Origin of the sequence: Bradyrhizobium sp. AUGA SZCCT0169 (genome assembly GCF_018130085.1) — a bacterium.
Classification (GTDB): Bacteria; Pseudomonadota; Alphaproteobacteria; order Rhizobiales; family Xanthobacteraceae; genus Bradyrhizobium.
The window spans coordinates 1-41,017 of sequence record NZ_JAFCMC010000053.1 but is presented as its reverse complement, the minus strand read 5'-3'; the positions used below and the strand labels follow the sequence as shown (position 1 = coordinate 41,017).

The window sequence follows — 41,017 nt, the reverse complement described above, 5'->3', positions numbered from 1 at the left end:
CCGAAGTGTCACAATATGAATCACACAAAATGCCGATTCGGGAATCCCCGACATCAGATGTGTGCATGCCCTAGGGCGAAGGCCGGGACGATACGCCGCGGCCTATCGATTTGCCGAAAGTGGATGCGACCGCCTCGCATAACCACAAAAGCTTGTGGTTATGGGTCCCGGCCTTCGCCGGGACGACGAGGGTGAGTTACGCCACGCTCTCCAGATACGCCTCTTCCGCGGCCTGCACCGCGTCGGGGGTTCCGACATGCATCCAGACGCCGTCGAGCCGCAGGCCGAACAGCCGCTCCTGCTCATTGGCCTGGTCGAACAATTTCGTCAGCGAGAACTCGCCCGCGGGCGCACCTGCAAACAGCGACGGCGACATGATCGCGGCGCCGGCGTAGACGAACGGCACCACCTGATGTTCACGCCGCTTGCGCAGCGCGCCGTCCGGCAGCATCGAGTAATCGCCGCGGCCGCTGTAACCGATGCTGCTTGTGGTCGGCGCCATCAACAGCAGTATATCCATGCGCGCGGGATCGAAGGTCTCGGCCAGCCGCGTCAGATTGGGCCGCACGCCGTCGATCCACATGGTGTCGGCGTTGAGATGGAAGAACGGCTCGTTGCCGAGCAAGGGCAGGGCCTTCACGACGGCGCCGCCGGTGCCGAGCACCTGATCGCGTTCATCGGAGATGGTAATGCGGGGGCGGGTCCGGGAGGCGGTGTGCTCAATGATCTGGTCGGGCAGGTAATGCACGTTGACCACGGCTTCGCTGACGCCGGCGGCAGCCAGCTTGTCCAGCACGTGATCGAGCAGCGGCTGGCCCATCACGCGCACCAGCGGCTTTGGCATGTGATCGGTCAACGGGCGCATCCGCAGGCCGAGACCGGCGGCGAGGACCATGGCTTTCTTTGGCGTGACGGACATTTATGGAATTTCTCGAAACGGATCAGCGCTTCGGATCATATCACGGTGATTCGGCTGATCCAGCGACTGTGAGGCCATAGTCATTGCAGATGACGACTGTAAGACGACGCTGGCGCGGCGGGACTCATGCTTCGGCGGTCTCCGCGCCGCGCTTGCCGGCCGCCTTTTTCTTCTTGTCGCCCTGCTTCAGGAAATTGACGCCGATCTGGTCGCCATTGACCCAGGCCAGTTCACAGCGGCGGTAGGCCAGTCCCGTGGACGACAGCAGCAGGAAGAATTCCTTCAGGTGCAAACCCTCGACGGAGCCTTCCACCGTCAGCTTGGCGCCGGTCTCGGAGACGTCTTCCATCACGCATTCGCGCCGCCAGGTGCCGTCGATGCCCATCATATGCGCCGGATAACCGCGCTCGAATGTGACGCGATCTCCCTTGCGCCGTTCTGATGTCGCCATCGCCGTATTCCCGGATTTGAAGCAGCCGCTCGCACGCACGGAGCATAGGCTTCGCCAGATTAGAGCCGGGTTGGCTAACAAGTGGTAAATCAGGCGACCGGCGGCGGCACGTTGGCGGCGTACCATTCGCGAAAACCCGCCAGGGCCGGGTGGGCCAATGAACGAGTAAGATAGGTCCAGATCCGCGGCTGATGGCGCAGATATTGCGGCTTGCCGTCGCGCCCGTTGAGCCGCGCGAACGTGCCGAGCAGGCGGGTATTCCGCTGCGCCGACATGATGGCGTAGAGCTCGGCGAAGCTGGCCGGATCGAAGTTGCTGTCGGCTACGCGCCGCGCCTTGATGTAGCGGGTCAGCAGCGTCAGCTCGAGCGCCTCGGGCACGTCGATCCGCGCGTCCTGCAACAGCGACACCAGGTCATAGGCGGCAGGTCCCAGTACGGCGTCCTGGAAATCGATGATGCCGACCCGCAGGATTCCGGAACGATCATCGAGCCAGATGATGTTGGGGGAATGGAAGTCCCGGATCACCCAGGTTCGTGGCGCGGCCGACGGTTTCTTCAAGAGGTCCCGCCACATCGCGACGAATTCGTCGCGCAGCTTCTGGCTTGGCTCGACGCCGCGATCGGGCATGTACCATTCGAGCATCAGCCCCATCTCGACCAGCCACGCTTCGGTGTCGAATACGGGAATGGCGTGGGTCGATTGCAAGGTCAGCAGCAGGATGTCCGGCAGCGGCTCGCGATGCAGCGCCGCCAGCATGTCGGTCGCGGCCTCGTAGCGCTCCACGATCGGCTGCGGCGGATCGCCTTCGACGATGCCGGCGTGGCCGAAATCCTCGGTGATCAGGAAACCGGCATCGAGGTCTTGGTGGCGGATAGCCGGCGCCGAGAAGCCGCGTTCGCGCAAGCCGTTGGCGATGGCGACGAACGGCTTGACGTCTTCGGCCAGATGCACGGCGGCGCTGTAGGACTTTCCGTCATAGATCGCCGGGCCGTCCGGCCGCTTCGGCGAATTCATCAGGATGGCGGTGCCGTCCAGATGCAGCCGCGCATAGGAGCGCGTCGAGGCATCGCCCGGCATGCGCTCGCGTTGCGCTCCCATAAAGCCTGAGGTATCGAGGAACTGGCGCAGCGCCTTGAGCCTTTCGACCTGCGCCGCCGCCTTGCCATAGCCGGTAAACTCGGCGGCGCGCGCGCTGGATCCGAGCGCGGGACGATGGCTGAAGGCGATGTCGATGCGGTCGTCCGGCAGCGCGTCGGCTGCGCGCTCCGGCCATTCGATCAGCGCCAGCGCGCCCTCAGGCAGCGGCGACAGGCCGATTTCCTCCAACTCGCTCGCATCGTTGATGCGATAGAGATCGGCATGAACGATCGGAAACGGCTGGTCATAGCTTTGCGCCAGCGTGAATGTCGGGCTCGGCACTTCCAGCGTCTCGTCGCTGGCGAGGTAGCGGATCATCGCCCGCGCCGCGGATGTCTTGCCGGCGCCGAGATCGCCCGACAGCGTGATCACATCGCCCGGGCCAACCAGCAACGCAAGATCGGCCATCAGTTGCGCGGTCGCGGTCTCGTTCGCGAGCGCCACCGAGAATGTCGCTGATACGGTCATTCGGCGGCGTTGCGGTGGGCGTTCTGGTCGATCGGAAAGTCGCACGTGACCGTCGTGCCCTTGCCGAGCTCCGAATCGACCCGCACCTTGCCGCCGTGCAGTTCGACAAAGGAGCGCACCAGCGACAGACCAAGCCCTGCGCCGCGGTGCCGCGAGCCGTTGGAATGGCTCTCGAACCAGTCGAACACCTTGTCCTTGACGTCGGGCGGGATACCCGGACCGGAATCTGTGACGGTGAAGATGACGCGATGCTCGTTGCGCCGCGCGCTGATGCTGACGGTTGCATCATGCGGCGAGAAGCCGACGGCATTGGCGAGCAGATTATAGAGCACCTGCACCACGCGGCGTTCGTCGCCGGTGAAGTCGCCGATGCTGGGATCGATGTCGACCCTGAGTTCGATGCGGTCGGTGGCGAGCCGGTCCTGAATGCCTTCTCTGGCCTGCTCGATGGCTTTGGCGATGTTGACCGGGCCGAGCTCGAGCTTCATGGCGCCGGCGTCGATGGTGGCGAGATCGAGGATGTTGTTGGTCAGCGCCAGCAGCGCGTTGGTGGATTTGGTGACGTAGTCGAGATACTCGGCCTGCTTTGGCGTCAGCGGACCGGTCGAGGGATCGCTCAGGAAGTGCGCGAAGCCGATGATGGTGGTGAGCGGGGCGCGCAGCTCGTAGGACACGTGGTGGACGAAATCGACCTTCATCTGGTCGGCGGTCTCGAGCGCCTCGTTGCGTTCGCGCAGCGCGCGCTCGACATTCTCGGTGTCGGTGATGTCCTGGAAGGTCAGCATGGTGGCGCCGTCCGGCAGCGGCATGGTCATGCAGGTCAGCACGCTGCCGTCCTTGCGCTCGAGCTTCAGCGCCACCTGCGCCCGGTTGCCGATCGCGGTAATCGCCTCGCGCAATGCGCGCCAGGTCAGGGCGTCGTCGAACAGCGGCTTGCACCAGGTTTCCACGGTCTCGATGTGGGGCTGCTCGCGCAGCTGCTCTTCCGACAGCTTCCAGATCTTGGCGAAGGCGGGATTGAACAGTTCCACCCGGCCATTGCTGCCGAACACCGCGACCGCTTCGGCGAGATTGCTGAGCGTCTCGTGCTGCACCCTCGTCAGCCCGTCGAACCGCCGCGCCAGATCGAGGCTTTCGGTGACATTGTCGAACAAATAGGTGACGCCGCCTTCGAGGTTCGGCGTGGTGACGACGCTGACCGCGCGGCCGTCGGGCAGGAACCAGGTGTAGGTCTCCGGCTCGACCGCGCGATAGGCCTCGTGCAGCTTGGCTTTCCAGGCCCGGAAGTCCGGCTGCTCCGGGAGTTTGCGCGTGGCGCGCAGCCGGTCGAGCACACTGGAATCGTCGGGCTGGCCGTCGAGGAAGGTCTGATCGAGGCCCCACAGCCGGCGGTAGGATTCGTTGTAGAAGGCGAGCCGGCGCTGGGCGTCGAATACCGCAACCCCCGACGACAATTGGTCGAGGGTACGGCGATGCGCCTCCACCATCCGCTGCAGCGCGGCGCGCAGCTGGGTCGCCTCGCTGGCGTCGATCGCGATGCCGGCGCTGCCGCCGCCAAGCTTCAAGGCCTGCACGTCATAGATCCGTCGTTCGCCGCTGACGACGATCGGCAGCCGCGCGCTGAAGCTGGAACTGTCGTTCAAGGTCCGGCTCATGTCGGTGCGCTGGTCGGTTTCCAAAAGTTCGAGGTTGCGACGGACGACATCGGCGACGCTGGTTCCTTCGGTCGCTCGCACATAGGCCGTATTGGCGTAGCGCAGATTGCCCTCGGGGCTCTTGGCCCAGATCGGCCAGGGCGCAGCCGCGGCGAAGTCACGCAGCAGCTCGGTCTCTTCCTGCAGCGTCTTGTAGCGCAGGTTGGATTCGGCGAGTTCGCGGCGCAACCCGCCAAGTTCGCGAATCCGAACAACGGCTTGGCCACCGATGGCGCGGCCCATCGCCTCGATCGCGCGGCCGTTCGAGGTCGAGAGGTTGAGCAGAAAGCCTTCCCCGGCCTCGCGCAACGCATCGACGGCATGGTCCATCTGCAGCGCCGGTTCCGGGGGCAACCAGGTTCCAAAGGCGAGGATCCGCTGCGGTGAATTTTGCAACGCTTCCTGCGAGATCAACAGCGCGGTGTCACCGCTGATCTGGGGCCGGCTGTCGCCTGCGGCCCAGGAGATCAGAACTTGCGGCTCGGCGAACAGCAGCGCCCGCAAGCGGTCGGCCTGAACCTGCAGATCGGCGATGTCTTGGCGCAGGCGGACCTCGGTGCGGGTCGCCTTGACGCGGGTGCGCATCAGCAGGATCGCCGCCACGACGGTAAAGCCGAGCAGCGACAATGCCGTGGTCAGTACCGCGAATTCCTGCTGATTGAGGTCGAGCCAGGCCGAAATCACCTCGGAGAGCGGCAAATCGCCGGCCAAGGCCGGTTCCGATACGATGGATAAAGCAGAGGCGAGCGCAATCATGCCGTGACGTGCCAGTGAGGTGCACGACAGCAGGTTTCGACGCATCGCCGCGACTACGCCCGACATGATTTGCCCCAGAACGCACGACTTCAGGCCCGGCGCTAACCCCCGCCGTGCACGAATCGAGTGAGAGTATCCCCAACGTGACTCCGTGGGTAAGAGTCCAGACCGTGAACGTGAATCCGGCTGTGCAAAAATGGGCGGATAACGCTCGCGCTCAACGCCCGGTCGAGCCGAAACCGCCGGCGCCGCGGTCGGTGGTCGATAGCATCTCGACCTTGACCAGTTGCGCCTGCGTGACCGGCGCGATCACCATCTGCGCAATGCGGTCGCCGCGCCGGATCGGGAACGGCGCCTCGCCATGGTTGATCAGGATCACGTTGATCTCGCCGCGATAATCCGCATCCACCGTGCCGGGCGTATTGAGGACGGTGACGCCGTGCTTTGCCGCCAGCCCCGAGCGCGGCCGCACCTGCGCCTCAAATCCCCTGGGCAATGCGATGGCAAGGCCGGTGGGCACCATCGCATATTTGCCCGGGGTGAGGATCAGCGGCGTTTCCGCCGGCACCGCCGCCAGCAGATCCAGCCCCGCGGCGTCCGCGCTCTGATAGGCCGGCAGCGCGAGGCCCTCGGCGTGCGGCAATTGCATGATGTCGACCTTGACCGATGCGCTCACGAATTCTTCTCCAGTGATTTTGCGATCCGCGCCACCAGTTCGGTCGCGACCTGTTCTTTCGTCATGACCGGCCAGGAGTCCACTTCAATATTGTCCACTGCAATGTTACCGGCGCCGATTTCTTTGCCGGCGCGCTGCAGCAGGTGCACGGTGTTGCGGTCGCCGCCCATCACGCCGGTTGCCGGCGACACGTCATTGGCGACGATCCAGTCGCAGCCTTTGCGCGCGATCTTGGCCTTTGCGTTTTCGATCAGATGCTCGGTCTCGGCGGCGAAGCCGATCACCAGCGGCGGCCGCTTGTCCTTCATTTTTGAAATCGTCGCCAGGATGTCGGGATTTTCGACCAGCTGCAGCGGCGGCATGCCGGCCGATGTCTTCTTCAATTTCTGCTCGCCCTCATTGGCGACGCGCCAGTCGGCCACGGCAGCGGCGAAGATCGCGATATCCGCCGGCAATGCGGCCTCGACCCGATGCAGCATGTCGCGCGCCGATTCTACCCGGATCACCGTCACGCCTGCCGGATCGCGCAAGTCTACCGGGCCGGACACCAGCGTCACGTCGGCGCCCGCGGCGTGCGCCGCGGCGGCGATCGCAAAACCCTGCTTGCCCGATGAGCGGTTGGCGATATAGCGCACCGGATCGATCGGCTCATGGGTCGGGCCCGCTGTTATCAGCACGCGTTTTCCCAACAGCGGACGCGGGCGCGGCGGGCGCAGGATGTCGACCGCGGCAGCGGCAATTTCCACAGCCTCAGACATCCGTCCGACGCCGGCCTCGTTGGTTTCGGCCATCTCGCCGGCATTGGGGCCGATCATGGTGACCCCGTCGCGCCGAAGCTGCAGCACGTTACGGCGGGTGGCGGCGTTGTTCCACATCAAGGGGTTCATTGCCGGTGCCAGTAGGATCGGCCTGTTGGCAGCCAGCAGGATAGCGCTGGCGAGGTCGTCGGCGTGGCCATGCGCCATCTTCGCCATCAGGTCGGCCGTCGCCGGTGCGACCACGATCAGATCGCATTCACGCGCTAGGCGGATGTGACCGGCGTCGAATTCGCTGCCGGGGTCGAACAGGTCGGTATAGACGCGCTCATGCGACAGCGCGCTCGCCGACAGCGGCGTGACGAATTGCTGCGCCGCCTTGGTCAGCACGCAGCGCACCTCGATGCGCCGCTCCTTCAGCCGCCGGATCAGTTCGAGCGATTTGAAGGCGGCGATGCCGCCACCGATGATCAGCGTGACGCTGGCCTGATTGGCCGCATCGGCGATCGCCGGCGCGCGCGCGGAGGCTTCCGCAGGCGACGCCATGGCGGCAGACGGCGAGCCGGGAAAATCGGGGCGGCCCTGGATGAGTTCGCCCAGGATGACCCGGACTTCCTCTTCCACGGAACGGCCGTTGCCGGCGGATCGCAGCCGCAAATAGGCCTTTACGGCGTCGTCGAGCTTTCGGATGGTGAGGCTGGCCATGGGTCGCTCCAGGCAGGCATGATGTCAATGCTAGCATATGATGCATGCATTGCAATCAAATTTGCCGGACGGCCACCAGAATCCCGATGAAGGTCACCGCGATGATCCAGAGCGCCACGGTGCGCCAGCGGCTCTTGCGCCCCTCGGCCCTGCCCAGCGCCGCAATCGTCTCCGGCGACAGTGTGACGCCCTCCCGGGTCATCTTCTCCAATTGCTCCAGTACCGCCACCGAGCGCGTGGCGATGGCCGGGAGGCCCGTCAGGACGCGGCCAAGATCGCCCGCACCGGACACCGCGCCCTGAATGCGGCCTATGGGTCCGAGATTGCGCTCGATCCATTCGCGCACCACGGGATCGGCGACCTTCCAGATATCGAGCTTGGGATCGAAGCCCCGCGCCACCCCTTCGACCACCACCATGGTCTTTTGCAGCAGGATCAGTTCGGGGCGGGTCTGCATGTCGAACAGCCCGGTGACCTCGAGCAGCAAGGTCAGGAGCTTCGCCATCGAGATGTCTTCGGCGATGCGGTTGTGGATCGGCTCGCCGATGGCGCGGATCGCCTGCGCGAAATTCTCCACCGAGTGATGGCCCGGCACATAGCCGGCCTCGAAATGCACCTCGGCGACGCGGCGATAGTCGCGTGTGATGAAGCCCAGAAGAATTTCGGCGAGGAAGCGCCGCTCCTTCGGGCCAAGCCGGCCCATGATGCCGAAATCGACGGCGACCAGCCGGCCGGTGTCATCCAGGAACAGATTACCGGGGTGCATGTCGGCATGGAAGAAGCCGTCGCGCAGCGCGTGGCGCAGGAAACTCTGGATCACCTTGCGCCCGAGATCGGGCAGGTCGACCTGCGCTTGTGCGAGGCGCGCGTGGTCGTTGAGCGCGATGCCGTCGATCCACTCCATCGTCAGCACGTTGTGGGTGGTGCGGTCCCAATCCACGGCCGGCACGCGGAAATCCGGATCGTCGCGCGTATTTTCCGCCATCTCGGACATCGCGGCCGCTTCCAGCCGCAAGTCCATCTCCATCGCGACCGAGCGCGACATCGTGTTGATGACCTCGATCAGCCGCAGCCGGCGCGCTTCAGCCGAATGCGCTTCGGCATTGTGCGCGACAAAGAAGAAATCAGCGAGGTCGCGGCGGAAACGCATGGCGACATTGGGGCGTAGCACCTTGACAGCGACCGATTTACGAACGCCATCGCGTGCGACTTCGCCGCGATGCACCTGCGCGATCGAAGCTGCGGCGACCGACGGCCCGAGGCTCGCAAACGCCTGCGCCACAGGGCGTTCCAGCGATGTCGCAATGACGGCCTCGGCCTCGATCTGTGAAAACGGCGGCAGCCGGTCTTGCAAGGCTTCCAGGTCGCGCGCCATCGCGACGCCGACCACGTCGGGCCGTGTTGCGAGAAATTGTCCGAGCTTGAGATAGGCGGGACCAAGCCGGGTCAGCGCCCGCGACAGCCGCGGGCCGGATTTGGCGCCGGGCCGCTCGATGATCCGCGCCAGTTTGAGCGCAAGTTGCCCGGGTGGCGGCACCAGGCTCGGATCGACCACGCCGAACACGCCCTCGCGTGCGAACACAAAGCCGGCGCGGACGAGCCGCGCGATGTGGGTCGCCGCAGAAATCACAAACGCCAGCCCGAATGCAGCGCCACGATACCGCCGGACAGGCTTTCCCATTTCACCCGCGAAAAGCCGGCGGCGCTGATCATCTCGGCAAAGGCGTTGGGTCTCGGAAATTTCCGGATCGATTCAACGAGGTATTGGTAGGACTCGGCGTCGCCGGTCACGGCGCGGCCGAGCGGCGGGATCACCTTGAACGAGAAAAAGTCATAGAGCCGGTCGAGCCCGGGCACATCGACGGTGGAGAATTCCAGGCACAGGAATCTGCTGCCGGGTCTGAGCACGCGATAGGCTTCCTTCAGCGCGGCATCGATCCGCGGCACGTTGCGGATGCCGAACGCGATCGTATAGGCGTCGAACGTGCGATCCGGAAATTCCAGCGCCTCGGCATTGCCCTCGACGAACGAAACCTGCTGGTCGAGATGCCGCGCCAATGCACGGTTGCGGCCGACGCCGAGCATCTCGGTATTGATGTCGCAGACCGTGGCGTGGAAGCCCGTGCCTGCCGCCTTGGCGGCGCGGAACGCGATGTCGCCGGTGCCGCCGGCAACATCCAGCAGTGCGAACGGCGCATCGCCCTTCGGCGGATTGAGCTTGTTGATCATGATGTCTTTCCAGGCCCGGTGCAGGCCCGCCGACATCAGATCGTTCATCAAATCATAGCGCGACGCCACGCTGTGAAACACGTCGTTCACCAGCGTCTGCTTGTCCCCAAGGGGGACGTCCCTGAAGCCAAAATGCGTCGTTTGGTCCGGCCGATCCATCAACTTATCTCCATGGCCTGACCATAGCGCGCCCGCCGCAATGGCGCTATCACGTCACCTTCATAAGGTGAATACCTGCATGCCTGAATTACCCGAAGTTGAGACCGTCCGCCGCGGCCTGCAACCCGCCATGGAGGGGGCCAAAATCGTCAAGGCGGAAGCCCGGCGGAAAGATCTGCGGTTTCCCTTTCAAAAAGACTTTATCGCGCGGCTGGAGGGCCAGACCGTGACCGGCCTTGGCCGCCGCGCCAAATATCTGATGGCGGACCTGACCTCGGGCGACGTGCTGCTGATGCACCTGGGCATGTCCGGCTCGTTTCGCGTGCTGGAAAACGGCGGCAGCAAGAATACACCCGGCCAATTCCATCTCCCGCGCAGCGAAGACCGCGCCCATGATCATGTCGTGTTCCACATGTCATCGGGCGCCTCTGTCGTGTTCAACGACCCGCGCCGCTTCGGTTACATGAAGATTATCGCCCGCAACGCGCTGGAGGATGAGCCGCTGCTGAAAGGGCTCGGTCCCGAACCGCTCGGCAATGAATTTGACGCGTTGATGCTCGCGCAATCCTGCCACAACAAGAAGACCAGCCTGAAGGCCGCTTTGCTCGACCAGCGCGTGGTGGCGGGACTTGGCAATATCTATGTCTGCGAAGCGCTCTATCGCGCCCATCTGTCGCCGCGCCGGCTCGCGGCGACCCTGGCGACGAAGAAGGCCGAACCGACCGAACACGCCAAGCGCCTGGTCGGCTCGATCCACGATGTCTTGAACCAGGCGATCAAGGCCGGTGGTTCCTCGATCAGCGACCATCGCCAGACCTCAGGCGAGCTCGGTTATTTCCAGCACTCGTTCCAGGTCTATGACCGCGAAGGCGAGAAATGCCAGACCGCGCGCTGCGGCGGCATCGTGCGGCGCTTCGTCCAGAACGGCCGCTCGACCTTCTGGTGCCCGAAATGCCAGAAGTAAAACGCGCCACGCGCCCCTGCCGTACAACAACAAGAAACAGGAAACACCATGACTAACTGGCGGGATCGCGCGGCCACCACTTTTCAATGTCAGAAGCAGCCGGCGACTTCCAGCCGCGGCATGGTGGTGAGCAATCATCCGCTGGCCTCGAGCGCGGGAGCCGAGATGCTGGCGGCCGGCGGCAACGCCATCGATGCGGCGATTGCGACGCTGTTCACGCTGACGGTGGTCGAGCCGATGATGGTCGGCATCATCGGCGGCGGCATGGCGCATATCAGGCTTGCGGATGGCAGCCATCGCTTCATCGATGGCCAGAGTTCCGTGCCGCTTTCGGTTCGTCCCGACACCTACAGATCAAAACCGGGTTCGGCGCATGACGTGTTCGATACCGTCGGCAGCGAAAACCTCAACGGCCCGAAAGCGGTCGCAACACCGGGCTCGCTGAAGGCCTGGTGCGAGACGCTGCAACGATTCGGCACCATGAGCCTTGCCGATGTGATGCAGCCGGCAATCAAGCACGCCGCGCGGGGCTATGCCGCGACGCCCTATCTGCACGAATGCATCAGCGACAGCGCGGCTGAGATGCTGAAGGACAAGGCGATTTCGGCGGTTTTTCTGCCGAAGGGGACGCCGCTGAAACCCGGCGAGCGGGTGGTGCAATCGGAATATGCGGAAACGCTGACGTACATTTCGCAGCATGGCGCAGCGGCGCTGTATCAGGGGCCGCTCGGCGATATCCTGGTCGATTACATGAAGGCGAACGGCGGCTTCATCGCCCGCGAGGACCTCACCACCTACAAAACGGTCGAGCGCCAGCCAATCCGCGCCGACTATCGCGGCTGGCAAATTATGGGACCACCGCCGCCCGCGGCCTCCGGCGTGCACATCGCGCAGATGCTCAACATTCTCGAAGGCTACGATATCGCCCGACTTGGGTTCGGCTCGGCGGAAACGATCCACTACCTCGCCGAAGTGCTGAAGATCGCATTCGCCGACCGCGCAGCGGCGAGCGGCGATCCGGATTTCGTCAACGTGCCGGTGGAACGGCTGACGTCAAAAGCCTATGCCGCGGAGCGCCGCCGCGTGGTCGATGCGGACCGCGCGCAGCCATGGAGCGCCGGTGTCGCGCAGCTCGAAGGTATCAACACCACGCATATGACGGCGGCGGATGCGTTTGGCAACGTGGTCGCGACCACGCAGACCATCAACAATCTGTTCGGCGCCAAGATCATGATCCCAGGTCTTGGCACCGTCCCGAACAACTACATGAACCTCTACGATCCCCGGCCCGGTCATGCGCTGTCGCTGGCGCCGGGCAAGCGCGTCACCACCTCGATGTCGCCAATGATGGCGCTGCGCGACGGCAAGCTGGTCTATGCGCTCGGCCTGCCCGGCGGAAAGCGGATCTTTCCGAGCGCGATGCAGGCGCTGATCAATCTGATCGACCATGGCATGAGCCTGCAGGAAGCCGTCGAGGCGCCGCGGGTCTGGACCGATGGCAATGCGCTCGAAGTGGAATCGGCGGTGCCGGAAAGCGTTCGCGGCAAACTCACAGCCATGGGCCACAGAGTGCAGGCGGTGCCCACGGTGGCCGGCGGCATGAACGCAATCCAGTTTCATGACGACGGCCGGATGTCGGGCGCAGCCTGCTGGCGAGCCGACGGCACACCGATCGGCATCGCGGGCGGCCTCGCGCGCGCCGGGGTGAGGTTCGGGCTGGCGTAAACTAAGTTTACTTCCTCACGCAGATCACGCGCACCACGGATGCTTTTGCGTCCGGTGATCCGCTGGCGCCGGTGACGCCATTGGCCTTGAGGAAATCGCGCACGGCATCTGATGTCACCAGCACCGCCTGTGCGGCGCCGTTCGCCGGCCCTGCGACGACCACCGGCTTCAGCAGCGCGATTCCGGCGAATTTGCCGTCGCCGTCGAGCGCGGCCGCGCCGGAAAAGCCGAGCGCGGGCGGCGGCGACAACGCGACGTCGCTGCTGCCGCCAAGTTGCGCGACCGAGGCCTTGACGCTGCTGACGGCACCGCCGCCGCCCTGGTTCTGTGGATCGGCAATGCCGGTCAGGTCGAGCGCCGTCTTCGAGGCGGCGTTGGCGAGATTGAGCGGCTTCAGTCCACGCGCGCCATAGATGCGCAGCAAAGCGAGATCGTGCGCCTTGTCCTCGGCCACACGGTCGGCATTGCCGAAGCCGGCGATCGTGACCGCGACGCAGCCGTCGGTGATCTGGCGGTCGGCGATGATCGCGCCGTCGTCGCTGACCACGACGCCGGTGCCATATTCCACGGTCTTGCGCGGCGGGGGGCCTGCGACCTGCGGGCCGGTTGGAAACGCGTTGAACGCGCTCGACATCGCGATCACCACTGGCTCCACGGTGTTTTCCGTGGCCTGGTCGTAGAGGATGGTGAGGATGCGGACCTCATCGCCCTTGAAGGTGCCGCGCACATAGAACTTCTTCAGGCCTTGCAGGCCGGACAGCACGAAGAAGTCCGGCTTCACCACCGTGTAATCGATCTTGCGCTGGGCTTCCTTCTTTTCCAGCTCGGCGAGCTTGGCCGTGGTGGGGGTCGCTTCCTTGCGCCGCGCCAGTTGAATCTGAATGGTTCCGGTCGGTGACGTCCATTTGGTGCCGTTGGCATCGCTGGCCTGCTGCGGCACCAGCTTGGAGGGAATGCCGAGCCGCACGCCGGTGAGGGGATCGGTGACGATCTTCCAGCCGACATTTTCCTGTCGCTTCCTGGCGGTGTCGGCGAGGCTGCCGCGCTCCTGCGGATTGAGCACGCCGGTCTCCTTGGCCCCGCGGCTCTTCTGGAATTCCTTGATCGCCTTGACCATGCGCTCGCTGACATCGCCGGTGATCGCGCCATTGTACTGGCCAACCCAGGCGAGGTCGGATTGCAGCGCCAGTCGTTCGGCCTGCGACATCGCGTTGGCGGTCTCCTCGGGCTTTTGCAGCGCGGGCCGGATCGGCACCGTCGTGACCGGCTTCGGCTTGGCGCCGGCCGTGGAGGGCGGCGTCAACTGGGCCTGAGCGGACGATCCCAGGCTCGCGAAAATGGCGGCCGAGACCATCAATGTTGCTGAAAACACCGATCTCATGACAAATCCCAGGGAATACGCGGAATCGGGAGGGAATATTGGAGCGATCATTGACCTCGGGTCAATTAAGCACATCTGCTTGGTCAGCAACAACAGCGCCCCGGTTCACGGACGGCGCATGGGAATAGACCGACGATGCTGACCGCCGACGAACTCGAACGCTATGCCCGCCACATCGTGCTGCGCGAGGTCGGCGGCCCCGGCCAGACCGCCCTGAAGGAGGCGTCCGTGCTGGTGATCGGCGCCGGCGGTCTCGGCGCCCCGGTCCTGATGTATCTCGCCGCCGCCGGCATCGGCACGCTCGGCGTGGTCGACGACGATATTGTCTCGCTGTCCAACCTGCAGCGCCAGATCATCCACACGACGCCCGATATCGGCAAGCGCAAGGTCGATAGTGCCGCGCAGCAGATCGACGCGCTCAACCCGCATGTCAACTTCGAGGCGCATGCGGTGCGCCTCGATGCTGGCAACGCGATGTCGCTGATCGGCGGTTATGATCTGGTGCTCGACGGGTCTGACAATTTCGAAACCCGCTATCTTGTTTCCGACGCCTGCTTCCTCGCGGCCAAGCCGCTGATCACGGCGGCGCTCGGTCAGTTCGACGGATCGCTGACCACGATCCGCGCCCATGAACGGGGCGCTGACGGCGAGTTCAATCCGACCTATCGCTGTCTGTTTCCAGAGGCGCCGCCGCCGGGCACGGTGCCGGCCTGCGCCGAGGCCGGCGTGATGGGCGCGCTCGCGGGCATGCTGGGATCGATGATGGCGCTGGAAGCGATTCGCGAGATCGTCGGCTTCGGCGACAGCCTGGTCGGACGGCTGGTGATGGTGGACGCCCGCGCGATGCGGTTCGAAACCCTGCGCTACCGGCGCGATCCGGCCAACCCGCTCAATGGTGATGCGCCCACGATCACTGATCTAAGTGCGCACCGGTGAGGACTGGCGGCATCCGCCGTCAGTCGATGTCGGCAATCTGCTTCTCGTAGTCAGACGCGTTTGATTTATCCGTCATGACCTGCGGGCAACGGAAGCACGCCGCTTTGCCTTCCTGACGGAACCAGCGGCAGGTGGGGCGAATCTCGCAGGCGGGAAGCGCGTTCACGACAGCCGGAACGCCTTCAACGATCCGTTTGGCCAAGCTGCAGGTGTTGCCCTTGAAATGCTTGCAGCCGCCGCTGGCGCCCGCGCAGGGTGCCGCGATGCGGAACAGTTCCGTGGGCTTGGCATCTCCCGCAAGGGCAAGGACCTGTTCGGAGATTGGCACGGTCTCGGTGAGATATCCGACCCGGTGCTGCTCCGGCGTACCGGTGATTACGCCAAAGATTCGGGCGCCCTCGTCGGTCGCCTGCGAACTCGGGCAGTCGATCTGCTTCTTTAAATCCTTGGACATGAATCCCTCTATCTCGCTGCGCGTGCCGGGTGAGCTGCGTCTATCCTGAAATGAAAAGGCGTCCGGGATGGCGTCCGACGCACGACGCGCCGAACGCCATCTCGTCTCTTGATCGACTCAGAATAGAACCGTCTTTGTGGGTACCGGCATCGTCGGCGTCGGAAATCTGCCGAAGATGGTGATATCCTTGATGATATCGCCCAGCGATCCGCGGTTGATCGCAGCCCTGAAACCGGCTGCGACGATTTCAAGCTGCTCCGGGGTGAGCTGGACCGGTGCTTCGAGCGCGGGCTTCGCAGGCTCGACTGCGTTAATGTCGGACTTCTTCATCTGTCTTCTCCTGTCGCGAGACGAAGGGGCCATCCGCTTCGGCTGCTACAGGAGGCTAGGGACAGATTGGATGAGTTACCGTGATTTTGCTCACGGAACCCTCGCGCCGAGTGGGGGCGCGAGGAACTCGTGTGATTGCGTTCAGGCCCGCTTCTTCTCGCTGTCCAGATGCGCCATTTGCTCCGCCGCATAACGCGTGCCGGCGGCTGCATCCGGCGGGAATGCCTTCGCGAGCTTGTCCAGATACGCCGCGGAAAGCCTCACATCGAGCGCGCCGAGCGCCTCGGTCAGGCGGTCGCGGCGGCGGGCGCCGACCAGCGGCACGATGTCATTGCCCTGCGCCGCGACCCAGGAAATCGCGACCTGCGCCACCGATACGCCGAGTTCGGCGGCGACCGCGCGCAGCGGCTCGACCAACGCCAGATTGGCGTCGAGATTGGCGCCCTGGAAGCGTGGGGTCATCTGCCGGAAGTCCTGCGCGCCGGACTTATCTTTCGACCAGTGTCCGCTGATCAGGCCGCGCGACAGCACGCCATAAGCCGTGATGCCGATACCGAGTTTGCGGCAGGTCGGCAGGATGTCGGCCTCGATGCCGCGCGAGATCAGCGAATATTCGATCTGCAGATCGGCGATCGGATGCACGGCATGGGCGCGGCGGATGGTGTCGGAGCCGACTTCGGACAGGCCGATATGCCTGACATAGCCGGCCTTGATCATGTCGGCGATCGCGCCGATCGTGTCTTCGATCGGCACCGCCGGATCGAGCCGCGCCGACCGGTAGATGTCGATGTGATCGACGCCGAGCCGCTGCAGCGAATAGGCGATGAAATTCTTCACCGCTGCGGGGCGGCAGTCGATGCCGATGAAGCCACGCGCCGGATCGCGTAGCGCGCCGAACTTGACGCTGATCTGCACATCGTCGCGGTTGCGGCCGGCGAGCGCTTCGCGGATCAGCATTTCATTGTGGCCCATGCCATAGAAATCACCGGTGTCGATCAGGGTGATGCCGGCGTCGAGCGCGGCGTGGATGGTCGCGATGCTCTCGCCCCTGTCGGCCGGACCATAAAAGTCCGACATGCCCATGCAGCCGAGACCGACGGCGGCGACGTTGGGGCCGGTTTTGCCGAGTTTGCGGTGTTCCATGGTGGCTCTCCTCGTATTGGCGGCGGGGATTCCGGCGCCGGGTTGACGAGGCTGGTATGGCCGATCGCGATTACAGCGATAAGCTGGACAATACTTAATAGCTTGTTCAGTATACCGAACAATGCAGGATTTTGACCTCCGCGATCTCGATGCGTTCGTCGCCGTGGCGCGCACCAGGAATTTCCGGCGCGCTGCGATCGAGCAGCGCGTCTCCGTCTCGAGTCTCAGCCAGCGGCTACGCGACATGGAGGAGCGGCTTGGCGTCCGCCTGATGAACCGCACCACCCGCAGTGTTGCGCTAACCGAAGCCGGCGAGCTGCTGCTGGCCCGGGTCGGGCCGGCGATGTCGGATGTCGGCGACGCGCTGGATCAGGTGCGCGGTCTGCGCGCCGTGCCGTCGGGGCGCTTGCGGATCAATGCGCCGCCGCCGGCGATCGATCTGGTGCTGGCGCCGATGGTCGCGCCGTTCCTCGCAAAATATCCGCAAGTTGAACTGGAGATCGTTGGCGAGAGTGCATTCGTCGATATCGTCGCCGGCGGTTTCGACGCCGGCGTGCGCTACGGCGAGCATTTGGCGCAGGACATGATTGCGGTTTCGCTCGGGGCGCCGCAACGCTACGCGGTGGTGGCGTCGAAGGAATATGTGGCGCGGCACGGCAAGCCGATGCAGCCAAAGGACCTGCTCGATCACGCCTGCATCCGCACCCGCTTCGGCAGCGGCGCCATGCTGGATTGGGAATTCGAGAAGGCGGGGCGTGTCGTGGTGGTTTCGCCGCCAGCAAAACTGGTCGCGACCTATCTCGGCCTCGCGCTGCGCGCCGTCCATGATGGGATCGGCTTCTGGTTGACGTTTGAAGGTTATGTACGCTTTGGCATCAAATCTGGTGCGCTGGTCAGCGTGCTCGACGACTGGTGCGCGCCGTTTCCCGGACCGTTTCTGTATTACCCGAGCCGCCGCCAGCCGCCGCCGGCGCTAGGCGCGTTCGTCTCGTTTGTCGGGGAATGGCGCAAGCGCGAGAGACGTAAAGAAAAGACGGCGTAGCTTCCGCGCGAGGGAGTTACGTATTTTACAAGTCCGGCGGACCGGCCATGAGGCCTGATCCGCCGTACTCGTATTTTCCAAGGCGGAGGACTGCGTCTTGGTAATCCGCTCAGTGCATTCGGACTTACGGACTTACTTCTTCAGGCTGGCGAACATGAACTTGACCTCGAGGATCTGTTCATACTGCTCCTTGGTCACTTGAACCCGGTCCTTGCCACCCGAGACGGCGGTGAGTTCTTCGTCGGAAAGCACATCGATCTGAGCATTCTGGGTATTCATGGCAGTTCTCCATTTGGCAGGTGAGCGCGACAACCGCGTTCGTTTCCTGTGATTTGGAGAATGCCTGAGACCGGACCACAGCGCTGTTCCCCAAGTGACAGGCTGAAACGGCGTGTCCGGGCGAGCAGGCGACGGGCTAAGCCGGTGGCCACTTCAATATCTGCGGCTCGCGCAGGTCGTTGTAGCCGATTACGATCGCGGCGCGTTGTTCCGGGTCGCACTCGCTCAGATATCGCTGCTGGCCGCCGACATAGCGCTGGCTAGACGGCGAAGCCGGATCGGACGCGCCAAAATCCGCACCGCGCTGCGCGCCGCGCGGCACGGAAACATTGAAGTCGACCTTCAGAAATATCGAGAGATCCCAATAGGCCCGAAGCTCGGGGCGGTGCAGGAAGATGCCGTCAACGATCAGCGCGGCGGTTGGCGACGCTTGCTGCGTGACCGGCTCGAACGGCCGGTCGTTGTCGAGATCAAAACGCCTTGCGACGTATCGACCGGAGCCGCCGGGGCTCAAGGGATCGAGCAACAACGTCCGAAATGAATCGTAGTCGTATGAGTCGAGATAAAAGCCATCCGGCGAGTACCGCCCCCGCGCATAACGGACGGCGCGGGGATGATGGAAATCGTCGACGGAGGCGCGGATCGTCGGGCGGCTTTGTGCTGCCACGAGCGGCGCCAGCACATCCGCCAGCGTGGTCTTGCCCGCGCCATCGACACCATCGATCGCGACGCGGATAATCCGCGTGGGATGCCGTGCGACGATGGTGGCGGCGAGACGGTTCAGCAGGGATGCGTGGGCTTCCCTCACATCATCCTCGCTGTGTTGGTTCACAGCATGCTGGGCAGCACGCGGTCCGGCGGCTTGTGGTTGTCGAGGAAGGTCCTGATATTGATGATCACCTTCTCGCCCATCTCGACGCGGCCCTCGATCGTGGCCGAGCCCATGTGCGGCAGCAGCGTGACCTTGCCGGCCCTGGCCAGCCGAACCAGTTTTGGATTGACGGCGGGCTCATGCTCATAGACGTCGAGGGCGGCGCCGCCGATGTCGCCGGCTTCGATCAGCTTGATCAGCGTATCCTCGTCGATCACCTCGCCGCGCGCGGTGTTGACGATATAGGCCTCTTTCCGGATCAGTTTTAAGCGCCGCGCCGACAGCAGGTGGAATGTCGCCGGGGTGTGCGGACAGTTCACCGAGATGATGTCCATCCGCGCCAGCATCTGGTCGAGGCTTTCCCAATAGGTCGCGCCCAATTCGTCGGCGATCATGGGCGCGACGGGGCGGCGGTTGTGATAGTGGATCTGCAGGCCGAAGGCGCGCGCCCGGCGCGCCACTGCCTGGCCGATGCGGCCCATGCCGATGATGCCGAGGCGTTTGCCGCCGATGCGATGACCGAGCATCCAGGTCGGCGACCAGCCCGGCCAGTTCTTGCCGTCGGTGAGGATAGAGGCGCCCTCGATCAGCCGCCGCGGCACCGCGAGAATCAGTGCCATGGTCATGTCGGCGGTGTCTTCGGTCAAAACCTTCGGCGTGTTGGTCACAGTGATGCCGCGCGCATGCGCCGCCGTGACGTCGATATTGTCGACGCCATTGCCGAAGTTGGCGATCATCCGCAGCTTGCAGTCGGGCTGCTTGAGGATTTCCTCGTTGACCAGGTCGGTCACGGTCGGCACCAGCACGTCGGCGGTACGGACCGCCTCGGCGATCTGTTCCGGCGTCATCGGCGTATCGTCGAGATTTAACCGCGCATCGAACAGTTCGCGCATCCGGGTCTCGATCGAGTCCGGGAGTTTGCGGGTGACGACGACGAGAGGCTTTTTCTTAACCGACATGTCCTGCTCTCATGAGGCAATGGCTCGCCCAACCTTTGACGAGTCAGAAGCTTCGCCGTTGAGGCCTCATTAACCTGGTTGTTCGACACTGCACTCGCTGCGCGGTTCGAACGGCTACCTGGTCGTTTCCTTGGGTTTCCTTAGCGCTCCCCTGGGTTCCCCGATCCTTACCTCGGGGTTGCCAAGGGAAGGGTCAAGGTAATCAGAGAAATTCGGCCGTTCTGGTTCTCAAGCGTTCCGTCCTCTCTAGCAGAAGGCCGGGCCAAGACAAGAACCCCTCGGGAACGACAATCCGAGTTGCGACCAAGGCGGGCAATGGGGGACTCAAGTCTAAGGGTCTTGGGTTTAAGGGTCTTGGGTTTCGGGCGTTGAGTGGATTGTTTCAACTCGAAGAATTCGAGTTGAGGTTTTCGGCAGGAGACGAGTTGATGGCGTTGGGGCGTTTCTGTTCGATGGCGGTGCTGGCAGGGTGCATGCTGGGTGCGTCGGTCAGCACAGGTTTTTCAGCCAAGGAAGCGGGCTCTACCACCAGCGGCCTCCCGCTGCCGCGTTATGTCAGCCTCAAATCCGATCATGTGAACGTCAGGGCCGGTCCGACCAAGGACAATGACGTCGCCTGGGTCTACACCCGCTCCGGCCTGCCGGTCGAAATAACCGCTGAATTCGAGAACTGGCGCCGGGTGCGCGATTCCGAAGGCGCCGAGGGCTGGGTCTATCACTCCCTGCTGTCGGGCCGCCGCACCGCCGTCGTCACCATGAAGACCAAGGACGAACTCGCGCCACTCTACGATCGCGCCGATCCGTCCAGCGCGGTCGCCGCGCGCCTGCAGGCCGGCGTCGTCGCCCAAGTCAAGAAATGCGCCGCCGGCTGGTGCCGCGTGATCGGCAACGGATTTGACGGCTGGATCGAACAGCAGCGGCTGTGGGGCGTCTACGCCGACGAGAAGGTGGATTGAGTTAAGGCGTCGAGCAATAAACTCTTATGTCGTCCCGGCGAAGGCCGGGACCCATACGCCGCGGCCCTTCGATAAGGCAGTCAACCAGACGCCTTCCCTCAACAACAAACATTTGTGGTTATGGGTCCCGGCCTTCGCCGGGACGACAGTTAGCGCTTCTTGCGCAGCCGCACGACCATGTCGACGCGGGCGATCTCGTAGCCTTCGGGCACGTCGGGCATCCGCGACAGCACCAGATGCGGATCGGGAATGTCGACCAGCTCGTGATTGTTCTCGAGATAGAAGTGGTGATGCGCCGTCACGTTGGTGTCGAAATAGGTCTTGGTGCCGTCAACGCTGACCTGGCGCAGCAGGCCGGCATCGGTGAGCTGGTTGAGCGTGTTGTAGACGGTGGCGAGCGAGACCGGCACCTTGGCCAGCGTCGCTTCCTCGTACAGCATTTCAGCGGTCAGATGCCGCGCGCCCTTGCCGAACAGCAGCCAGCCGAGCGCCATGCGCTGGCGGGTCGGCCGCAGGCCGGCAGCTTGCAGCATTTCATTGACGTCATGCCAGGGACAGCCGGTCAACGCCGGTTGATGTCCGGCGGCACGGGCGGCCGGATCCATCGCAGCTAAGTCAGCGGCGTCGTCGTTCACAGTCGAGACCTGGTCGTTCATTTCCACTTCGGTACCACGCTGACAAACTTGGGCAATATTCTTGCCCAATATAAAAGGAAATCCTTTAGATGCAAGTTTTTCGCAACTAGAACGATCCCAAGGTTAAGGCGGAACCCACGATGGGATATGGTGTTTTTAGCCCGTATCCAGTGCTTTGCCGCCCGCCAATGCCTATGTTACAGAGCGCGCGGACCACATATGCATATTCGGCAGGGACATTTGCCGGTGGCACCCTAAGTAGCGCCAATTTGCGGGAACAGACATTCTTCCGCGGGAAACCGGTCCGGTTCGCTCGAAAGCGCTCATCGGGACATCTGAGAGAGGCTGAAACGATGCTGGATCGCCGCGGCGGTTACGAATACGAGGATTTGCTGGCGTGCGGCCGTGGCGAACTATTCGGCCCGGGAAATGCGCAATTGCCGCTGCCGCCGATGCTGATGTTCGATCGCATCACCGAAATTTCCGAAACCGGCGGGGAATACGGCAAGGGCATCGTTCGCGCCGAACTCGACGTGAACCCGGATCTCTGGTTCTTCGGCTGCCATTTCAAAGGCGATCCGGTGATGCCGGGCTGTCTCGGCCTCGACGCGCTGTGGCAGATGGTCGGCTTTTATCTCGGCTGGACTGGCGGCGAGGGCCGCGGCCGGGCGTTGGGCCTCGGCGAACTGAAGTTCTCCGGTCAAGTGATGCCGAACGTCCGCAAGATTGTGTACAACGTCGATATCAAGCGTGTGATGCGTTTAAAGCTCTGGCTGGGTATCGCCGACGGCTGGCTTTCGGCCGACGGCGAGATTATCTATCGCGCGAAGGATCTGAGGGTGGGGCTGTTAAAGCAGGGTGCCGCATTGCCGGGAGCGTAAGTTACCCGCTCTCCAATGAGGCGGCATTCGGTTTGATGGCGGCTATCACACAAACGCAAACGACAGGACGAGGCGATCATGAGGCGGGTTGTCATCACGGGGATGGGCATCGTCTCATCCATCGGAAATAACACCCAGGAAGTGCTTGCGAGCCTTCATGAGGCGAAATCCGGGATCACGCGCTCGGAAAAATACGCCGAGCTCGGCTTCCGATCGCAGGTGCAGGGCGCTCCGTCCCTCAATCCCGCTGATGTCATCGACCGGCGCGCGATGCGCTTTCTCGGCGAGGGCGCGGCGTGGAATCACATCGCGATGGAGCAGGCGATCCAGGATGCCGGTCTCAGCCCGACCGAAGTTTCCGACGTCCGTACCGGCATCATCATGGGCTCCGGCGGCCCGTCCGCGCGCACCATCGTCGAAGCGGCCGATATCACCAGGACCAAGGGACCCAAACGCGTGGGGCCGTTCGCGGTGCCGAAGGCGATGTCGTCGACCGCCTCAGCCACGCTGGCGACTTGGTTCAAGATCAAGGGCGTGAACTATTCGATCTCGTCGGCCTGCGCGACTTCCAACCATTGCATCGGCAATGCCTATGAGACGATCCAGATCGGCAAGCAGGATGTGATCTTCGCCGGCGGCTGCGAGGAACTCGACTGGTCGCTGTCGGTGCTGTTCGACGCCATGGGCGCGATGTCCTCGAAATACAACGCCACGCCCGCCACCGCGTCGCGTCCCTATGACGTCAGCCGCGACGGCTTCGTCATTGCGGGCGGCGCCGGCGTGGTGGTGCTGGAAGAGCTCGAGCATGCCAAGGCGCGCGGCGCGCGCATCTACGCCGAAGTGGTTGGCTATGGCGCGACGTCTGACGGCTACGACATGGTGGCGCCCTCGGGCGAAGGCGCCGAGCGCTGCATGCGGATGGCGATGGAGACCGTGAAGACGCCGATCGACTATATCAATCCGCACGCCACCTCGACGCCCGCCGGCGATCCGCCCGAGATCGAGGCGATCCGCAAGGTGTTCGGCACCGGCGAAAAATGCCCGCCGATCTCGGCGACCAAGGCGCTGACCGGCCATTCGCTCGGCGCCACCGGCGTCCAGGAAGCGATCTACTCGCTGCTGATGATGAACAACGGTTTTGTCTGCGAGAGCGCCAACATCACCGAGCTCGACCCGGTGTTTGCCGACATGCCGATCGTGCGCAAGCGCATCGACAACGCCAAGCTCGGCACCGTGCTGTCGAATTCGTTCGGTTTCGGCGGTACCAACGCCACGCTGGTGTTCAAGCGCATGGATGCGTGATTGTCATGCCCCGCGAAAGCGGGGCATCCAGTACGCCGCGGCTTCTCGATTCAATTACTGATATCTCTGGAATACTGGGTCGCCCGCTTTCGCGGGTGACGACAGTTGGGCCTATCCAGCCGCGATTTTCTCTGCGCGCTGAAATGCCGGGCGGGCCGCGCATCGATCGATATAGGCGTCGAACGACGGCCGTGACGGCACCATCTTGAACAGCCGCACGGCGAAATTCAGCCCGGAGCCAATGATGATGTCGGCTGCGGAGAAATTGTCGCCGAGGATCCATGGACCTTTCTCCAGCGCGTTGTCGAGCACGTCGATCACGCGTTGCGAATCGCCCCAGCCGGCCGCGACCGGATTCATTTCGATCTTGGTCGCGAGCTGCACGATCGCAGGTTCGATACAACCGGGGCTGAAGAACAGCCAGTAGAGATACTTTGCGCGCAGCGGATCTCCGAGCGGCGGCGCCAGCTTCGCTTCCGGATAGCGCTCGGCGACATAGGCCGCGATCGCGGCGGCTTCGGCAAGCGTGGCCTCGCCATCCCGGAGCGCCGGCACCTTGCCCATCGGATTGATCGCCAGATATTCGAGCTTACGCTGTGCGCCGGTCGAGATGTCCGTCAGCACGCGTTCATAGGGTTGCCCGGTTTCTTCGAACAGCCACAGCGAGGAAAACGAACGCGAGCGGGGCGACCAATAAAGCTGCATCATGGCGGAACCTTTCATCGGCGGAGGCGGACAATGCCACCTTCATTGCGCGTCTGACGCGAATTGGCAACGCACTACGCCTAGGACGAACGGTTCAACGTCAAGCGATATATTGGTCAACTTTATTTCGTGCGGTCGACTGGCCGGCGATCCCGAGCGAATCGCGGAGAGCCAGCTGCCACCCTGCTCAATTGTCTTTGGGGTAGTTGGGCAGCAGGAGGCATGGCTGGCAAATATTTGGCTAGCAAGAAATAAGGCGCGGCTGTGAGGCCTTCGTTATCGCGCCCGCGATGTTCGCGGCGAGGGTTTCGCCTTGCGCTGTTCGCGCAGGGCGTCGGCGGCGAGGCACACCACTTCCGAGATTTGCTGCAGCTGTGCGGCCAGCGGGCTTGTCTTGCGCCACACCATGCCGATGGTTCGCGACGGTTGCGGATTAGAGAACCGCGCGACCGAGACCTGTGCCGAGCGGGTTTCCACCGTGACCGCCATTTCCGGAATCAGGGTGACGCCGATGCCGGCGCCGACCATCTGAACGAGCGTGGACAGCGAGCTTGCATCCAGCACCTCGCGCGGCGGCGACTGCATGTTGCAGAACGACAGCGCCTGGTCGCGGAAACAATGTCCCTCTTCGAGCAGCAATAGCCGCATCTCCCGCAGCGTCTCGTGGCTCGGCACCGGCGTGCCCTCGTCCTCGCCCGGCCGCACCAAGAGGAAGTTCTCGGAAAAGCAGGCGACCTCGGTCAGCGACGGCTCCGATACCGGCAATGCCACGATCGCCGTATCGAGCCGGCCTTCGGTCACTTCCTTGATCAGCTTCGGCGTCAGCGTCTCGCGCACGTGGATGTCGAGTTCCGGATGCATGCGCGCGAGGTTCTCGATCACTTTCGGCAACAGATAGGGCGCGATGGTCGGGATCATGCCGATGCGCAGCCGGCCGGCAAGCCGGTCCTGTGCCGCGCGCGCGAAATCGCCGAGTTCATCGACCGAGCGCAGGATTTCGCGGACACGCTGGACGATCTCCTCGCCGAATTTCGTCAGCGTGATCTGTCGCGCGCTTCGTTCCAGCAGCGCGCCGCCGAGCGCTTGCTCCATTTCCTTGATTTGCATCGACAGCGCCGGTTGCGAGATCGAACAGGCTTCCGCCGCGCGCCCGAAATGGCCGTGACGGGCCAGCGCATCAAAATAACGAAGCTGCCTCAGCGTCATCTGGATCATCAGAATATCTTATCGGTTCGATCATTAAAATCAACTTCCACTGATGGAAAGCGGCTCTTAGAGTACTTCCAATCTTCAGGAAGCGGCCCTTAGGAGGCAATCATGGACGACAAAACAAAATGCCCGTTCTCGGGCGGAAAACGCGGACACTCGAACCGCGATTGGTGGCCGGACGCGCTGGACGTTTCGTTGCTCCACCGCAATTCGGCTCTGTCCGATCCGATGGGCGAGGCGTTCGATTACGCCAAGGAATTCAAGACCCTCGACCTCAATGCCGTGGTCAAGGACCTGACCGCTTTGATGACGGAATCGCAGGAATGGTGGCCGGCCGATTTCGGTCACTATGGCGGTCTGATGATCCGCCTGGCGTGGCACAGCGCCGGCACCTACCGCATCACGGACGGCCGCGGCGGCGCCGGGGCCGGTCAGCAGCGCTTCGCGCCGCTGAACAGCTGGCCTGACAACGCCAACCTCGACAAGGCGCGCCGGCTGCTGTGGCCGATCAAGCAGAAATACGGCCGCAAGATCTCGTGGGCCGACCTGATGGTTCTCGCCGGCAACGTCGCGCTCGAATCGATGGGCTTCAAGACGTTCGGCTTCGCCGGCGGCCGCGCCGATGTCTGGGAGCCGGAGGAGCTGTTCTGGGGCCCTGAGGGCACCTGGCTGGGCGACGAACGCTACAGCGGCGAACGCGAACTCTCCGAGCCGCTCGGCGCCGTGCAGATGGGTCTCATCTACGTCAATCCGGAAGGCCCGAACGGCAACCCGGATCCGCTCGCGGCGGCGAAAGACATCCGCGAAACGTTCTTCCGCATGGCCATGAACGACGAAGAAACCGTTGCCCTGATTGCCGGCGGCCACTCCTTCGGCAAGACCCACGGTGCCGGCGATCCGTCGCTGGTGGGCTCCGACCCGGAAAGCGGCGCGCTCGAGGATCAGGGTTTGGGGTGGAAGAGCAAGCACGGCACCGGCATCGGCGCCGACACCATCACCGGCGGTCCGGAAGTCACCTGGACGCAGACGCCGACGAAGTGGAGCAATCTCTTCTTCAAGAACCTGTTCGAGAACGAATGGGAACTGACCAAGAGCCCGGCCGGCGCCAAGCAGTGGAAGGCGAAAGGCGCCGAAGCCACGATTCCGGACGCCTACGACGCATCGAAGAAGCATGTGCCGACCATGCTGACCACCGACCTGTCGCTGCGCTTCGACCCGGCTTACGAGAAGATCTCACGGCGCTTCCACGAAAACCCGGACCAGTTCGCGGATGCGTTCGCGCGTGCCTGGTTCAAGCTCACGCACCGTGACATGGGCCCGGTCGCGCGCTATCTCGGCCCGCTGGTGCCGAAGGAAACGCTGATCTGGCAGGACCCGATCCCGGCGGTGGATCATCCGCTGATCGGCGATGCTGATATCGCCACGCTGAAGACCAAGATTCTCAGCTCGGGCCTGTCGGTGTCGCAGCTGGTTTCGACCGCATGGGCGTCGGCATCGACGTTCCGCGGCTCCGACAAGCGCGGCGGCGCCAATGGCGCGCGCATTCGTCTCAGCCCCCAGAAGGACTGGGAGGTCAACCAGCCGGCCGAGCTGAACACGGTGCTGCAGAAGCTGGAGGCGATCCAGAAGGAATTCGGCAAGAAGGTTTCGCTTGCCGACCTGATCGTTCTCGGCGGCTCGGCTGCGGTTGAAAAAGCCGCCAAGGACGCCGGCGTCGACGTCACGGTGCCTTTCACGCCGGGGCGCATGGACGCGTCGCAGGATCAAACCGACGTCGCTTCCTTTGCTCCGCTCGAACCGCGTGCCGACGGCTTCCGCAATTATGTCAACACCAAGCGGCATCAGTTCATGGAGTTCGAGGAAGCGCTGATTGACCGTGCGCAATTGCTGCGGCTGACGGGGCCCGAGATGACGGCGCTGGTCGGCGGCCTGCGCGTCCTCGGCGCGAATGCCGGGGGCTCCAAGCATGGCGTTTTCACCAGCAAGGTGGGGACATTGACGAACGATTTCTTCGTCAATCTGCTCAGCATGAGCACGGAGTGGCAGCCGTCGAGCGAAAATCTGTACGAGGGCCGCGACCGCAAGACCAAGGCGGTCAAGTGGACCGCCACCCGCGTCGACCTGATCTTCGGTTCGCATTCGCAGCTTCGGGCCTTCGCCGAGGTCTATGCGTGCGCGGACTCCAAGGAGAAGTTCGCCAAGGACTTTGCGGCTGCCTGGACCAAGGTGATGAACCTCGATCGGTTCTGATCACCCGAGCACTGCACGAACGCAGCACTGACAAAAAAGGGCGGCTCAAGAGCCGCCCTTTCGCTTTCGGAACGAAGCGCGCGATCAAACGCCGAGGGTACCGGCCTTCGCCGCGGCATAGCGCTCGGCGATCTTGGCCCAGTTCACCGTGTTCCACCACGCCTTGAGATAATCGGCGCGGCGGTTCTGGTAGTTGAGATAATAGGCGTGCTCCCAGACGTCGTTGCCGAGCAGCGCGCGCTTGCCGTCCATGATCGGACTGTCCTGGTTCGGGCGGGTTTCGATCGCAAGCTTGCCGTCCTTGGCAACGGTCACGAACACCCAGCCGGAGCCGAACTGGCGTCCGCCGGCGGCGTTGAAGTCGTTCTGGAATTTTTCCATGCCGCCGAGGTCCTTGTCGATCGCGGCCAGCACCTCGCCTTCCGGCTTGCCGCCGCCCGGCGCCATGATTTCCCAGAACATGGTGTGGTTGGCATGGCCGCCGAGATTGTTGCGCACGCCGAATTTGATGTCGTCGTTCAGGGCGTTCAAATTGCCGAGAATATCCGTCACCTTGCTGGTGCCGAGCTGCGCATTGGTCTTGGCGAGGGTGTTCAGGTTGTTGACGTAAGCGGCATGGTGCCGGCCATGGTGGATTTCCATGGTCTTGGCATCGATATGCGGCTCAAGCGCGTTGAAGGCGTAAGGGAGCGGCGGCAGCGTGAACGGACCTGCCGCGGCCGGGGCAGCCGCAGGTGCCGGTGCGGCGGCCTGGGCAAAGACGACACGCGGTGCCGCCGCGACGGCTACGAGGCCGGCGGCGGCGCTGAAAAAATGACGGCGCGAAAGTGCGGACATAAGTCTCTCCCTGCGTGACGAGCCTGCTTGCTCGATTCGGACGATTGTAACGGGTCCAGCTTCCAGCTGCGAAGTCAGCCCCATTCCGGTTTCCATTTTAAATGGGTTCGGCGCTGCGGCGTAAGAGCGCACGATCACATCTGCGGCAAATAAAAAGGGCGGCTTTGCAGCCGCCCTTCCTGATTTTCGATGGCGAAGCGCTTACTCGCCGGCCGCTTCGCGGGGCGCCGAGGCTTCCGCCGCCTTCTGCTTGGCTTCGAGGTCCTCGCCGGTCGCCTGATCGACCACCTTCATCGACAGCCGCGTCTTGCCGCGATCGTCGAAGCCGAGCAGCTTGACCTTGACCTTGTCGCCTTCCTTGACGACGTCGGAGGTCTTCTGCACCCGCGCCGAAGCGAGCTGGCTGATGTGGACGAGGCCGTCCTTGGCGCCGAAGAAGTTCACGAACGCGCCGAACTCCATCACCTTGACCACGGTGCCTTCGTAGATCTGGCCGATCTCCGGATCGGAGGCGATCGACTTGATCCACTTGATCGCGGCCTTCATGGCTTCGCCGTCGTTGGAAGCGACCTTCACGGTGCCGTCGTCCTCGATGTTGACCTTGGCGCCGGTCTTCTCGACGATCTCGCGGATCACCTTGCCGCCGGTGCCGATCACTTCACGGATCTTGTCGGTCGGGATCTTGAAGGTCTCGATGCGCGGCGCGTATTCGCCGAGCTCGGCGCGGGCATTGGTGAGCGCCTTCGACATTTCGCCGAGGATGTGGATACGCCCATCCTTGGCCTGGCCGAGTGCGACCTTCATGATCTCCTCGGTGATGCCCTCGATCTTGATGTCCATCTGCAGCGAGGTGATGCCCTGGTCGGTGCCGGCCACCTTGAAGTCCATGTCGCCGAGATGATCCTCGTCACCGAGAATGTCGGACAGAACGGCAAAGCGCGAACCTTCCAGGATCAGGCCCATCGCGATACCCGCGGTCGGCCGCTTCAGGGGAACGCCCGCATCCATCAGCGCCAGCGAAGCGCCGCAGACCGACGCCATCGACGACGATCCGTTGGATTCGGTGATCTCGGAAACCACGCGCACCGTGTAGGGGAATTCGTGGTGCGGCGGCAGGACCGGATGGATCGCGCGCCAGGCGAGCTTGCCGTGGCCGATTTCGCGGCGCTTGGTGCCGCCGAGGCGACCGGTTTCACCGACCGAGTAGGGAGGGAAGTTGTAGTGCAGCAGGAACTGCTCCTTGTAGGTTCCTGACAGCGAGTCGATGTACTGCTCGTCCTCGCCGGTGCCGAGCGTGGTCACCACCATCGCCTGGGTTTCACCGCGGGTGAACAGCGCCGAACCGTGGGCGCGCGGCAGCACGCCGACTTCGGCGATGATGCTGCGGACGGTCTTGGAATCGCGGCCGTCGATGCGCTTGCCGGTGTCGAGGATGTTCCAGCGAACGATCTTGGATTCGAGTTCCTTGAACACGCCGGCGATGCGCAGCTTGTCGTATTGCGGCTCCTGCCCTTCCGGGAAGTAGTGAGCCATCACCTTTTCCTTGGCCTTGCCGACGGCGGCGTAGCGGTCCTGCTTGATCGGAATCGCATAGGCCGAGCGCAGCTCCTGCTCGATCAGGCCGAGCATTTCCTTTTCGAGCGCGCTCTCGTCGACGATCTTGACTTCGCGCGGCTCCTTGGCGGCCTTCTCGGCGAGTTCGATGATCGCCTTGATCACCGGCTGGAAGTGCCGGTGTCCGAACATCACCGCACCGAGCATGATGTCTTCGTTGAGTTCCTTGGCTTCCGATTCCACCATCAGCACGGCGTCGGCGGTGCCGGCGACAACCAGATCGAGCTGGGTCTCGAGCATTTCGTCGAGCGTCGGGTTGAGCACATATTCGTCGTTGGCAAAGCCGACGCGGGCCGCACCGATCGGGCCCTTGAACGGCGCGCCCGAGATCGTCAGCGCCGCGGAGGCTGCTACCAACGCCAGAATGTCGGGATCATTCTCCATGTCATGCGACAGCACGGTGACGATGACCTGGGTTTCGTTGCGCCAGCCGTCGACGAACAGCGGACGGATCGGACGGTCGATCAGGCGGGAGACCAGCGTCTCCTTTTCGGTCGGCCGGCCCTCGCGCTTGAAGTAGCCGCCGGGAATGCGGCCCGCGGCGTAGGTCTTTTCCTGGTAGTCGACGGTCAGCGGCAGGAAGTCGACGCCTTCGCGCGGCGCCTTGGCGGCAACCACGGTGGCGAGCACGACGGTCTCGCCATAAGTCGCGAGCACGGCGCCGTCGGCCTGACGGGCGATCTTTCCGGTTTCAAGCTTGAGGGGACGTCCACCCCAGTCGATCTCGACTGAATGCGTATTGAACATTTCGATTTCTTTCATGGTTTCGCGAAAGCAGGGACGCCTGAAACACAAAGACCATGCGCAAGATTGCGAGACACTGATCGCAACAATTGATCAGCATCCGGCGATCCTGCCATGGTCTCTATATTTCGGATGGCGTCCATCCTCTCGGTAGTCTGGGCACCTTGCCCTGCCCAGCGGCCGGATTGCTGCTGGACGTCTATTGGACATGCGTTTCATCATGCCCTTGCGCATGATCGTCTCCGAAAATCCGGAGTCCGGGTTTCTTCCGGAAGACCATACGAAAACGCGCGCAACAGGCGCGCGCGTACTCTCGATATCAACGACGAATGTTGTGCTTTTCGAGCAGCGCCTTGTAACGCGCCTCGTCCTTCCGCTTGATGTAATCAAGCAGGGAACGGCGCGTGGCGACCATTTTCAAAAGACCCCGGCGCGAATGATTGTCCTTCACGTGGGATTTGAAGTGCCCGGTGAGGTTGTTGATGCGTTCCGACAGGATCGCAACCTGAACCTCGGGCGAGCCGGTGTCGCCGGCCTTGTTGGCATTCGTCTTGATGACTTCCGCTTTGCGTTCGGCGGTAATCGACATCGTCAAACTTTCTCATCGTTACGACCGGAACTGGCAGTCAGTCCGGTCAGGTTGAACACACGCTTGGGGATGAGTTCGCCATTGCCAATTTCGGCGAGGGCCAGAAGCCGGCCTGCCACCGTGACATAGACTGTGCCGCTACAATTGGGCGCATCCCGTCCGCGCAACAAAACGGCCTGGCCCCGGTGGAGCCTTGCCGCATCAGCCCGTGTGACGGCCAGTGCCGGGATGTCGTCCAGCGCGGTCTCAACGGGCAAAAGCGCGTCGGCGAGGCTGCCCTCGCCCGACGCGGCTCTATTACACAAAGCCTCCAACTGTTCCAGCGGAATCATGTCCGCTTCGCGGAATGGACCGACCAGGGTCCGCCGCAAGGCGCTGATATGGCCGAAACAGCCTAGAATCCGGCCGATATCGCGAGCCAGCGCCCGGACATAGGTTCCCTTGCCGCACTCGGCCTCGAACACGGATTGGCCGTTATCTCCATGTTCTACAAGGGTTAATTCGTGAATCTCGACCGGCCGCGGTTTCAGTTCGACGGTTTCGCCGTCTCTGGCCAGATCATAGGCCCGCTCGCCCTGGACCTTGATCGCGGAATATTGCGGCGGGATCTGCTCGATCAGGCCGGTGAATTGAGGCAGCAGCGCCCGGATGGAATCGGCAGAAGGCCTGAGATCGCTGGTCCTGGTCGCCCGGCCCTCGGTGTCGTCGGTGTCGCGTTCCTCGCCCCAGCTCACGGTGAAGCGGTAGCGCTTGCGGCCGTCCATCACGAACGGGACCGTCTTGGTGGCTTCGCCGAGCGCGATCGGCAAGCCGCCGGAGGCCAGCGGGTCGAGGGTACCGGCATGGCCGGCACGCTTGGCCTGGAACAGGCGCTTGAGCACCGCCACCGCGTGTGTCGAGGTCATGCCGATCGGCTTGTCGAGGATCACCCAGCCATGGACGTCGCGCTTGTCGCGGCGCGGCTGATTGTTCTGGCGTTGCTTGCCCTGATGCTTCTGACGCGGATCGTTATTGCCGCGACGTGCCTCTTCGCCAACGCGGCTGTTGCCGTCGTTGCGGGCTTCGGTAAAAATATTTTTTTCAGCGTCGCGCGATTCGGCATTTTGCGAATCGATCACGCTGTTGGCGGTGGTCACAATCATCCCTTGTCGTCCGAATCGGGTGCGAGGTCTCTTTGCACCGCAGGTGTTCTCAGTAATTTCTCGATCCGTTCCGCTTCATCGAATCGTTCGTCGACGCGAAAGCGAAGATCAGGCGCAAACTTTAAGTTAACGCGGTGCGCGATCTCGCCGCGCAGGAATTTCTTGTTGCGCGCGAGCGCTGCGAGCACGACATCGGTGTCGCGTCCGCCGAGCGGCATCACATAGACGGTTGCAAGCTTCAGGTCCGGTGACATGCGCACCTCCGGAACCGTGATGATGTGACCCTCAAGATCGGGGTCATGCACGCTACCTTGCGACAGAATATCGGCGACCGCATGGCGCACGGTTTCGCCGACGCGCAATTGGCGTTGCGAGCCGCCGGGGGCGGAACTCTTGCTGTGGTGGCGGGGCATGGCCGTCTCTCGAAATTGGTGATGGCCGGGCTATTCCCGGCCATCGACGTCTTTCTTGCTGCTGAATTCTCAGGGACGTGGATGCCCGGAACACAAATGCGAAGACTTAGCTTCGCGCTTTTGTCCGGGCATGACGTCGAACTAGTACAATGTCTTCCGACGAAGCCGTAAGGTTCAGACTTACAGGCTCCGCTGGATCGTCTCCACGCGATAACACTCGATAACATCGCCGACACGCATGTCGCCGTAATTCTCGAACGCCATGCCGCATTCCTGACCGGATTGCACTTCCTTCACTTCATCCTTGAAGCGCTTCAGCGTCGAGAGCTTGCCTTCATGCACAACGACGTTGTCGCGAATGAGGCGCACATTGGCGCCGCGTTCCACGGTACCGTCGGTGACACGGCAGCCGGCGACCTTGCCGACCTTGGAAATGTTGAACACTTCCAGGATCTGCGCGTTGCCCAGCATGGTTTCGCGCAGCGTCGGCGCGAGCAGGCCGGACATCGCCTTTTTGATGTCGTCGACCAGATCGTAGATGATGTTGTAATAGCGGATCTCGATGCCGTTGCGCTTGGCCGCAGCCGCCGCTTCCTTGTTGGCTCGAACCGAGAAGCCGATGATGGCGGCGTTGAAACCTTCCGCCAGCGTTACGTCGGATTCGGAGATGCCGCCGACGCCGGCATGCAGGATCCGCGCGGCAACTTCGTCGGTACCGAGCTTTTCCAGCGATCCCAGGATGGCTTCGAGCGAACCTTGCACGTCAGCCTTGATGATCAGCGGGAATTCCTTGCGGCCCGACGTCTTGAGCTGCGACATCATCTGTTCGAGCGAACCGCGCATGCCGGAAATCGAGGCAGCCGCGTTTTCGCGCTTCTGGTGGGCGCGATAGCTCGTGACCTGGCGGGCGCGGGCTTCGTTCTCGACCACCGCGAGGCGGTCGCCGGCTTCCGGCGGGCCGTTGAAGCCGAGCACCTCGACCGGCACCGAAGGTCCGGCCTCATCGATGTTCACGCCCTGATCGTTGATAAGGGCGCGGACGCGGCCCATTTCGGCGCCGGCCACGATGATGTCGCCGATGCGCAGGGTTCCGCGCTGCACCAGCACGGTCGCAACCGGACCCCGGCCGCGGTCGAGCCGGGCTTCGATCACGGTGCCTTCGGCGGGACGTTCCGCGTTGGTCTTGAGGTCGAGCAGTTCGGCCTGCAGCGCGATCATTTCCAGCAGCTTGTCGAGATTGGTCTTGTTCTTGGCTGACACCTCGACGTCGACGACTTCACCGCCGAACGACTCGACCTGAACCTCGTGCTGCAACAGCTCGGTGCGCACGCGCTCCGGCTTGGCGTCGGGCTTGTCGATCTTGTTGATCGCGATGATCATCGGAACCTTCGCCGCCTTGGCGTGGTTGATCGCCTCGATGGTCTGCGGCATGACGCCGTCATCGGCCGCCACCACCAGGATCACGATATCGGTGACCTTGGCGCCGCGCGCACGCATCGCGGTGAACGCGGCGTGGCCGGGCGTATCGATGAAGGTGATCTTCTTGCCGCTTTCCGGCGAGGTCACCTGATAGGCGCCGATATGCTGGGTGATGCCGCCGGCTTCGCCCGAAACCACGTTGGCATGGCGGAGCGCGTCGAGCAGCGAGGTCTTGCCGTGGTCGACATGGCCCATCACGGTCACGACCGGCGAACGCGGTTCGGTGTCGGTGGAATCGTCGACGATGTCGAACAGACCCTCTTCGACGTCGGACGCGGCCACGCGCTTGACGGTGTGGCCCAATTCCTCGGCGATCAGCTGTGCGGTGTCGGCGTCGATCACGTCGGTGATCTTGTGCATCGCGCCCTGCTTCATCAGCAGACGGATGACGTCGACCGCGCGTTCCGACATGCGGTTGGCGAGTTCCTGGATGTTGATGGCTTCCGGGATCACCACTTCGCGGATGATCTTTTCCTTCGGCTCGTTCGAGGCATGCCCCTTCAGGCGCTGGGTGCGGCGGCGGAACGAGGCAATCGAACGCTCGCGCACATTGTCGGCGTCCAGGGCGGTGACCAGCGTCAGGCGGCCGCGTTCCTTTTGCGGTCCGGGCTTGTGGGTCGTCTTCGGCGGCACGGCGGGGCGCATGGCGCCGCCGGGGCCACGGCGGATCTGGCGCGGACCTTCATCCTCATCGGAAGCGTCGGCGGCGACGCCCGGCGCGCGCGCGGGCGGCACTGCCGAAGCCGTCGGCCGGGCCGCGGGACGCGCGGTGGTAGTGGTGGTGCCGGGTGTGGTCGTCGTTGCGGTCTTGGCTTCGGCTTCGCCAAATCGCTTCTTGGCTTCGCTTTCCGCCTTGCGCTTGGCTTCCTCTTCGATGCGGTGACGTTCTTCCTCGGCCTTGCGGCGCGCTTCGGCGGCTTCGCGCTCGGCCTGCTCGATGCCCTCGCGGCTTGCGCGGCGCTTGGCTTCTTCTTCGGCGAGACGACGTTCCTCGATGTCACGGACCTTGGCATCGGCCAAGGCGCTGGCGCGCGCGGAGCGTTCATCCTCGGTCAGCGTGCGCAGCACCACGCCGGAACCGGCGCGGGGTGCGGCTGGCGCGGAGGGACGGCTTGGCGCCTTGGCGACGACCGGCGCCGGCTTGGCGACGACAGGTTCGGGCGCATGGCTTTCGCCGGCGGGCGCGTCGCCGCCGAGGCGTCGCTTGCCGCGCTTCTCGACCACGACCTGCTTGGTCCGGCCATGGCTGAAGCTCTGGCGTACGGTGCCCGTCTCGACGCGCGGCTTGAGCGTCAAGGTCTTGGCCGGGACACTCAAAGTCTTGTCGCCAGGCGTTTTGGTATCAACCATTCAGCAGTCCTAATCTTGTTGCGTTGTGCGCATTCGCACAGTCGTTAAAGCAAGTCTTGTTAGTCAGAATTTCTGGCCGCTTCCTTCGGTCTTGTCGTCATCGGCCATCCGGTATCGGACCAGGATCTGGCAGCGCGACAGGAACGTCTTGCTCGCCGGGCCCGCGAGCAGGGCAGCATGTATCACATTTGACCGCCCCAGTGCCAAATCCAATTCTGCCGACGTCAGAACATTGACGATCGGAAATTCCGCCGATTCATCCGCATTTCCGCGCTTTTGCCGCGCGATCGCGTCCAATTTGCGGATTCCGTCGGCCGCCCCGTCGGAAGCGTGGATAAGGGCCTGGGCCTCCCCGTCCCGGAGCGCGCCCTCGACCTTGCTGAAACCGGAGACGACCTGGCCGGCCTTGGCGACCATCGCCAGCGCCTCGGTGCAGCTTCGAACCAGCAAAGCCTCGGTGTCGGCGGGGAGGGTCGCGGCGACCCGGAGGTCGCGCTTGAAACCCCTGCTAAATTGGTTACGCCGCACCGCTTCCGCAACGGTCCGGCGCGATGCCGAGACCCACAGGCCGCGGCCGGGAAGCTTGCGCTTCAGATCCGGAACGACCTCGCCCTGGGGCGAGACCACGAACCGGATCAGTTCGTCGATCGGGCGCACCTCACGGGTGACCGCGCACATCCGCATCGTCGCGGACCTGTCGGTCCGCGGTCCGTTGTCGAGATCGGGGTCAACCATGGCGAGCATGCGCGGGGCATCTCCTTTACCACTTGCGCGAGTTCTTGGCGCAAAACCGGTGTCCACTTTTGCGGAACACGCGCGTTACGCCGTCTGGTCTTCGGTGGCTTCCGCCGCCTCGGACTGCTTGGCAAGATCGGCCTCGGTGATCCAGCCAGCGATGACGCGGGCCTGCATGATCATGCGCTCGGCATCGTCGCGCGAGATTTCGTTGGCGTCGAGAATGCCGGGGAACTTGGTCGGCTCGGCGCCTTCCTTGCGCTCGGTCCAGCCAACCAGATCGTCGGTGGCGCAACCGGCCAGATCCTCGACCGACTTGATGTCGTTCTCGCCGAACTTGACCAGCATCTTCGAGGTCACGCCGGGTACTGTCTTCAAAGCGTCATCCACACCGAGTTCCTTGCGTTTGTTTTCCAGCTCGGTCTCGAGCTGTTCCAGGTATTCTTTTGCACGGCTCTGCAGTTCGTTGGCGGTCTCCTCGTCGAAGCCCTCGATGCCGGCGAGTTCCTTGACGTCGACCAGCGCGAGTTCCTCGACCGAGGTGAAACCTTCCGACGCCAGCAGCTGGCCGACCACTTCGTCGACGTTCAGCGCTTCCATGAACACCCGCGTCGAATTCTCGAAATCGGCCTGACGGCGCTCGGATTCTTCCTGCTCGGTGAGGATGTCGATGTCCCAGCCGGTCAGCTGCGAAGCGAGCCGCACGTTCTGTCCGCGGCGGCCGATCGCCAGCGACAGCTGGTTGTTGGTGTCGGGCACCACGACCTCGATGCGCTCGCGGTCTTCGTCGATCACGACCTTGGCGACTTCGGCGGGCGCCAGCGCGTTGACGACGAAGGTCGCAATATCGGGCGACCACGGAATGATGTCGATCTTCTCGCCCTGCAGTTCGTTCACCACCGCCTGCACGCGCGAACCGCGCATACCGACGCAGGCGCCGACCGGATCGACCGAGGAATCCCGCGAAATAACGCCGATTTTGGCGCGCGAGCCGGGATCGCGGGCCACCGCCTTGATCTCGACGATGCCGTCATAGATTTCCGGCACTTCCTGCGCGAACAGCTTTGCCATGAACTGCGGATGGGTGCGGGACAGGAAGATCTGCGGCCCGCGGGTTTCGCGGCGGACGTCGAAGATATAGGCGCGGACGCGGTCGCCGTTGCGGAACACTTCGCGCGGCAGCATCTCGTCACGGCGCACGATGGCTTCGCCGCGGCCGAGATCAACGATCACGCTGCCATATTCGACGCGCTTGACGATGCCGTTGACGATGTCGCCGATGCGATCCTTGAATTCCTGGTATTGCCGGTCGCGCTCGGCCTCGCGCACCTTCTGCACGATCACCTGCTTGGCGGACTGGGCGGCGATACGGCCATATTCCAGCGGCGGCAGGGTGTCGGCGATGGTGTCGCCGACCTGGGCGCCCGGATTGGCGCGCTGCGCATCGGCCAGCGAAATCTGGTTCGACGAATTCTCCACCACGTCGACGACCAGCATGTGGCGCGACAGCCGCAGCTCGCCCTTCTTGGCGTCGATCTCGGCGTGAACGTCGGTCTCGCTGCCGTAGCGGGCGCGGGCCGCTTTCGCGATGGCGTCTTCCATCGCCGCGATCACGATGCCGCGGTCGATCGACTTTTCGCGGGCAACCGCGTCTGCGATCTGCAGCAGTTCGAGTTTATTGGCGCTGACAGCTGCCATGGCTCAGTCTCCTTCGGTGGGATCGAATTCGCCGCCGGGCAAACCTTGCGCGGCGAGGCGATGTTTCTTGGTATTCTTCGGTAACGGCTTCTTCAGCGGCTTGCTCAGTGTCTTGGGCTTCGGCTTGTTGCTCTTGGCCGGATCGCTTTTCTTGGCGTGCGGCGGGGGCGGCGGCTCGAGCCCGAGATTCTGCCGCAGCTCGCGCTCGGCGGCCTTGCCGCGCCGCATCGATTCCGCGATCAACTCGTCGGTGAGAACCAGGCGGGCGTCGGCGATGTCTTCCATCACCAGCAGCACGTCGGCATCTTCGTCCGCGCGGATGTCATCGCGATGAAGCCGCACCGCATCGCCTTCGACGCCCTGCAGCGTACCACGAAAGCGCTTGCGGCCCTGATGGGCGAGCGCCATCTCGATCTTCACGAGATGACCGACATAGCGTTCGAAGTCCGAACGGCGCACCAGCGGACGATCGATGCCGGGCGATGAGATTTCCAGCCGGTAGGCGCGCTCGATCGGATCGGCGACGTCCAGCACCGGCGACAGCGCACGCGAAATCGCCTCGCAATCCTCGATCTGCATGGTGCCGTCGGGCCGTTCGGCCATGATCTGGACCGTGCAGCCGGCCTCGCCGGAAATCTTGATCCGCACCAGCCGGTAGCCCATGCCCTGCAATACCGGCCCTGCCACGGCGGAAACCCGCGCGGCGACGCCCGGCTCGACCACGAGCCGCGGCTCGGCGAGCAGGTCAAGATCCTCTGAAACAGCAGTTGGCTCGGTCATGTCCAGGATCAAAAGCGTCTTTACTTACATGAGGTTAGGCCGGGTCTAACCTGGATCCGGCCGGTTCCCTGAACCGTGCCGTGAGGCCCTTCTGGGCTGGGCTCGTTCAGGTAATAAAAAAGAGCGGGTCCCGAAGGGCCCACTCTCAATACGCGATCGTATGAGAACCATAAGTTGCGGCGGATATAGCGGTTTTTCCGCAATCCGGCAAGGCCTTGCACGCCCCGTTAAGGGAGATTTTGAGTCCTGACCGAGCGGGCCAAAGCCTAACCCTTCATTCACGAACGGTACCTAGATTGCCGAAAACCAGCCAATTCGGCCGGTTTGGATAGGTTTATGACGCCAGCGACAACGCTGATCCCAGGACTGGACGACATCGTCAGGGGCGGCGATCCCAAGCGCCGCGCCGATGCCGCGCGCCGGATCAGTGAATTATTCCTGCAGGGGGCCGCCAATTTCGGCGCCGATCACGTCGATCTGTTCGACGGCGTATTGAGCAGCCTGGTCCCCCATGCCGACCTTGCCGCGCGGGCCGAGCTCGCCGAGCGGCTGTCGCTGCTTGTCAACGCGCCGCGCGGGCTGGTCGGGCAGCTCGCCCATGAGGACGAAATTGCCATCGCGGGCCCGCTGCTGCGGCGCTCGCCTGTCATCGACGAAAACATCCTGGTCGAAATCGCCAGCGTGAAGGGCCAGGGCCATCTGCTGGCGATGTCGGATCGGCCGACGCTCTCTCCCGATCTTACCGATGTCATCGTGCGGCGCGGCGACCGCGATGTCGTCAGGCGCACGGCGGGCAATGCCGGTGCGGCGTTCTCGTCGGACGGCTATTCGACCTTGATCAAGCGCGCCGGCCAGGACGGCGTGCTGACGCTCAAGATCGGCCAGCGCGACGATCTCTCCGCCGAACAACTGAAAGACCTTTTGGCCGGAACGATCGATGTGGTCCGCCGCCGCCTGTTCACAGTCGTCAAGCCGGCGCGGCAGGTGGCGATCAAGCGGGCGATCAACGAAATCTCCGGCGCTGTCGAACGAACAGACAGCGGCCGCGACTTCGAGGCGGCGCAGCGCACGATCCTCGCACTGCATCGCGACGGCCAACTGGTCGAAAGTGCGCTGCTCAACTTCGCCAAGGCAAACAAATACGAGGAATCCGTCGCCGCGCTGGCGGCGATGACCGGCGTGAAGATCACGACCCTCGACCGGCTGATTGCCGGCGACCGCTACGATCCGATCCTGATCGCCGGCAAGGCGGTCGGCCTCGAATGGGCCACCGTGCGCGCACTGATCCTGCTCCGGCTGGGTCCGAACCGGACGGCGTCATCAGCCGATATCGAAAGCGCGCGCATGAATTTCGCGCGCCTGATGCCCACGACCGCCGAGCGTGTCGTCGGCTTCTGGAAAACCCGTTCGACGGTTTGAGTTTTCCTGCAACTACCTAGCCGTCATGCCCGGCCATAGTAGTCTGCCTTGTGCAGACTACGTACACTTGTCTGCACTGCCGGGCATCCACGTCTTTCCTTTCTAAAGCGGGATGGAGTTAGGTTGAATCGATTTGGGATTCCCAAATCAGTAGGTTTCTGATTCAACATGCTGGCTGGACGGAGGCCAGCATGGATGGGCAAACCTTATTCTCTGGATCTTCGCAAGCGTGTCGTGTCCGCGA

At 63.5% G+C, this 41,017-nt stretch carries 36 protein-coding genes; 9 read left to right on the top strand and 27 right to left on the bottom strand.

The window, feature by feature from the left end; all coding sequences use genetic code 11:
• Window positions 1-196 precede the first annotated feature (196 nt).
• From JQ609_RS33170 to ubiE, 8 genes are all read right to left on the bottom strand, one after another.
• Window positions 197-919 (bottom strand): nucleotidyltransferase family protein, encoded by a 723-nt coding sequence (locus JQ609_RS33170; RefSeq protein ID WP_212210022.1) that lies wholly within the window; start codon window positions 917-919, stop codon window positions 197-199.
• Window positions 920-1,043: 124 nt separating this feature from the next.
• Window positions 1,044-1,370 carry a PilZ domain-containing protein gene (locus tag JQ609_RS33165; protein WP_212032028.1) on the bottom strand — a complete coding sequence of 109 codons (327 nt, stop codon included), beginning with the start codon at window positions 1,368-1,370 and terminating at the stop codon, window positions 1,044-1,046.
• A gap of 89 nt (window positions 1,371-1,459) precedes the next feature.
• Entirely contained in the window at window positions 1,460-2,977 is a 1,518-nt protein-coding gene (gene tsaE, locus JQ609_RS33160; RefSeq protein ID WP_212276803.1) for a tRNA (adenosine(37)-N6)-threonylcarbamoyltransferase complex ATPase subunit type 1 TsaE, read from the bottom strand.
• Window positions 2,974-5,493 (bottom strand): PAS domain-containing sensor histidine kinase, encoded by a 2,520-nt coding sequence (locus JQ609_RS33155; protein ID WP_212276802.1) that lies wholly within the window; start codon window positions 5,491-5,493, stop codon window positions 2,974-2,976. Before JQ609_RS33155 ends, tsaE begins: the two co-directional genes overlap by 4 nt.
• Before the next feature lie 151 nt (window positions 5,494-5,644).
• Window positions 5,645-6,103 (bottom strand): dUTP diphosphatase, encoded by a 459-nt coding sequence (dut, locus tag JQ609_RS33150; protein WP_212276801.1) that lies wholly within the window; start codon window positions 6,101-6,103, stop codon window positions 5,645-5,647.
• A complete protein-coding gene (gene coaBC / locus JQ609_RS33145) occupies window positions 6,100-7,563 on the bottom strand; it encodes a bifunctional phosphopantothenoylcysteine decarboxylase/phosphopantothenate--cysteine ligase CoaBC (RefSeq protein WP_212276800.1) in 1,464 nt (487 codons plus the stop codon). The genes dut and coaBC overlap by 4 nt, the downstream gene beginning before the upstream one ends.
• 55 nt (window positions 7,564-7,618) lie before the next feature.
• Entirely contained in the window at window positions 7,619-9,193 is a 1,575-nt protein-coding gene (gene ubiB, locus JQ609_RS33140) for a 2-polyprenylphenol 6-hydroxylase (protein ID WP_212276804.1), read from the bottom strand.
• Window positions 9,190-9,951, bottom strand: coding sequence for a bifunctional demethylmenaquinone methyltransferase/2-methoxy-6-polyprenyl-1,4-benzoquinol methylase UbiE (gene ubiE, locus JQ609_RS33135; RefSeq protein WP_212210016.1), 762 nt, complete (start codon window positions 9,949-9,951; stop codon window positions 9,190-9,192). Before ubiE ends, ubiB begins: the two co-directional genes overlap by 4 nt.
• A gap of 79 nt (window positions 9,952-10,030) precedes the next feature.
• On the opposite strand from ubiE, the gene mutM reads away from it, so the two are divergent.
• The gene (gene mutM, locus JQ609_RS33130; protein ID WP_212210015.1) at window positions 10,031-10,915 is read left to right on the top strand and encodes a bifunctional DNA-formamidopyrimidine glycosylase/DNA-(apurinic or apyrimidinic site) lyase; all 885 of its coding nucleotides are present in this window, start codon (window positions 10,031-10,033) and stop codon (window positions 10,913-10,915) included.
• 48 nt (window positions 10,916-10,963) lie between these two features.
• Complete coding sequence (gene ggt / locus JQ609_RS33125; protein ID WP_212276799.1) at window positions 10,964-12,640, top strand: gamma-glutamyltransferase; 1,677 nt, start codon at window positions 10,964-10,966, stop codon at window positions 12,638-12,640.
• A gap of 7 nt (window positions 12,641-12,647) precedes the next feature.
• Here the strand turns inward: ggt and JQ609_RS33120 are convergent, their stop codons facing one another.
• Window positions 12,648-14,021 (bottom strand): serine protease, encoded by a 1,374-nt coding sequence (locus tag JQ609_RS33120; RefSeq protein ID WP_212276798.1) that lies wholly within the window; start codon window positions 14,019-14,021, stop codon window positions 12,648-12,650.
• 135 nt (window positions 14,022-14,156) lie between these two features.
• Between JQ609_RS33120 and JQ609_RS33115 the strand changes: the two genes are divergently transcribed.
• Window positions 14,157-14,957, top strand: coding sequence for a molybdopterin-synthase adenylyltransferase MoeB (locus JQ609_RS33115; RefSeq protein ID WP_212276797.1), 801 nt, complete (start codon window positions 14,157-14,159; stop codon window positions 14,955-14,957).
• Between the two features lie 19 nt (window positions 14,958-14,976).
• On the opposite strand, the gene JQ609_RS33110 is transcribed toward JQ609_RS33115, so the two are convergent.
• The 3 genes from JQ609_RS33110 to JQ609_RS33100 all read right to left on the bottom strand — a co-directional run bounded on the left by JQ609_RS33110 (window position 14,977) and on the right by JQ609_RS33100 (window position 16,884).
• Entirely contained in the window at window positions 14,977-15,411 is a 435-nt protein-coding gene (locus tag JQ609_RS33110; protein ID WP_212276796.1) for a hypothetical protein, read from the bottom strand.
• Between the two features lie 117 nt (window positions 15,412-15,528).
• Window positions 15,529-15,741: a hypothetical protein gene (locus JQ609_RS33105; RefSeq protein WP_192736254.1), complete on the bottom strand. Its 213-nt coding sequence runs from the start codon at window positions 15,739-15,741 to the stop codon at window positions 15,529-15,531.
• A gap of 141 nt (window positions 15,742-15,882) precedes the next feature.
• Window positions 15,883-16,884, bottom strand: coding sequence for an aldo/keto reductase (locus JQ609_RS33100; protein WP_212276795.1), 1,002 nt, complete (start codon window positions 16,882-16,884; stop codon window positions 15,883-15,885).
• A gap of 121 nt (window positions 16,885-17,005) precedes the next feature.
• On the opposite strand from JQ609_RS33100, the gene JQ609_RS33095 reads away from it, so the two are divergent.
• Window positions 17,006-17,926, top strand: a complete 921-nt coding sequence (locus tag JQ609_RS33095) for a LysR family transcriptional regulator (RefSeq protein ID WP_212276794.1) — start codon at window positions 17,006-17,008, stop codon at window positions 17,924-17,926.
• A 132-nt stretch (window positions 17,927-18,058) separates the two neighbouring features.
• Here JQ609_RS33095 and JQ609_RS33090 read toward each other — a convergent pair whose 3' ends face one another.
• From JQ609_RS33090 to JQ609_RS33080, 3 genes are all read right to left on the bottom strand, one after another.
• Window positions 18,059-18,205 (bottom strand): bacteriocin, encoded by a 147-nt coding sequence (locus JQ609_RS33090; RefSeq protein ID WP_212210010.1) that lies wholly within the window; start codon window positions 18,203-18,205, stop codon window positions 18,059-18,061.
• Window positions 18,206-18,341: 136 nt separating this feature from the next.
• Window positions 18,342-19,013 carry a uridine kinase gene (locus JQ609_RS33085; protein WP_212276793.1) on the bottom strand — a complete coding sequence of 224 codons (672 nt, stop codon included), beginning with the start codon at window positions 19,011-19,013 and terminating at the stop codon, window positions 18,342-18,344.
• A gap of 20 nt (window positions 19,014-19,033) precedes the next feature.
• Window positions 19,034-20,035, bottom strand: a complete 1,002-nt coding sequence (locus tag JQ609_RS33080; RefSeq protein ID WP_212210008.1) for a D-glycerate dehydrogenase — start codon at window positions 20,033-20,035, stop codon at window positions 19,034-19,036.
• A gap of 428 nt (window positions 20,036-20,463) precedes the next feature.
• On the opposite strand from JQ609_RS33080, the gene JQ609_RS33075 reads away from it, so the two are divergent.
• Entirely contained in the window at window positions 20,464-20,991 is a 528-nt protein-coding gene (locus JQ609_RS33075; RefSeq protein WP_212210007.1) for an SH3 domain-containing protein, read from the top strand.
• A gap of 149 nt (window positions 20,992-21,140) precedes the next feature.
• Here the strand turns inward: JQ609_RS33075 and irrA are convergent, their stop codons facing one another.
• Window positions 21,141-21,596 carry an iron response transcriptional regulator IrrA gene (irrA, locus tag JQ609_RS33070; RefSeq protein ID WP_283813786.1) on the bottom strand — a complete coding sequence of 152 codons (456 nt, stop codon included), beginning with the start codon at window positions 21,594-21,596 and terminating at the stop codon, window positions 21,141-21,143.
• 383 nt (window positions 21,597-21,979) lie between these two features.
• Here irrA and fabA point away from each other — a divergent pair, with 383 nt between their 5' ends.
• Window positions 21,980-22,507 carry a 3-hydroxyacyl-[acyl-carrier-protein] dehydratase FabA gene (gene fabA / locus JQ609_RS33065; RefSeq protein ID WP_192736260.1) on the top strand — a complete coding sequence of 176 codons (528 nt, stop codon included), beginning with the start codon at window positions 21,980-21,982 and terminating at the stop codon, window positions 22,505-22,507.
• Between the two features lie 78 nt (window positions 22,508-22,585).
• Window positions 22,586-23,809 (top strand): beta-ketoacyl-ACP synthase I, encoded by a 1,224-nt coding sequence (fabB, locus tag JQ609_RS33060; protein WP_212210006.1) that lies wholly within the window; start codon window positions 22,586-22,588, stop codon window positions 23,807-23,809.
• A 111-nt stretch (window positions 23,810-23,920) separates the two neighbouring features.
• On the opposite strand, the gene JQ609_RS33055 is transcribed toward fabB, so the two are convergent.
• Both JQ609_RS33055 and JQ609_RS33050 read right to left on the bottom strand, forming a co-directional pair.
• Window positions 23,921-24,517, bottom strand: a complete 597-nt coding sequence (locus JQ609_RS33055) for a glutathione S-transferase family protein (RefSeq protein WP_212210005.1) — start codon at window positions 24,515-24,517, stop codon at window positions 23,921-23,923.
• Between the two features lie 273 nt (window positions 24,518-24,790).
• The gene (locus JQ609_RS33050; RefSeq protein ID WP_212276792.1) at window positions 24,791-25,729 is read right to left on the bottom strand and encodes a LysR substrate-binding domain-containing protein; all 939 of its coding nucleotides are present in this window, start codon (window positions 25,727-25,729) and stop codon (window positions 24,791-24,793) included.
• A 102-nt stretch (window positions 25,730-25,831) separates the two neighbouring features.
• Between JQ609_RS33050 and katG the strand changes: the two genes are divergently transcribed.
• Window positions 25,832-27,973 (top strand): catalase/peroxidase HPI, encoded by a 2,142-nt coding sequence (gene katG, locus JQ609_RS33045; RefSeq protein WP_212210003.1) that lies wholly within the window; start codon window positions 25,832-25,834, stop codon window positions 27,971-27,973.
• Window positions 27,974-28,057: 84 nt separating this feature from the next.
• Here katG and JQ609_RS33040 read toward each other — a convergent pair whose 3' ends face one another.
• The 9 genes from JQ609_RS33040 to rimP form a co-directional block, all read right to left on the bottom strand.
• Complete coding sequence (locus JQ609_RS33040) at window positions 28,058-28,810, bottom strand: superoxide dismutase (protein WP_212276791.1); 753 nt, start codon at window positions 28,808-28,810, stop codon at window positions 28,058-28,060.
• A gap of 201 nt (window positions 28,811-29,011) precedes the next feature.
• On the bottom strand, window positions 29,012-31,171 hold the full coding sequence (gene pnp, locus JQ609_RS33035) for a polyribonucleotide nucleotidyltransferase (protein ID WP_212276790.1): 2,160 nt from the start codon (window positions 31,169-31,171) through the stop codon (window positions 29,012-29,014).
• A gap of 316 nt (window positions 31,172-31,487) precedes the next feature.
• Complete coding sequence (gene rpsO, locus JQ609_RS33030; protein WP_074272228.1) at window positions 31,488-31,757, bottom strand: 30S ribosomal protein S15; 270 nt, start codon at window positions 31,755-31,757, stop codon at window positions 31,488-31,490.
• 2 nt (window positions 31,758-31,759) lie between these two features.
• Window positions 31,760-32,899, bottom strand: coding sequence for a tRNA pseudouridine(55) synthase TruB (gene truB / locus JQ609_RS33025; protein ID WP_212276789.1), 1,140 nt, complete (start codon window positions 32,897-32,899; stop codon window positions 31,760-31,762).
• On the bottom strand, window positions 32,896-33,312 hold the full coding sequence (rbfA, locus tag JQ609_RS33020) for a 30S ribosome-binding factor RbfA (protein WP_212209999.1): 417 nt from the start codon (window positions 33,310-33,312) through the stop codon (window positions 32,896-32,898). Before rbfA ends, truB begins: the two co-directional genes overlap by 4 nt.
• Before the next feature lie 180 nt (window positions 33,313-33,492).
• Window positions 33,493-36,141 (bottom strand): translation initiation factor IF-2, encoded by a 2,649-nt coding sequence (gene infB, locus JQ609_RS33015; protein ID WP_212276788.1) that lies wholly within the window; start codon window positions 36,139-36,141, stop codon window positions 33,493-33,495.
• A 63-nt stretch (window positions 36,142-36,204) separates the two neighbouring features.
• Complete coding sequence (locus tag JQ609_RS33010; protein WP_212276787.1) at window positions 36,205-36,885, bottom strand: RNA-binding protein; 681 nt, start codon at window positions 36,883-36,885, stop codon at window positions 36,205-36,207.
• A gap of 75 nt (window positions 36,886-36,960) precedes the next feature.
• A complete protein-coding gene (nusA, locus tag JQ609_RS33005) occupies window positions 36,961-38,574 on the bottom strand; it encodes a transcription termination factor NusA (RefSeq protein ID WP_192736271.1) in 1,614 nt (537 codons plus the stop codon).
• 3 nt (window positions 38,575-38,577) lie between these two features.
• Window positions 38,578-39,354 (bottom strand): ribosome maturation factor RimP, encoded by a 777-nt coding sequence (gene rimP, locus JQ609_RS33000; RefSeq protein WP_212209996.1) that lies wholly within the window; start codon window positions 39,352-39,354, stop codon window positions 38,578-38,580.
• 336 nt (window positions 39,355-39,690) lie between these two features.
• Between rimP and JQ609_RS32995 the strand changes: the two genes are divergently transcribed.
• A complete protein-coding gene (locus JQ609_RS32995) occupies window positions 39,691-40,773 on the top strand; it encodes a DUF2336 domain-containing protein (RefSeq protein WP_212209995.1) in 1,083 nt (360 codons plus the stop codon).
• Window positions 40,774-41,017 lie beyond the last annotated feature (244 nt).

Coding starts and splice junctions, on each gene's coding strand:
- JQ609_RS33170 (WP_212210022.1), bottom strand. CDS start 919: ATGTCCGTCACGCCAAAGAAAGCCATGGTCCTCGCCGCCGGTCTCGGC.
- JQ609_RS33165 (WP_212032028.1), bottom strand. CDS start 1,370: ATGGCGACATCAGAACGGCGCAAGGGAGATCGCGTCACATTCGAGCGC.
- tsaE (WP_212276803.1), bottom strand. CDS start 2,977: ATGACCGTATCAGCGACATTCTCGGTGGCGCTCGCGAACGAGACCGCG.
- JQ609_RS33155 (WP_212276802.1), bottom strand. CDS start 5,493: ATGTCGGGCGTAGTCGCGGCGATGCGTCGAAACCTGCTGTCGTGCACC.
- coaBC (WP_212276800.1), bottom strand. CDS start 7,563: ATGGCCAGCCTCACCATCCGAAAGCTCGACGACGCCGTAAAGGCCTAT.
- ubiE (WP_212210016.1), bottom strand. CDS start 9,951: ATGGATCGGCCGGACCAAACGACGCATTTTGGCTTCAGGGACGTCCCC.
- mutM (WP_212210015.1), top strand. CDS start 10,031: ATGCCTGAATTACCCGAAGTTGAGACCGTCCGCCGCGGCCTGCAACCC.
- ggt (WP_212276799.1), top strand. CDS start 10,964: ATGACTAACTGGCGGGATCGCGCGGCCACCACTTTTCAATGTCAGAAG.
- JQ609_RS33120 (WP_212276798.1), bottom strand. CDS start 14,021: ATGAGATCGGTGTTTTCAGCAACATTGATGGTCTCGGCCGCCATTTTC.
- JQ609_RS33115 (WP_212276797.1), top strand. CDS start 14,157: ATGCTGACCGCCGACGAACTCGAACGCTATGCCCGCCACATCGTGCTG.
- JQ609_RS33110 (WP_212276796.1), bottom strand. CDS start 15,411: ATGTCCAAGGATTTAAAGAAGCAGATCGACTGCCCGAGTTCGCAGGCG.
- JQ609_RS33105 (WP_192736254.1), bottom strand. CDS start 15,741: ATGAAGAAGTCCGACATTAACGCAGTCGAGCCTGCGAAGCCCGCGCTC.
- JQ609_RS33100 (WP_212276795.1), bottom strand. CDS start 16,884: ATGGAACACCGCAAACTCGGCAAAACCGGCCCCAACGTCGCCGCCGTC.
- JQ609_RS33095 (WP_212276794.1), top strand. CDS start 17,006: ATGCAGGATTTTGACCTCCGCGATCTCGATGCGTTCGTCGCCGTGGCG.
- JQ609_RS33090 (WP_212210010.1), bottom strand. CDS start 18,205: ATGAATACCCAGAATGCTCAGATCGATGTGCTTTCCGACGAAGAACTC.
- JQ609_RS33080 (WP_212210008.1), bottom strand. CDS start 20,035: ATGTCGGTTAAGAAAAAGCCTCTCGTCGTCGTCACCCGCAAACTCCCG.
- JQ609_RS33075 (WP_212210007.1), top strand. CDS start 20,464: ATGGCGTTGGGGCGTTTCTGTTCGATGGCGGTGCTGGCAGGGTGCATG.
- irrA (WP_283813786.1), bottom strand. CDS start 21,596: ATGGATCCGGCCGCCCGTGCCGCCGGACATCAACCGGCGTTGACCGGC.
- fabA (WP_192736260.1), top strand. CDS start 21,980: ATGCTGGATCGCCGCGGCGGTTACGAATACGAGGATTTGCTGGCGTGC.
- fabB (WP_212210006.1), top strand. CDS start 22,586: ATGAGGCGGGTTGTCATCACGGGGATGGGCATCGTCTCATCCATCGGA.
- JQ609_RS33055 (WP_212210005.1), bottom strand. CDS start 24,517: ATGATGCAGCTTTATTGGTCGCCCCGCTCGCGTTCGTTTTCCTCGCTG.
- JQ609_RS33050 (WP_212276792.1), bottom strand. CDS start 25,729: ATGATCCAGATGACGCTGAGGCAGCTTCGTTATTTTGATGCGCTGGCC.
- katG (WP_212210003.1), top strand. CDS start 25,832: ATGGACGACAAAACAAAATGCCCGTTCTCGGGCGGAAAACGCGGACAC.
- JQ609_RS33040 (WP_212276791.1), bottom strand. CDS start 28,810: ATGTCCGCACTTTCGCGCCGTCATTTTTTCAGCGCCGCCGCCGGCCTC.
- pnp (WP_212276790.1), bottom strand. CDS start 31,171: ATGTTCAATACGCATTCAGTCGAGATCGACTGGGGTGGACGTCCCCTC.
- rpsO (WP_074272228.1), bottom strand. CDS start 31,757: ATGTCGATTACCGCCGAACGCAAAGCGGAAGTCATCAAGACGAATGCC.
- truB (WP_212276789.1), bottom strand. CDS start 32,899: ATGATTGTGACCACCGCCAACAGCGTGATCGATTCGCAAAATGCCGAA.
- rbfA (WP_212209999.1), bottom strand. CDS start 33,312: ATGCCCCGCCACCACAGCAAGAGTTCCGCCCCCGGCGGCTCGCAACGC.
- infB (WP_212276788.1), bottom strand. CDS start 36,141: ATGGTTGATACCAAAACGCCTGGCGACAAGACTTTGAGTGTCCCGGCC.
- JQ609_RS33010 (WP_212276787.1), bottom strand. CDS start 36,885: ATGCTCGCCATGGTTGACCCCGATCTCGACAACGGACCGCGGACCGAC.
- nusA (WP_192736271.1), bottom strand. CDS start 38,574: ATGGCAGCTGTCAGCGCCAATAAACTCGAACTGCTGCAGATCGCAGAC.
- rimP (WP_212209996.1), bottom strand. CDS start 39,354: ATGACCGAGCCAACTGCTGTTTCAGAGGATCTTGACCTGCTCGCCGAG.
- JQ609_RS32995 (WP_212209995.1), top strand. CDS start 39,691: ATGACGCCAGCGACAACGCTGATCCCAGGACTGGACGACATCGTCAGG.